Source organism: Psychrobacillus sp. FSL H8-0487, assembly GCF_038008385.1.
GTDB lineage: Bacteria > Bacillota > Bacilli > Bacillales_A > Planococcaceae > Psychrobacillus > Psychrobacillus psychrotolerans.
The window spans coordinates 3,431,371-3,489,041 of the sequence record NZ_JBBOZA010000001.1; the positions used below are offsets into that span (position 1 = coordinate 3,431,371).

General features: G+C 36.5%; 60 protein-coding genes (2 of these 60 only partly in view). 14 read left to right on the top strand and 46 right to left on the bottom strand.

What is annotated here, in order from left to right; all coding sequences use genetic code 11:
• Positions 1 to 342 carry the end of a homoserine kinase gene (gene thrB / locus MHI47_RS17490; RefSeq protein WP_340831683.1) on the top strand. 570 nt of this gene lie to the left of the window's left edge, so 342 of the gene's 912 nt are visible here — the last part of the coding sequence; its start codon lies beyond the left edge, outside the window; its stop codon occupies positions 340 to 342.
• A 471-nt stretch (positions 343 to 813) separates the two neighbouring features.
• Here the strand turns inward: thrB and zupT are convergent, their stop codons facing one another.
• The 11 genes from zupT to MHI47_RS17545 form a co-directional block, all read right to left on the bottom strand.
• Positions 814 to 1,623: a zinc transporter ZupT gene (gene zupT / locus MHI47_RS17495; RefSeq protein ID WP_093537510.1), complete on the bottom strand. Its 810-nt coding sequence runs from the start codon at positions 1,621 to 1,623 to the stop codon at positions 814 to 816.
• 282 nt (positions 1,624 to 1,905) lie between these two features.
• Positions 1,906 to 2,238, bottom strand: a complete 333-nt coding sequence (locus MHI47_RS17500) for an antibiotic biosynthesis monooxygenase family protein (protein WP_093537509.1) — start codon at positions 2,236 to 2,238, stop codon at positions 1,906 to 1,908.
• Positions 2,239 to 2,272: 34 nt separating this feature from the next.
• A complete protein-coding gene (locus MHI47_RS17505) occupies positions 2,273 to 2,629 on the bottom strand; it encodes a hypothetical protein (protein WP_340831685.1) in 357 nt (118 codons plus the stop codon).
• A gap of 93 nt (positions 2,630 to 2,722) precedes the next feature.
• On the bottom strand, positions 2,723 to 3,373 hold the full coding sequence (locus tag MHI47_RS17510; protein ID WP_340763731.1) for a uracil-DNA glycosylase: 651 nt from the start codon (positions 3,371 to 3,373) through the stop codon (positions 2,723 to 2,725).
• A gap of 45 nt (positions 3,374 to 3,418) precedes the next feature.
• Entirely contained in the window at positions 3,419 to 4,030 is a 612-nt protein-coding gene (locus tag MHI47_RS17515) for a phosphatase PAP2 family protein (RefSeq protein WP_340770613.1), read from the bottom strand.
• Positions 4,031 to 4,336: 306 nt separating this feature from the next.
• A complete protein-coding gene (locus MHI47_RS17520) occupies positions 4,337 to 5,374 on the bottom strand; it encodes a siderophore ABC transporter substrate-binding protein (RefSeq protein WP_340831687.1) in 1,038 nt (345 codons plus the stop codon).
• 121 nt (positions 5,375 to 5,495) lie between these two features.
• Positions 5,496 to 6,263 carry an iron ABC transporter ATP-binding protein gene (locus MHI47_RS17525; RefSeq protein WP_093537505.1) on the bottom strand — a complete coding sequence of 256 codons (768 nt, stop codon included), beginning with the start codon at positions 6,261 to 6,263 and terminating at the stop codon, positions 5,496 to 5,498.
• On the bottom strand, positions 6,260 to 7,216 hold the full coding sequence (locus MHI47_RS17530; RefSeq protein ID WP_093537504.1) for an iron chelate uptake ABC transporter family permease subunit: 957 nt from the start codon (positions 7,214 to 7,216) through the stop codon (positions 6,260 to 6,262). Before MHI47_RS17530 ends, MHI47_RS17525 begins: the two co-directional genes overlap by 4 nt.
• Complete coding sequence (locus tag MHI47_RS17535) at positions 7,203 to 8,159, bottom strand: ABC transporter permease (protein WP_093537503.1); 957 nt, start codon at positions 8,157 to 8,159, stop codon at positions 7,203 to 7,205. Before MHI47_RS17535 ends, MHI47_RS17530 begins: the two co-directional genes overlap by 14 nt.
• A 328-nt stretch (positions 8,160 to 8,487) precedes the next feature.
• Positions 8,488 to 9,333, bottom strand: coding sequence for a DUF6612 family protein (locus MHI47_RS17540; RefSeq protein ID WP_340831689.1), 846 nt, complete (start codon positions 9,331 to 9,333; stop codon positions 8,488 to 8,490).
• Positions 9,334 to 9,408: 75 nt separating this feature from the next.
• Positions 9,409 to 10,896: a peptide MFS transporter gene (locus tag MHI47_RS17545; protein WP_340763742.1), complete on the bottom strand. Its 1,488-nt coding sequence runs from the start codon at positions 10,894 to 10,896 to the stop codon at positions 9,409 to 9,411.
• A gap of 324 nt (positions 10,897 to 11,220) precedes the next feature.
• Here MHI47_RS17545 and MHI47_RS17550 point away from each other — a divergent pair, with 324 nt between their 5' ends.
• The gene (locus MHI47_RS17550) at positions 11,221 to 12,939 is read left to right on the top strand and encodes an ABC transporter ATP-binding protein (protein WP_340831691.1); all 1,719 of its coding nucleotides are present in this window, start codon (positions 11,221 to 11,223) and stop codon (positions 12,937 to 12,939) included.
• Between the two features lie 180 nt (positions 12,940 to 13,119).
• Here MHI47_RS17550 and hflX read toward each other — a convergent pair whose 3' ends face one another.
• The 4 genes from hflX to MHI47_RS17570 form a co-directional block, all read right to left on the bottom strand.
• Positions 13,120 to 14,391, bottom strand: a complete 1,272-nt coding sequence (gene hflX / locus MHI47_RS17555; protein ID WP_093537499.1) for a GTPase HflX — start codon at positions 14,389 to 14,391, stop codon at positions 13,120 to 13,122.
• Positions 14,392 to 14,404: 13 nt separating this feature from the next.
• On the bottom strand, positions 14,405 to 15,151 hold the full coding sequence (locus tag MHI47_RS17560; RefSeq protein ID WP_340763749.1) for a VOC family protein: 747 nt from the start codon (positions 15,149 to 15,151) through the stop codon (positions 14,405 to 14,407).
• 94 nt (positions 15,152 to 15,245) lie between these two features.
• Positions 15,246 to 15,764 (bottom strand): RDD family protein, encoded by a 519-nt coding sequence (locus tag MHI47_RS17565; RefSeq protein WP_340831693.1) that lies wholly within the window; start codon positions 15,762 to 15,764, stop codon positions 15,246 to 15,248.
• An 83-nt stretch (positions 15,765 to 15,847) separates the two neighbouring features.
• Complete coding sequence (locus tag MHI47_RS17570) at positions 15,848 to 17,479, bottom strand: AMP-binding protein (protein WP_445678301.1); 1,632 nt, start codon at positions 17,477 to 17,479, stop codon at positions 15,848 to 15,850.
• 173 nt (positions 17,480 to 17,652) lie between these two features.
• Here MHI47_RS17570 and nhaC point away from each other — a divergent pair, with 173 nt between their 5' ends.
• From nhaC to MHI47_RS17585, 3 genes are read left to right on the top strand one after another with little or no spacing between them, the layout of a single operon-like run.
• Complete coding sequence (nhaC, locus tag MHI47_RS17575; RefSeq protein WP_340763753.1) at positions 17,653 to 19,032, top strand: Na+/H+ antiporter NhaC; 1,380 nt, start codon at positions 17,653 to 17,655, stop codon at positions 19,030 to 19,032.
• A gap of 52 nt (positions 19,033 to 19,084) precedes the next feature.
• A complete protein-coding gene (locus MHI47_RS17580) occupies positions 19,085 to 20,248 on the top strand; it encodes a class I SAM-dependent methyltransferase (protein ID WP_340763755.1) in 1,164 nt (387 codons plus the stop codon).
• 33 nt (positions 20,249 to 20,281) lie between these two features.
• Positions 20,282 to 20,548, top strand: a complete 267-nt coding sequence (locus MHI47_RS17585) for a hypothetical protein (RefSeq protein WP_340763757.1) — start codon at positions 20,282 to 20,284, stop codon at positions 20,546 to 20,548.
• 50 nt (positions 20,549 to 20,598) lie between these two features.
• Here the strand turns inward: MHI47_RS17585 and MHI47_RS17590 are convergent, their stop codons facing one another.
• The 5 genes from MHI47_RS17590 to MHI47_RS17610 form a co-directional block, all read right to left on the bottom strand.
• The gene (locus MHI47_RS17590; RefSeq protein ID WP_340763759.1) at positions 20,599 to 21,885 is read right to left on the bottom strand and encodes an ABC transporter permease; all 1,287 of its coding nucleotides are present in this window, start codon (positions 21,883 to 21,885) and stop codon (positions 20,599 to 20,601) included.
• Positions 21,885 to 22,574 (bottom strand): ABC transporter ATP-binding protein, encoded by a 690-nt coding sequence (locus tag MHI47_RS17595; protein WP_340770624.1) that lies wholly within the window; start codon positions 22,572 to 22,574, stop codon positions 21,885 to 21,887. The genes MHI47_RS17590 and MHI47_RS17595 overlap by 1 nt, the downstream gene beginning before the upstream one ends.
• A 214-nt stretch (positions 22,575 to 22,788) precedes the next feature.
• A complete protein-coding gene (locus tag MHI47_RS17600; protein WP_340831695.1) occupies positions 22,789 to 23,571 on the bottom strand; it encodes a hypothetical protein in 783 nt (260 codons plus the stop codon).
• Between the two features lies 1 nt (position 23,572).
• Positions 23,573 to 24,445, bottom strand: coding sequence for an ABC transporter ATP-binding protein (locus tag MHI47_RS17605; RefSeq protein ID WP_340770628.1), 873 nt, complete (start codon positions 24,443 to 24,445; stop codon positions 23,573 to 23,575).
• Positions 24,442 to 24,819, bottom strand: coding sequence for a GntR family transcriptional regulator (locus MHI47_RS17610; protein WP_340763767.1), 378 nt, complete (start codon positions 24,817 to 24,819; stop codon positions 24,442 to 24,444). Before MHI47_RS17610 ends, MHI47_RS17605 begins: the two co-directional genes overlap by 4 nt.
• Before the next feature lie 191 nt (positions 24,820 to 25,010).
• Between MHI47_RS17610 and MHI47_RS17615 the strand changes: the two genes are divergently transcribed.
• Both MHI47_RS17615 and MHI47_RS17620 read left to right on the top strand, forming a co-directional pair.
• Complete coding sequence (locus MHI47_RS17615; RefSeq protein ID WP_340763769.1) at positions 25,011 to 25,508, top strand: sigma-70 family RNA polymerase sigma factor; 498 nt, start codon at positions 25,011 to 25,013, stop codon at positions 25,506 to 25,508.
• Positions 25,505 to 26,374, top strand: a complete 870-nt coding sequence (locus MHI47_RS17620) for a DUF3298 and DUF4163 domain-containing protein (RefSeq protein WP_340831697.1) — start codon at positions 25,505 to 25,507, stop codon at positions 26,372 to 26,374. The genes MHI47_RS17615 and MHI47_RS17620 overlap by 4 nt, the downstream gene beginning before the upstream one ends.
• Positions 26,375 to 26,484: 110 nt before the next feature.
• On the opposite strand, the gene MHI47_RS17625 is transcribed toward MHI47_RS17620, so the two are convergent.
• From MHI47_RS17625 to MHI47_RS17645, 5 genes are all read right to left on the bottom strand, one after another.
• Positions 26,485 to 26,976, bottom strand: a complete 492-nt coding sequence (locus tag MHI47_RS17625) for a PCYCGC motif-containing (lipo)protein (protein WP_340831699.1) — start codon at positions 26,974 to 26,976, stop codon at positions 26,485 to 26,487.
• Positions 26,977 to 27,194: 218 nt separating this feature from the next.
• Positions 27,195 to 28,571: a class II fumarate hydratase gene (fumC, locus tag MHI47_RS17630; protein WP_340763776.1), complete on the bottom strand. Its 1,377-nt coding sequence runs from the start codon at positions 28,569 to 28,571 to the stop codon at positions 27,195 to 27,197.
• A gap of 14 nt (positions 28,572 to 28,585) precedes the next feature.
• Positions 28,586 to 29,521: an HD-GYP domain-containing protein gene (locus MHI47_RS17635; RefSeq protein ID WP_340831701.1), complete on the bottom strand. Its 936-nt coding sequence runs from the start codon at positions 29,519 to 29,521 to the stop codon at positions 28,586 to 28,588.
• Between the two features lie 126 nt (positions 29,522 to 29,647).
• Positions 29,648 to 31,165, bottom strand: a complete 1,518-nt coding sequence (locus MHI47_RS17640; RefSeq protein ID WP_093537490.1) for a flotillin family protein — start codon at positions 31,163 to 31,165, stop codon at positions 29,648 to 29,650.
• Positions 31,166 to 31,184: 19 nt separating this feature from the next.
• A complete protein-coding gene (locus MHI47_RS17645) occupies positions 31,185 to 31,703 on the bottom strand; it encodes an NfeD family protein (protein ID WP_093537489.1) in 519 nt (172 codons plus the stop codon).
• A 288-nt stretch (positions 31,704 to 31,991) separates the two neighbouring features.
• Here MHI47_RS17645 and MHI47_RS17650 point away from each other — a divergent pair, with 288 nt between their 5' ends.
• Entirely contained in the window at positions 31,992 to 32,612 is a 621-nt protein-coding gene (locus MHI47_RS17650) for a DUF47 domain-containing protein (protein WP_093537488.1), read from the top strand.
• 12 nt (positions 32,613 to 32,624) lie between these two features.
• Positions 32,625 to 33,623: an inorganic phosphate transporter gene (locus tag MHI47_RS17655; protein WP_340763784.1), complete on the top strand. Its 999-nt coding sequence runs from the start codon at positions 32,625 to 32,627 to the stop codon at positions 33,621 to 33,623.
• 71 nt (positions 33,624 to 33,694) lie between these two features.
• Here the strand turns inward: MHI47_RS17655 and MHI47_RS17660 are convergent, their stop codons facing one another.
• Positions 33,695 to 34,327 (bottom strand): pentapeptide repeat-containing protein, encoded by a 633-nt coding sequence (locus MHI47_RS17660; protein WP_093537486.1) that lies wholly within the window; start codon positions 34,325 to 34,327, stop codon positions 33,695 to 33,697.
• A gap of 105 nt (positions 34,328 to 34,432) precedes the next feature.
• Here MHI47_RS17660 and MHI47_RS17665 point away from each other — a divergent pair, with 105 nt between their 5' ends.
• On the top strand, positions 34,433 to 36,562 hold the full coding sequence (locus tag MHI47_RS17665; protein ID WP_340831703.1) for an MMPL family transporter: 2,130 nt from the start codon (positions 34,433 to 34,435) through the stop codon (positions 36,560 to 36,562).
• A gap of 161 nt (positions 36,563 to 36,723) precedes the next feature.
• Here MHI47_RS17665 and MHI47_RS17670 read toward each other — a convergent pair whose 3' ends face one another.
• From MHI47_RS17670 to MHI47_RS17705, 8 genes are all read right to left on the bottom strand, one after another.
• The gene (locus tag MHI47_RS17670) at positions 36,724 to 38,277 is read right to left on the bottom strand and encodes a histidine kinase N-terminal 7TM domain-containing diguanylate cyclase (protein WP_340831705.1); all 1,554 of its coding nucleotides are present in this window, start codon (positions 38,275 to 38,277) and stop codon (positions 36,724 to 36,726) included.
• 172 nt (positions 38,278 to 38,449) lie between these two features.
• Positions 38,450 to 39,055, bottom strand: coding sequence for an alpha/beta hydrolase (locus tag MHI47_RS17675; protein WP_340831707.1), 606 nt, complete (start codon positions 39,053 to 39,055; stop codon positions 38,450 to 38,452).
• A 57-nt stretch (positions 39,056 to 39,112) separates the two neighbouring features.
• Positions 39,113 to 40,153: a beta-carotene 15,15'-monooxygenase gene (locus MHI47_RS17680; RefSeq protein WP_340831709.1), complete on the bottom strand. Its 1,041-nt coding sequence runs from the start codon at positions 40,151 to 40,153 to the stop codon at positions 39,113 to 39,115.
• Between the two features lie 132 nt (positions 40,154 to 40,285).
• On the bottom strand, positions 40,286 to 41,458 hold the full coding sequence (locus tag MHI47_RS17685; RefSeq protein ID WP_340831711.1) for an MFS transporter: 1,173 nt from the start codon (positions 41,456 to 41,458) through the stop codon (positions 40,286 to 40,288).
• A 119-nt stretch (positions 41,459 to 41,577) separates the two neighbouring features.
• A complete protein-coding gene (locus tag MHI47_RS17690; RefSeq protein ID WP_093537480.1) occupies positions 41,578 to 41,955 on the bottom strand; it encodes a YobA family protein in 378 nt (125 codons plus the stop codon).
• Positions 41,956 to 41,968: 13 nt separating this feature from the next.
• Positions 41,969 to 42,442 carry a hypothetical protein gene (locus MHI47_RS17695; RefSeq protein WP_093537479.1) on the bottom strand — a complete coding sequence of 158 codons (474 nt, stop codon included), beginning with the start codon at positions 42,440 to 42,442 and terminating at the stop codon, positions 41,969 to 41,971.
• Between the two features lie 154 nt (positions 42,443 to 42,596).
• On the bottom strand, positions 42,597 to 43,535 hold the full coding sequence (locus tag MHI47_RS17700) for a dipeptidase (protein WP_093537478.1): 939 nt from the start codon (positions 43,533 to 43,535) through the stop codon (positions 42,597 to 42,599).
• A 27-nt stretch (positions 43,536 to 43,562) separates the two neighbouring features.
• Positions 43,563 to 44,063, bottom strand: coding sequence for a DinB family protein (locus MHI47_RS17705; protein ID WP_340831713.1), 501 nt, complete (start codon positions 44,061 to 44,063; stop codon positions 43,563 to 43,565).
• Positions 44,064 to 44,204: 141 nt separating this feature from the next.
• Here MHI47_RS17705 and MHI47_RS17710 point away from each other — a divergent pair, with 141 nt between their 5' ends.
• Entirely contained in the window at positions 44,205 to 44,579 is a 375-nt protein-coding gene (locus MHI47_RS17710) for a nucleotide excision repair endonuclease (protein ID WP_340831715.1), read from the top strand.
• A 174-nt stretch (positions 44,580 to 44,753) separates the two neighbouring features.
• On the opposite strand, the gene MHI47_RS17715 is transcribed toward MHI47_RS17710, so the two are convergent.
• From MHI47_RS17715 to MHI47_RS17725, 3 genes are all read right to left on the bottom strand, one after another.
• Positions 44,754 to 45,746 carry an NAD(P)/FAD-dependent oxidoreductase gene (locus MHI47_RS17715; RefSeq protein WP_340831717.1) on the bottom strand — a complete coding sequence of 331 codons (993 nt, stop codon included), beginning with the start codon at positions 45,744 to 45,746 and terminating at the stop codon, positions 44,754 to 44,756.
• A gap of 61 nt (positions 45,747 to 45,807) precedes the next feature.
• A complete protein-coding gene (locus MHI47_RS17720) occupies positions 45,808 to 46,197 on the bottom strand; it encodes a thiol-disulfide oxidoreductase DCC family protein (protein WP_340831719.1) in 390 nt (129 codons plus the stop codon).
• A 161-nt stretch (positions 46,198 to 46,358) separates the two neighbouring features.
• On the bottom strand, positions 46,359 to 46,844 hold the full coding sequence (locus tag MHI47_RS17725) for a TraR/DksA C4-type zinc finger protein (RefSeq protein ID WP_340831721.1): 486 nt from the start codon (positions 46,842 to 46,844) through the stop codon (positions 46,359 to 46,361).
• 263 nt (positions 46,845 to 47,107) lie between these two features.
• Between MHI47_RS17725 and MHI47_RS17730 the strand changes: the two genes are divergently transcribed.
• Positions 47,108 to 47,734 (top strand): YfbR-like 5'-deoxynucleotidase, encoded by a 627-nt coding sequence (locus MHI47_RS17730; protein ID WP_093537472.1) that lies wholly within the window; start codon positions 47,108 to 47,110, stop codon positions 47,732 to 47,734.
• 87 nt (positions 47,735 to 47,821) lie between these two features.
• Positions 47,822 to 48,466, top strand: coding sequence for a GntR family transcriptional regulator (locus MHI47_RS17735; RefSeq protein WP_340770655.1), 645 nt, complete (start codon positions 47,822 to 47,824; stop codon positions 48,464 to 48,466).
• Between the two features lie 254 nt (positions 48,467 to 48,720).
• On the opposite strand, the gene brnQ is transcribed toward MHI47_RS17735, so the two are convergent.
• From brnQ to MHI47_RS17775, 8 genes are all read right to left on the bottom strand, one after another.
• Complete coding sequence (gene brnQ / locus MHI47_RS17740; RefSeq protein ID WP_340831723.1) at positions 48,721 to 50,076, bottom strand: branched-chain amino acid transport system II carrier protein; 1,356 nt, start codon at positions 50,074 to 50,076, stop codon at positions 48,721 to 48,723.
• 420 nt (positions 50,077 to 50,496) lie between these two features.
• Positions 50,497 to 50,856 (bottom strand): Na+/H+ antiporter subunit G, encoded by a 360-nt coding sequence (locus MHI47_RS17745; protein ID WP_093537469.1) that lies wholly within the window; start codon positions 50,854 to 50,856, stop codon positions 50,497 to 50,499.
• On the bottom strand, positions 50,834 to 51,118 hold the full coding sequence (locus MHI47_RS17750; protein ID WP_093537468.1) for a Na(+)/H(+) antiporter subunit F1: 285 nt from the start codon (positions 51,116 to 51,118) through the stop codon (positions 50,834 to 50,836). The genes MHI47_RS17745 and MHI47_RS17750 overlap by 23 nt, the downstream gene beginning before the upstream one ends.
• Positions 51,118 to 51,600 carry a Na+/H+ antiporter subunit E gene (locus MHI47_RS17755; RefSeq protein ID WP_093537595.1) on the bottom strand — a complete coding sequence of 161 codons (483 nt, stop codon included), beginning with the start codon at positions 51,598 to 51,600 and terminating at the stop codon, positions 51,118 to 51,120. Before MHI47_RS17755 ends, MHI47_RS17750 begins: the two co-directional genes overlap by 1 nt.
• A gap of 17 nt (positions 51,601 to 51,617) precedes the next feature.
• Positions 51,618 to 53,102 carry a Na+/H+ antiporter subunit D gene (locus tag MHI47_RS17760; RefSeq protein ID WP_340831725.1) on the bottom strand — a complete coding sequence of 495 codons (1,485 nt, stop codon included), beginning with the start codon at positions 53,100 to 53,102 and terminating at the stop codon, positions 51,618 to 51,620.
• The gene (locus MHI47_RS17765; RefSeq protein ID WP_093537466.1) at positions 53,095 to 53,433 is read right to left on the bottom strand and encodes a Na(+)/H(+) antiporter subunit C; all 339 of its coding nucleotides are present in this window, start codon (positions 53,431 to 53,433) and stop codon (positions 53,095 to 53,097) included. Before MHI47_RS17765 ends, MHI47_RS17760 begins: the two co-directional genes overlap by 8 nt.
• A gap of 3 nt (positions 53,434 to 53,436) precedes the next feature.
• On the bottom strand, positions 53,437 to 53,862 hold the full coding sequence (locus MHI47_RS17770) for a Na(+)/H(+) antiporter subunit B (protein WP_093537465.1): 426 nt from the start codon (positions 53,860 to 53,862) through the stop codon (positions 53,437 to 53,439).
• A complete protein-coding gene (locus tag MHI47_RS17775; protein WP_340763817.1) occupies positions 53,849 to 56,260 on the bottom strand; it encodes a Na+/H+ antiporter subunit A in 2,412 nt (803 codons plus the stop codon). Before MHI47_RS17775 ends, MHI47_RS17770 begins: the two co-directional genes overlap by 14 nt.
• Before the next feature lie 340 nt (positions 56,261 to 56,600).
• Here MHI47_RS17775 and MHI47_RS17780 point away from each other — a divergent pair, with 340 nt between their 5' ends.
• Complete coding sequence (locus tag MHI47_RS17780; protein ID WP_093537463.1) at positions 56,601 to 57,284, top strand: histidine kinase; 684 nt, start codon at positions 56,601 to 56,603, stop codon at positions 57,282 to 57,284.
• 46 nt (positions 57,285 to 57,330) lie between these two features.
• Here the strand turns inward: MHI47_RS17780 and MHI47_RS17785 are convergent, their stop codons facing one another.
• A protein-coding gene (locus MHI47_RS17785) for an MFS transporter (RefSeq protein WP_340831727.1) crosses the window boundary here: on the bottom strand, positions 57,331 to 57,671 show its end. It continues 868 nt past the right edge of the window; 341 of the gene's 1,209 nt are visible here — the last part of the coding sequence; its start codon lies beyond the right edge, outside the window; it ends in the stop codon at positions 57,331 to 57,333.

Genomic DNA, 57,671 nt, shown 5'->3' on the forward strand with positions numbered 1-57,671 from the left:
GCACAAGCAAGTGCAATCTCAAACTTATTAACTGCCGCTTTCCTATCATCAGCTTTTGAACAGGTTGGAACTTATATGGAACAAGATTTGTTTCACGAGCCTTACCGACTTGATATGATTCCACAGAGCAAAGAGATAAAAATAGCAGCTAAACAAGCGGGTGCTTATGGAACTTGTATCAGTGGTGCAGGACCTACCCTGCTCTCGTTAGTGGAAAAAGGAACAGAACAGGATTTCATCTCTAAGTTAAAAGGTCAATTCCCTGATTTTAATCTCGTTGAAGTACCTATGAATCGCACAGGTATTGTCGTTACGATTAGAGATACAGAGAATGCCCACTAAAGGAAACTTTCACTAGTCAGAAGTTATACATTCCATTATAAAAGGCAGTGCAACTTCGTTTGAAGGTTACACTGCCTCAGTTTGACGACAAAGGTATTTTTATAAATGGTTATGAATAGTAATAAATATCAATAAGGTATTCATTTCCTTAAAAGGGAATAAATTGCACAATCTATTGCAACTGTTTATAAGGCAAGGTCCACCACGAAGACTCCTATGGGAATAGCTTGAGCTGAAGACCCCGCAGGAAAGACAATGGTCGAACTTTGTTTGACCATTGTCTTTGCGACGAGTAACCGCAGGAGCATATGTTTTCGTAGTGACGAGGAGGCTGAAGCCAAGCCCATGGAAAGCGAAGTGGTGGGCATTGCCGAGTTTAATATTCAACTCTATAAAATTAAGTTTGTCTATAGTCTGAGGCAGTGCAACTTCGTTTGAAGGTTACACTGCCTTTTTATGATTGAGCTTTTATTAAGCTAGGAGAACAAGACTTAAGGCCATTACTGCCATTCCTGCAACGAGTCCATAAATAGATGAATGGGTTTCATCATATTTTTTCGCTGCTGGCAATAACTCATCTAAAGAAATAAAGACCATAATCCCCGCTACTCCGGCAAATATTACTCCAAACATGACTCCATTTAAATAGGGCATCAGTATTAAATAAGCTACGAACGCTCCAACCGGTTCCGCTAAGCCAGACAAGAAAGATAACTTGAAAGCTTTCTTACGACTACCAGTTGCATAATATATAGGAACTGCTACAGCAATTCCTTCCGGTATATTGTGAATAGCTACGGCAACGGCAATTGCAATCCCTAAATTGGGATCTTGTAGAGCAGATGCAAAGGTTGCAATTCCCTCTGGAAAATTATGAATCCCTATTGCAAGTGCTGTAAAAACACCCATTTTCATGAGTTTTGTCTGCTCAGCATTACTGATTTTGACATCCATATCTTCTACACTTTTAACTTCATGTGGGTTACCAAGACTAGGTATTAATCGGTCAATTACCGCAATTACGAACATCCCACCGAAAAAACCAACTAATGTCATCCAATACCCATTTGTCTCTCCAAGTTCAGCAACGAGAGAGTCCTTAGCTTTCACAAAAATTTCTACCAAGGATACATAAATCATGACACCTGCTGAGAAACCTAGTGCAACGGATAAAAATTTAGTATTTGTGCGAGATGTCAATAATGAAAGTAGACTACCAATACCAGTTGCCAGACCAGCAAATAATGTAAGTAATAAAGCAAACGCTACATTTCCATCCATTGACCCAACTTCTTTCTATTTATCGATTTTCATTTATTATACGCAAAATGTTTCCTTTGCGCAACTCTTTTCAACTAGTGAAAATATAATTTTTTTATTTTTACGAATTCTACAAATTTATTACTAATTATGGAGACATCACTTCGTTATTTATTTCTTCCCTAAGCAACAGTGGTTTAACCTTATAAGTGATGTTATTAAACAAAAAAGCATTGGAAGAAGTGTATACCACTTAATCCAATGCTAATTTTTTTATAATATGACTACTTTTGTTATTATATTCTATTCCACAACAGTATAACTACCATGTTCCATAGCAATTACAAATTCAGGCTGTGGTGGTTTTCCACCATGCTCTTTTATTTTCTTTTTATGTCCGGCAATATGCTCAGGACTCTTTTCCCATGCTTTCCAAGCCTCTTCTGATTCCCAACGAACAATCATTACTACTTCTTCTTCACCTCGACGAACATTCTTAACTAATAACTCACGCCCGATGAATCCTTCACGTTGTTCAATCAATGATGGACCTTGATCTGGTTTCTTCTTAAAACGTTCAAGAATCTTATCGGCATTTCCTTCTGTCACTGTCCATTTACGAATTTGTACTAACATTTCTATTCCCCCATTTTTATCTTAGCGATTGTTTTTAATTTTGTGTATCAATTGGTTTTTCTTCATTATTTGTGTCTTGAGTTGTGGGTTCTTCTACTTCATATAGTTCAAATAACTGTGCAAACTCTTCCATAAGAGTTTCTACTGCCTTCAATTCACCAACTATAATCGGATTAATCGATTGTAATTCAGGAGTTTCTAATTGCTTCTTTAATGCGTTTGATTTCATATTCATCATATCATAAAACGCTAACGCTCTCCCACGTCGGAACGTTTTCGCACCATGTCTTTTTTCTTTGTCTTCTGCTTGTAATGGTCTTCCTCTACGTCTACCCTCCCGATGGTTTTCGTCTCGGTCATGTCTCCCTAGAGGATGTGATTCACTTCTCATACAAAGCCCCCTTTGTATACGTTTGTATACTTATATATATATTGTATACAAACGTATACATCGAGTCAATCAATTAACTCAATTCAAATACAATCAATACTTTCTATTCGTTAAATAATTCCCAATATTAATCCAATCTTGCTCAAGAAAATCGCGGTTGGAAGGTCTATAAAACACAGAGGCAGGGTGGTAGGTAGGAATAATCATATAGCTTTCATCCGACCATTCAAATTCAATAGAATCTAGTGATTTTAAGTGACGTACTGGTCGATGAAGCAGTTCTCCATGTAACTTGGAAACCTTTGCCTCTTTTCCTAACAAACGCTGTAAACCTACATTCCCTAACGTAACAATAATATTAGGGACAATATTTTTTAGTTCATAATCTAATATGGGTGCATGTGCCACTATTTCTAATTGGGTTGGTGGGCGATTATACTTTTTTTGTATTAACTCACCATTACGAGTCTTCTTATCTCTCCATACATATGGCCGGCTACGAACTGCACTAGTCATATATACGTCTTCTCTGGTCAATCCAATACTTTCTAATGACTTGTTGAGTTCGTCACCTGCTCTACCGATAAATGGAACTCCTTTTATAGCCTCATTCTCTCCAGGAGCTTCGCCTATAAGTAAGATACTTGGTTTTTTAGGTCCCTTCCCTTTAACAAACCCTTCTACAGGAAAACCCTCTATCCGATTGATCCCAAGTTTAATAAGCTCCTGTGGTATTTCAAACATATACCCCACTCCTTTAGAAAAAACCTTTCCAACGAGGAAAGGTTTCTACTCTGTATACTTTTTAAAAACTCTGTTTCTGTATTCATACCACAATGCTACGATGACAAACCAAGAATACCCAATCATCCACCCAGCTAAAACATCTGAAGCATAATGCCTATGTTCCGCAATCCGTGAAAGTCCAACCATTATGGTAGCAAATATAGCGACTAACCAGATTAGAACTCGTTTCGGTTTACTCGACTGATGCTCTGTTAAAAAGTAGGCAATGGTAAATAAATATAAAAGGCCCACCATGGCATGTCCAGATGGAAAGCTAAAGGTCTCCAGCTGTTGTGGAATATCTGGTCGTTCTCTTTCCACCCACTTTTTAAGCATTTGATTCAGAACATTTCCAAACCCTACAGAGAGTAAAACAAAAAGCATTCCTCGATAATTTTTTGAGCGTAACCAAAGATAAATAACTAATAACAGCGTGACAAATATAATAAATTTAGTGTCCCCGAAATTATGAAAAAATCCTATAATATTATTATCTCCAAATATTTGGGACATTTGATTATCAAACTGTGCTATTTCTTTTGAATTGAAATATACGAACAGTGCTGCAAAACCTAATAATGTTACCAGACTAAGTGGATAAAACCATTTCTTCAAAAAATCCCTCCTATCCCATAACAAAATTATAAGCTAGTAATATATGGATGTACAATGAATACCTACCCTTTAAGCAGAATCTGTTTATAGTCTTCGAAAGACCTGCGGGCAGAATTCTGGCTAATTATTAACCGAGTTATTCTGATGGAGATTATGAGAAGTTGGAAAATCAGGCGGGATGATTGAGCCCGATAAGACATCAAATGGCACGTTAGAGATGATACCGGCTTATCGATCCTCATAAACGTATAAAAAAAGAACTACTCTACTCGTTTACACGAATAGAGTAGTTCTGGTTACTATGAATTATTTTAATTCATCTAAGATTTCTTGTAATTTTGCTGTTTCAGTTGTTACACCGTTGCTTGAGAAGTACCAGTTCGTACCATCTAAGTATACGATTTTGCCTTCTTTATAAGCACGAGTTTGTTTAATAATATCATTTTCGATATCCGCTTTAATCGTTTCTACATCCGAAACTGTGCGGTCAATTACTAATAATACTTCTGGATCTACTGAAAGTATTGACTCATAAGAAAAGTCTGATCCGTGTGAAGATGCTTCAATATCAGTTGTTGCTGGTTTGAAACCGAAATCATTGTACACATATGCAAAACGTGATTCTGCACTGTTATCAAAGCCAGACATTTTTTTGTCATTATACATAGCAACTAATGCATTTTCATAGCCAGTTGCTTTTTCTTTCACTTCATCTACTTTTTCTTGTAATGCAGCTTTTAGCTCTTCACCTTTTTCCACTTTATCAAACATATTAGCCGCTAAGTCTACTGTTTCATAGACTGCATCAATATAGTTAGAGTTATCTGAACCGATAAATACTACATTTGGTGTAATTTCTTTTAACTCTTCATAGAAGGCTGTTTGACGACCAGAGATAAAAATGATATCTGGATCTGCAGCTGCAACTGCTTCGAAGTTAATAGATTTTAAAGTACCAACATCAGCAATATCATCACTTGGTGCATACTTTTCTTTCAAGTGTTCTGGAATATTCCCTTGACCACCGTTAGCTGCTACACCTACGATACCTTCAACACCTAAAGCATCAAGAGTATCTAAGAAACCGTAGTCTAAAGAGATAATGCGCTTAGGCTCTTCTTCTAATGTAATATCTTCAAAAGTAACTGAAGCACCTTCTTCTGTTTCACGAGCAGTACTTAAAGAAGATACCGTCATCGGATATGCCGACTCTTCTGCTACATCTTTTTCTGTATCACTTGCTTCGTTTGTTTCAGTTGCCTTTGGTGTTTCTGTTTCTTCTGATCCACATGCAGCTAACATTAATGCTAATGCAGCAGCAGTAATTATATTCCATTTCTTCATTCTAAATTTCTCCTCCTAATAAATGCTCTTTCAAGTTTTGAGTGATAATGAAAATCATTCTCAATCAACTACCTCAAATTCTAATTTAGTTTGCTTCAATTGTCAAATACTATCTTGAAAATTAATTGTGTGAATTAAAATAGACGCAAATTCTACATCCATCTTGCACTTGAACAGGAATGTGCATATCATACACTTCACGTAAAGATTCTGAGTTGATAATCTCTTCCGTAGGACCATCTTTTACTAGACGTCCATTTTTTAATGCAACAATTCGGTCTGAATAGACAGAGGCAAAGTTAATATCATGCAATACGATTACAACTGTTTTACCTAGCTCATCCACCAATTTACGCAAAATTTTCATAATTTGTACAGAATGCTTCATATCGAGATTGTTTAAGGGTTCATCAAGCAAAATATATTCAGTATCTTGCGCAATAACCATCGAAATAAATGCACGCTGTTTTTGACCACCTGAAAGCTCATCTAAAAACATATCTTGCATATCTGTTAAGTTCATATAATCTAACGCTTGGTCAACGAATTTGTGATCTTCTGCGTTTAACCGGCCTTTTGAATACGGATAACGCCCAAAAGCTACAAGTTCCCTAACAGTTAAACGAATATTAAAATGATTTGCTTGCTTCAAAATTGCAACACGTTTTGCAAATGCATCAGACTTCATTTTCTTTACGTTTGATTGATCTAACAATACTTCTCCTGTATCCGCATCTAACAATCGACTTACCATTGATAATAGCGTTGATTTACCCGCACCATTAGGTCCAATAAAGGACGTAATGGCTTTCGAGTGAATTTTTAGAGTGACGTCTTCGACAACAGTTTTTTTCCCAAAGCTTTTAGAAAGCCTTTTAATCTCAATCATGCCGCTTTCCTACTTTCCTTTAGTAATAAGTATATAAAGTAAAGACCACCGATAAAGTTAATAATGACACTAATCGTTGTTGTTAAATTAAATACATGTAGCACTAAAAATTGTCCGCCGACTAATGCAATAATGCTTATTAAGCTTGCACCTATTATTAAGACTGAATGTTTGTATGTAGCAAAATATTGATATGCCAAGTTAGAAACTATTAAACCTAAAAACGTAATTGGTCCTACTAAGGCTGTGGATACAGCTATTAAAATCGAAGATAAAATCAAAATACGTAATACCATTTTGTCATAGTCAACGCCTAAGTTCATAGCATTGTCACGCCCTAAAGCCATAACATCCAACTTATGTAATATGCGTGAACCATAAAGAAATGCTAAAACTAAAATACCTGCGGATAAAAATAGCAACTCTGTTTTTACGTTCATAAAGCTCGCAAACAATCGAGCTTGTAAACTTTCATATTCTACAGGATCAATTATTACCTGCATAAAGGTACCTAAGCTTCCAAGTAGCGTACCGAGAACCATCCCTGCTAATAGTAATAAAAAAATTGGATACTTATCTGCACGGAATAAGAAACGGTATAATATTAAAGCAAATAAAACCATCGCTATAATGGATACTCCAAAGTTTAAGTAGCGACTTACAACAAAAATCGAAGTCGATCCTAACGCAAAGTAAATAATCGTTTGAACTATCTCATACATAGAGTCAATACCCATAACCGATGGAGTTAATAGTCGATTGTTCGTTACGGTTTGGAACGCTATAGAAGCAAAAGCGATCGCTGTTCCTGTAATGACCATCGCAAACATTCGTTCTAAACGTTTCGGAAATGCATAACTAAACCCACCTTGGATATTATAAAATGCAAATAACAGCATACAAATAATTGCAATAACTGCTAATATAATTAGCTTCGTACTATTTTTGCGCATATGCTTTCCCCCTAAACAACATAATTAAGAAGATCACACTACCGATTACTGCAACGGTTGTGTTAACGGGAATTTCATATGGATGTACGATTAAGCGGCTAATAATATCACAGAACAATAAAAATGCTGCACCCATAAAAATAGTATGGGGTATCGTTTTACGCAAATTATCCCCTAAATACAGAGAAACAAGGTTTGGCACTATTAATCCCAAGAACGGAATTACACCAACAGTTAAAATAACTGTTGTCGTAATAATAGCCACAATTATTAAACCAATATTCAACACTGTTCGATAACTTAAACCTAGATTTTTAGCAAAATCCTCACCCATACCTGCAACAGTAAACTTATTGGCATATATATAAGCAATAATGATCGCTGGTACAGCTACATATAGAAGCTCATAGCGCCCAGATACAACTAACGTGAAGCTTCCTTGGAAAAACGCATCTACATTTTGTAAAATGTTTGCTTCGTATGCTAAGAAAGTGGATAGTGCTCCAATAACATTTCCGTACATAATCCCGATAAGTGGAACAAACACGGCATCTTTGAACTTAATACGCTCAAGTAGTTGCATAAAGATAAATGTACCAATTAAAGCAAAAGCGAAACTAAAAAGGATTTGCCCAATATAAGATAAACCTGTAAAGAATATCATTGATATGATAATCCCTAATTTTGCTGCATCTAATGTACCAGCCGTTGTTGGCGACACAAATTTATTTCGACTTAAACTTTGCATGATTAAACCTGCAATACCCATCCCTGCGCCAGCTAAAATTATAGCTAATAATCTTGGTAAACGACTTATTAAGAAAATCTGTGTCTCTAACGATTCCCAATTAAGCAAATGACTCGGTTTTATGTCAATCGCACCAATAAATAGCGAAATAACTGACAGGATGATCACTGTAACTATCAACATCCACAGTCTCATTTTAAACCCCATATTTCTTTTATTCTCAGACGATAGTGAAATTTCTTCCACACTGAGTAAACATTTATTTATTGTACATAGAAGATATTTTTATAATAAACAGCATTGAAAATCATTATCAATTACCATCAATTTAATTATAGCATCCTGACTATTTAAGTCAATGTCTAAATGAAAACGCTTGTCATTTAGATATAGGAATGAGTGACTATTCCCCTATATTAATCCCACCCTATCCTACTTTGGTTTAATTAAAAAAACTGTTTCAATTGTCGAATTTCATAACAATTGAAACAGCCTATTAGCTAAAACCTATTCTATTATTTAATTAAATTGATGTAGCGCTATCGATAATCTCTTGAGGAACGACAATCTCCTCTATTTCATTGAACTTAGAGAAGTCTGTTTTAGCATCCATTTTTAGATTAATCGTTTCTCCTTCCATCGTCATATCCATATCTATCACTGTATCTAATTTGGTCGTTTGATACGATTCTTTATCAATATGGACTACGTAGTCAACCGAGTTAATCGTAAAGTCTAAGTTAATATTTTCACCTGCAGTTAAATTTTGAAGTGCTTCATCTACCTGGTCTTTCACAAGGGCAGTAAACTCTTCACCACTGCCTTTCAGTGTTAGAATATAGGTGTCATCGTCTTGTTCAAATTCTACTTGTTCTAAATATTCCTGTAAGGGTTGCAGTTGAGTAGCTGGATCTGTTTGGTTTGCAGAACTCATGATTTGGTCTACCATTTCCTGAGGGAACTTCATCCATTGTGCAGTTGTGCCTTCATACACATACATTGCATCTTCTGTAATATAAGTCTCCACCTCAGTTTCTTGAGACTCTCCACCTTCACCCATACCCATCATTGTCGTTGTGCCCTTTTGGTGCATTTGCATTGGTTCCAGTATATATTCCATATCTAGCGCTGACTTAATGTCCAAAGTCATTTCTTCACTAGGCATTGTCATCGTCTGATTCATATCTATCGTGCCTTTAACGCTTTTTAACTCTTCAGAAACTTTCATTGACTTGTCATATACTTCTTGTAAAGTAAGTTTACTAGTTTCTGTTACCTCTTTTTCTTGTACGGGTGTTGCAGTTTCGTTACAAGCAGCTAAGCCTAATGTTAAGGTTGCTATAGATAATAGAGCTGTCCATTTCTTCATAAAAATAATCATCCCTTCTCAGTAAGATACTTACTTTACGGGATGATTACTTATAAAGTTTCACTATTTTGAATTTTACTTAACGCCACGCATATATTTTTGGATTAATGGAGTCATTATATAGAGTAATAAACCAATTACTAAAGCTACTACACCTATAACACCGAAGTATATAATTTCGTTTTCTGGTGAGTAAAATTTAACAACTTGGGCATTGATAGCCTGAGCTGACGCGTTCGTCATAAACCATAAACTCATCGTTTGTGCTGCGAATGCTCCCGGTGCAAGTTTCGTGGTCGCAGATAATCCTACTGGTGATAATAATAACTCACCTAATACTACAAGGAAGAAACTCAGTACTAGCCAGAAAGGACTAACTAGAGAGTCAGTACCGTTGAAGTAAGCTGGAATAATCATGACGATGAAGGACATCCCCGCAAAGAACAAACCAAATGAGAATTTCTTAGGTGTAGATGGTTGTCTGTCTCCCAGTTTTACCCACATCCACGCAAACACTGGTGCAAGGGCAATGATGAACAATGGATTTAAAGATTGGAACCAGGCAGGTGAAATCTCAACAGATCCAATCATTAAGTCTACTCGTTCATCTGCATACTGTGCTAAAATGTTGGACCCTTGTTCTTGAATTGCCCAGAACATCATAGCTGCAACAAATAATGGGATGTATGCAAGTAAGCGAGACTTTTCATCCTCTGTTGTTTTACTGCTTCTATACATAACGATAAAGTACAAGGTAGGAATAACAATACCTAAAATAGAAACTGTCATGATAAAACTATCAATTGTTAAAATACCTTGTTGAATCAATATGAATCCAACAATTAAAATAATGACTAATGCAATACCAATTCTAGTTAGAACTTTTTTACGTTCATCTTTTGCCATTGGATTTGGCACATATGTACCTGCTAACCCTAAATATTTCTTTTTAGTTACTAAAAATACGACTAAACCAATTGCCATACCGACCGCAGCAAGACCAAATCCTAAATGGAAGTTATACTCAAGACCAATTGTTCCAACGATTAAAGGTGCGATAAACGCTCCCATATTAATCCCCATGTAGAAAATGCTAAAACCTGAATCACGACGAGTATCTTCTTTAGAATACAGATCCCCGATAATACTTGAAATATTTGGTTTCAACAAGCCTGTCCCAATGATGATTAATGCCATCGAGGCAAACAAAGTAGTTAAACCACCAGGGAATGCCAAGACGATATGACCGAACATGATGAGAACCCCACCATAGAATACCGTTTTCGTCGTACCGAATAGGCGGTCAGCTATCCAACCTCCAATAATTCCAGACATATAAACTAGTGAACCATACACAGCCATAATGGAGTTAGCAGTAGAACGTTCTAGTCCCAATCCTCCCTGCGTTACTTCGTAATACATATAGTAGATTAGTATTGCGCGCATTCCATAGTAAGAAAAACGCTCCCAAAACTCCGTGAAAAACAATGATAGTAATGCTTTCGGATGACCAAAAAATCCCTTCTGAGGGACGGATTTAACTATCTCTTCTTTTGTTGCCATTTTTTTACCTCTTTTCTAATTTTGAAAACATTAGGAATACACTCTATCGCCATATTAATGGATTACATGAAAAGTAACCTAATGCCCATAAAACTAACAAGACACATATTATAAACTGCCCTTTTGCAATTGTCAAAAAACCTTTTATATTTCAACTAGGAAGATTTCTACTAAAAAACAGCGTAATATCAACGTTCTAATATAAAATACAGAGCAAATTTTGACTGAAATTGGAATTTTATTTATTCTATCGAATTTAATTATTTCGACTTTTGAAATTGTTGGTTATAATAGTCGTTATGACAGAAGGAAGGAGCTAAGAAAATGCTCAAGAAGTTTTTTTCATATTACAAACCGCATAAACGACTATTTATCATTGACTTCAGTAGTGCTGTATTTGTCGCAATTTTAGAGCTCGCATATCCAGTTGCAGTTCAATGGTTTATCGATGACTTGTTACCTACTGGGGATTGGAGCATGATAACAAAAATCAGTATCCTACTATTGGTAGTATTTATCCTCAGCACTTTTCTACAGTATGTCGTAAGTTATTTTGGCCATAAACTCGGCATTAATATAGAGACCGATATGAGACAGCAATTATTCACCCACGTTCAACGCCAATCATTCCGGTTCTTTGATAATACGAAGACAGGTCATATTATGAGTCGAATTACAAATGATTTATTTGATATTGGTGAACTTGCCCATCATGGTCCGGAGGATTTGTTCATCGCTATTATGACATTAATCGGTGCTTTTACGATTATGTACAATATTAATCCGGAACTTGCGATCATCGCTATTGTCATGGTGCCGATCTTATCCGTCGTGGCAACGTACGGTAACATTATGATGAATAGAGCATGGAAAAACATGTACGGAAAAATTGCAGATGTAAATGCACGAGTGGAAGACAGTGTTTCTGGTGTTCGTGTTGTTCAATCATTTACCAATGAAACTTTTGAAATTGCCCGTTTCAAAGAAGATAATGGACAATTCCGTTTAGCTAAGCTGGTGGCCTATAAAGTGATGGCCGGTACACATTCTAGTATTTATATGTTAACTCGTCTCGTAACATTGGTCGTACTTGTTGTCGGAGCTTGGTTTACATATAAAGGAGCTCTTACCACCGGAGAACTTGTAAGTTTTGTACTATATGTCAATGTGTTGATAAAACCAGTTGATAAAATAACAGCACTACTTGAGCTATATCCTAAAGGAATGGCTGGATTCAAACGCTTCCTGGAGCTAGTTGAACAGGATCCTGAAATTCAAGACTCTCCGAACGCACTAACTGTTCAGCATTTAAAAGGAGATATAAATTTCGAGCAAGTTGGTTTCCGATACGATGAACATAAACCTGTATTAGATAATATTAACTTGTCTATTAAAGCAGGAGAAACTATCGCATTCGTAGGTCCATCTGGAGCAGGGAAAACTACTATTTGTTCCCTAATCCCAAGGTTTTACGATGTTCAAGAAGGAGCGATTTCCGTAGATGGATTGAACATCCAAGATATTACGATGAAATCATTGCGTTCTCAAATTGGTATTGTTCAACAGGATGTATTTTTGTTCACGGGATCTATTCGTGAGAATATTGCCTATGGTAAACAAGATGCAAGTGAGGAAGAAATTCGAGACGCTGCCAAAAAGGCACATTTAGAAGATATGATTGCTTCTCTACCAGAAGGTTATGATACACAAATCGGGGAGCGTGGACTTAAGTTATCAGGTGGACAAAAACAACGCCTTGCGATAGCTCGTATGTTCTTAAAAAACCCACCAATTCTAATTCTGGATGAAGCTACATCAGCTCTTGATACGGAAACAGAGCGGTTTATCCAGAAGTCTTTAATGGAGCTAGCCGAAAATAGGACTACCCTTATCATTGCACATAGATTGGCAACTATCCGTGATGCCGACCGTGTCCTTGTTGTAACAGAAAAAGGAATCGAAGAAGATGGTTCCTACAGTGATTTAGTAGCACAGGACGGAATATTTGCTAGATTGCATAACATACAGTTCCAAGAGGTTTAATATTAAGGAAACCAAAAAAGTTGTCTCCCAGTAGAATATCTACCGGCGAGACAACTTTTTAATTTGTTCTATTAGTTCTTGCGACTTTGCTGTGATTTTTGGTTACTTTCCGGTGATTCTTGACTACATTGCGATGATCCTTCGTTACTTTGGGGTGTTTCTCTACAACATTGCAGCTATCTATTGGACAAATAAAAATTCTTGAAAACGATCATAATCTGATTTTTTCATTTCTACTTGTACAACGGTACCCTCTTCCTCATACGAAGTAGTGGAGACTGACGCATGCTCATTTAAGTAAGATACAATATCTCCACGGTCAAACGGGATTAGTAAGGAACAACTAACATAATTAGAGAAAATATGTTTTCTAATAATCTCTATCAGCTCATTCAACCCTGCTCCCTCTTTCGCAGAAATCCAAATATTATCACCTGCGATATGTGGGTATTTCATATCTGCTAAATCAGATTTGTTGTAAACAAATACAGTAGGTACATCTTCAACACCAACAGCATGAAGTGTGTCGTTCGTTACGTCCATCATGAAGCGATGCTCTGCGTTCGATACATCCACAACGTGTAGAAGTAAATCTGCATCACGTGCTTCTTCCAATGTTGAACGGAAGGCTTTTACTAAATGATGGGGAAGCTTACTAACAAAACCTACCGTGTCTGTTAATAAAAATTCCTTTTGGTCCGGAAGTTTAATCTGTCTGACGGAAGTTTCTAGAGTTGCAAAAAGCATGTCTTTTTCAAATACTTGCTTCGATTCCATTTGTCCGACTTTGTTTAACAATTGGTTCATAATTGTAGATTTACCAGCATTCGTATAACCTACTAAAGATACAACGGGAATTGCATTTTTCTTACGTTGCTTGCGCTGCGTTTCACGTTGATCTTTTGCATGCTCGAGGTCTCGTTTGAGTTTGGCAATCTGATCTTCAATTTTACGTCTATCCAGCTCTAGCTTTGTTTCCCCAGCACCACGGTTTTTAAATCCACCGCCAGTTCCCCCACCTTGTCGGCCTAGAGATGCTCTAAGTCCCACAAGACGTGGAAGCATATATTGAAGTTGCGCTAAATCTACTTGCATTTGAGCCTCGTTAGACTTTGCACGTCGAGCAAAGATATCAAGAATTAGCATAGTACGGTCAATAACTTTACAGTCCAAGTCACGTTCTAAGTTCCTAATTTGTGATGGGGAAAGCTCATCATTGAAGATAACTAGATTAGCTCCGGCTTCTTCATATAGGCTTCTAATCTCCTCTACCTTACCGGTCCCCACATAATGAGATGAGGTAACTCGTTCAAGATTTTGCGTTACTTCCCCAACTACCTCCACATCTAATGCCCCTGCTAAATTGTGCAGTTCTTCCAATCCGTATTCAAAATGCTCATCTTTTTGTAATTTTACAGCTACGAGTATTGCCTTTTCTATTATTTCATCCATATAATTTCTCCTTTTAAAGAAAGCGATAAGTTGCTTGTTCATATGTGATTTCTTTATGTAGATTAGAACCATCAATATCAATGCTTGCAAGTCGCTCTTTTGTTTCGATTTTACTTTGTTTAAATATTAATCGTGTATTTTCTAAAAGTAATGTTTGTTCATCATACTCGATTAGTTGAAAATAATTTTTCCACTTATTCATTACTTCCCTTGGATCTCGAACGTGAAACTCACAAGCAGTAATAGATAACTTCAGATTACTGGCATTTATTGTTCCATCCTCTTGCAGTGAGTGATATCTAGCCTCATCGCTCTCCTCCCATTCTATAAAGAACGGAAAAGGCAAAGCATTACTAACTTCCTCGTGGATAAATAACATTTTCCATTTACGTATTAATCCACTAGTTGTCTTCCTCTCAGCATGTAGAACTCCCGAAGTTTTTATACCCTGGTCCATTAGCTGGTTACTAAGATGAGCTATATTAGTAGTGCGGATACAGATTGTATTGAATCCTGCTCCACTTGTTTTCAAGTCATGAAGCATAAGATTTATAAGAGGATGATCAGCGTTGTTCGCAACTTCCTGCCGTTCTACGGAAAGCCACTCAATATAGCTGGTTTTCGTATAAAGAAGTGCGTTGTATGTTCCCCATTGAGTATGTTGACCACCCACTACTGTATGAACTTCATTTTCCATCCAATCTTTCGCTACCTCTAGCGGTTCTTTTGTAACGCTATGAACGATATGATCCAAATACATCGTAGCACCTCCTTTCAATAATTCCCATGCCATCAGTATATCAATAAATATGAAGAGCATCGATCGGAAAACTGATGCTTCTCAATTACTAAGATCACACCTTAATAACCTGTGTTTCGACAACCATGTCATAAAGTGATTTTTTACGCTTACTAAATAGAGCGGTAAGGATATAAGCAAGCATAAGCCCATAGATAATTCCACCAATTGCATAGTAGCTAATTGGAACTTCTGCATCTCCAAGGTAAATCAGGCGATACACAAGATAATGTGAAAGTTCCCAAGGGAGAAATTTCACAATGGTTCTAAAAACAGACTGGAGTATCGAAAGGTTTTGATTATGTTTATTGACTACTTTAATTCCCATATATCTCTTGCCTACGGACTGTTTCCCTAGCACTGAATCACTAATAATAAAATAGAGTGAAACCGGCAATGTTACCATTAGAAATCCTGTGAACTGCGCAACTACAAGTGAGTTAATAAACAAACTCTGTACAGATGGAAATACAAATATATTGAAGACAGCAAGCACACTCAAGTAGGAAAATATAAGCAAGTAATCCAGCATAAACGCTTTGAATCGCATTATGAAAGTTGCATTCACATTCACTTAAAGTTACTCCTCGTAATGGATTTGTTTTCTTACCTTTCTATTCACATGAAATTTGTCGATTTCCCAGGAAATAATACGAATTATACTTTGGCCTTCTCTTTAGACATTTCACGAAGGAGAAACTTTTGAATTTTGCCTGAAGCTGTCATTGGATATGACTCTATGAATTCAATATACTTTGGTATTTTATGATATGAAATTTTCCCTTTACAGTATTCTTTTAATTCATCAGAAGTTATCTGTTCGCCGCTTTTTAGAATAACCCATGCCATAAGCTCTTCTCCGTATTTAGGATCAGGTACTCCAACTACTTGAACGTCTTGGACCTTAGGGTGCTGATATAAAAATTCTTCTACTTCTTTTGGATAGATATTTTCTCCACCACGGATTACCATGTCTTTAATACGTCCCGTTATATCTATATACCCTTCCTCATCCACCACTGCGATATCACCTGTGTGAAGCCAACCATTAGGGTCAATTGCCGTCTTAGTTGCTTGTTCGTTTTTATAGTATCCTTTCATCACTAAATAACCTCGGGTACAAAGCTCACCAGGGACTCCAGTTGGTGTATCTTCCCCTGTAAGTGGATCTATAATCTTCACTTCAACCGCAGGATGAGGCTTCCCGACAGATGACACTCGCTTCTCAATAGGATCATCCGTCTTCGTTTGTGTAATGACCGGAGAGGATTCTGTTTGTCCATAAGCTATTGTTATTTCACTTGCACCCATATCGGTGATCACTTTTTTCATCACTTCAATTGGACAAATAGAGCCTGCCATAATACCTGTTCGCAGTGTAGACAATTTAAACTGCTTAAAATCTGGATGGTTCAATTCTGCGATGAACATTGTTGGTACCCCGTGCAATGCTGTACATTTTTCGTCCTGAACTATTTGAAGTACTTTACCTGGATTAAATTGCTCGATAATGACCATGGTAGTTCCATGTGTTACAGATGCGATTGTTCCCATTACACACCCAAAGCAGTGGAAAAAAGGTACCGGAATACAAAGACGATCTTTTTCTGTTAAATATATATAGTCGCCTACGAGTTGTCCGTTATTTACTACATTTTTGTGCGAAAGCATTACACCTTTTGGAAAACCAGTCGTTCCAGAAGTATATTGAATATTAATCACTTCTTCATTATGAAGTGATTTCAATGCGTTCTCCAACGTGTCGTCCGACACCTTATCTGCATGTGATAATAGCTCCGCCCATGAATACATACCTTTATACTCATTGTCAGTCATTACTATGACTCTTTTAAAATGGGGGAACTTTTCTGAGAGAATATTGCCTTTTTCTGAATGAATAATTTCCGGGCAAATTGCACGGACAATATCTAAATAGGAAGTTCCTTTAAAAGATTCGCATAATATGAGCGTCGTAGCATCTGATTGTTGCAACAAGTATTCTAGTTCTTTCTCTTGATAATTTGTATTCACTGTTACGAGTACGGCACCCATTTTTCCTGTTGCGAATTGGCTGAGTAACCACTCTCTCTTATTGTCAGACCAAATGGCCACATGCTCCCCTTTTTGAATGCCCATACCGATAAAGGCTTTTGCAAGCTCATCCGTTTCTTTGTCAAACTCCTTATACGTCTTTCGAATGCCATGCTCTGGATACACATACGCTTCTGTATCTGGAAATTTCCTGGCTGCTTCTTTCACAATTTCCCCAACTGTTTTTTCATTTAACAAACCAATCACCCCTTGATTGTTTATTTAAACTCTATTTTATCACAAAATTCTGATGAAATAGACTTTTCCTTTTCCGATTGACAGTTTGTTGAAACCTGGTAAAATCCTAATTACTTTAGTGATTGAAAGCGTTGAATCGCCAAAGTGTTAAAATTAGTTTAGGAGGATATTTTATGTTTCGAATTTCATCTACAATTACGCCTCCTTTTCGAGAGGCATTATTTCTAATCTTGTTAATAGTTTCTTTGATGGTAGTTTGTATTATAAAATTTGATGCTGTACCACATCTACCAATTTTATTTGCCATTCTACTTTTAATTGGTTATGGGCTATTAAAAAGGGTTCCATTCGAGTCATTGGAAGAAGGACTAATAGAAGGTTCTAAAACGGGACTCGGCGCTGTTTTCATCTTTTTCTTTATAGGAATTTTAATAAGTAGCTGGATGATTGGCGGTACTATTCCGACGCTTATTTATATAGGATTTCAATTGATTTCACCTCATTTTTTCTTTGCAATAGTCTTTTTAGTAACATGCGTTATCGGTCTTGCTATTGGCAGTTCATTAACAACCGTTGCCACAGTAGGTGTTGCTTTTGTTGGTATAGCAAGTGCTATGGATATTTCATTGGCTATTACTGCTGGGGCCATCGTTTCAGGAGCCTTTTTCGGAGATAAGATGTCTCCATTATCAGATACCACAAATCTAGCGTCAGCTATAGTTCGCGTTGATCTGTTTGAACATATACGTAATATGGGCTGGACGACAATCCCAGCATTTTTTATAGCGATAATTGGATATGCATTACTTTCGCCTAACAAAGAAATTCAACAATTAGAGCAAATAACTACACTGAAAGAAGGTCTACTTCAAACTGGTATGGTCCATTGGTATTCATTACTTCCATTAGTTTTGCTCATTGTACTTTCTGCCAAAAAAGTGCCTGCTATGTTAGCACTTGCTCTCACTTCAGCAAGCGCAATAGCTGTAGCTTATTTCCATCAGTTTTTCACAGCAAGTGAAGTATTACACATCCTATTTAGCGGCTATACATCTCAAACTGGTTTAGAAGCGGTTGACTCCTTATTATCTAGAGGTGGAATGACTAGCATGATGTTTACTATCTCCTTAGTCTTACTGGCTTTGAGTATGGGGGGGCTTTTATTTACTTTAGGAATAGTGCAAAGTTTACTACGGAAAATAGAAAGTCTACTAACGAGTGTAGGAAAGGTCATTTCAGCTGCAGCTTTCACAGCTATAGGAGTGAATGTACTTATCGGGGAGCAATACTTGTCTATTTTATTGACAGGCGAAACCTTTCAAGCCCATTTCCAAAAAGTTGGGTTAGCAAACAAAAACCTTGCTCGTGTGATGGAGGATGCGGGGACTGTAGTAAATCCACTAGTCCCTTGGAGTGTATGTGGAATCTTCATAACAGACGTACTATCTGTTTCAACAATTGATTACTTGCCATTTGCCTTCTTCTGTTTACTTTGTCCGGTGCTCACCATTTTGTTTGGACTGACTGGCAAAACACTTACTTATAATAAATGAAGTCGATGTGATACACTATTTCCAAGTATATTACGAAAAAGTAGGCGATTTTATGGAATTTCAAGAAATGAAAGAATACATGCTTGAGCAAATAGTCACGAAGCAACTAGTCACGGCAACTATTAGTCAACCACGCGCAAAGTCTAATGAAGTGAAACGTGTAAAATTGAAACCAATCGAGATAAAGAATACGTATCATATCCAATTAGAATACCAGTACGAAAGAATATTAAAGCATGAGAATATTGCTTTAGATGCTTTTTCAGAGACATTAGATGGACTCTTAGAACAGTTCCGTCAGTTTCATATAGATTTCAGAGAAGAAAAAGTACAGGCTCAGCTTTCCAAGAAAAACAAAGTTATGTGGAAATCAGAAAAAGCCACTGTCTCTAAAGCTGTAGACCTCTCTCATAACCGTAAAAAGAATTATTTATTGGATGCGAATACACCATACCCTTTTCTTATACGCTTAGGTGTCCAAACAGCAGATGGAAAAGTCAAAAAGCAAAAGTACGATAAATTTAAACAAATAAATCGTTTTATCGAATTTATCGATGACACCCTTGCCTATTTACCAAAGGATAAGGCCGTTAGAATTCTCGATTTTGGTTCAGGTAAATCTTATTTGACATTCGCACTGTATCATTACTTGAAAATCGAAAAAGGACTTGATATTCGAGTTACTGGTCTTGATTTGAAAAAAGAAGTAATTGAAGAATGTGCTCAAATAGCCAATGATTTAGGATACGAGCAGTTAGAGTTTCTAGTAGGAGATATAAATGACTATAATGACGAAACTGCGGTAGATATGGTTGTGACGCTTCACGCCTGCGATGTGGCAACTGATATGGCACTTGCAAGAGCAGTTAAATGGGGTGCTAGTGTTATATTAAGTGTACCTTGCTGTCAGCACGAATTAAATACACAGTTAGAAGCACCTGGTCTAGATATAATGTTAAAACATGGTTTGATAAAAGAACGTTTCGCTGCTTTAGCGACGGACTCCATTCGAGCAGAGATTTTAAATATGGTCGGGTACGAAGCACAATTAGTAGAATTTATCGATATGGAAAACACCCCTAAAAACATATTGATACGTGCCTATAAAACAGGAAAAAAACCTACCACAGAACAAATGGCAAGTTATCAGCAATTTAAGCAGCTACTTAATGCAAAACCATTTTTGGAGAATGAATTGAAAGATTATCTGAATTGAAAAGATTGAAATACTATGCCGCCGGAGGATCTTATGATGAAAGAACCAACAATTAAAAAAGTGGCTTATGGTTTTGCTATGGCCATCGCAATTATTATTGTGCATTTTATTGATGCCCGCGTTTATGCAATGCCTCCAATATTCGCTTTGTTTTTGGCAATTTTCGTTACCTATCTGGGGATTGTATTAATAAATAAATCAGATAAACTAAATAAACCGATCTCTAGAACTAAATATAATTTAATAAATGCAGTCGTTGTGTTTATACTGTTTATCGCTTATTTTACGATTTCCGTATAAAAAAGAGTGAGCAAGGAATGTCTTAAGACACTTCTTGCTCACTCTTTTCTTTATAACTCCTGACGTAATGCTTGAATCACGTCTATTTTTGTTGCTTTGCGAGCTGGTCTCCAACCAGAAATCATTGCGACTCCGATACTCATAGCTGATGCAAGAAGCACTAACTGCCAAGGGATTAACGAGAACGTGATAGATAAATCTGAGAACTCATCCTCTCCTAGAGCAGCGCCAACAACCAGCGGGAGTAACCAGTTAGCTAGGAAGCTCACTGCGTAGGAAATAACGATCGCTAGTAGAGTTCCGATTATCCCAATCCACGCACTTTCCATCAGGAACAATCGTTGAATTAGCTTAGGACTAGCTCCGATTGCTTTCATCACGCCAATCTCACGAGTTCGTTCAGTTACGGCCATTGTCATTGTGTTGAAAATACCTATAGATGATATAAGAATTGCAATAGTCCCAACAAAGATTAGTCCAATTTTAAAAGCCATAAAAAATACATCGATCTGTTCTAATTGCTCTGATACAGAAAAGACGTTATAGCCCATATCCTTTAAATCTTTTGTAACTGATTTCACATGCTCTAAACTAGATGTATAAATTTTGGTGTTTGTATAAATTTCAGGAACTTGTTCTCCATTTGCTTCATAAGCTGCTGTTAATTTCGGTAACCATGATTCATCCATTAGAATGCTTGAATCTACTATCCAATCTTTTGCTGGATTTTCCATCACTCCTACTACTGTAAAATCCCACTGTTCTGGAAATGCACTCTCCGATTCATACGGTTGTAAGGATAGAGAAACTTCTTTACCTATAATCGACTTTTCATATCCCTTAGGAAGATCCGCTTCCTCTACTCCCTCTTCTACTTTTATACGTTCTGCATCTGTCCACAAGTTCTGAGCAAAGTGATACCCTACTATTATCTCCGATTCATTTTTGGGCAATCGTCCTTCTGATAATTTAAGGTTTGATTGTTCTTCCTCTTTCATGTCAGTTAAGCGCAAGTCTCCTGACATCATTCGATCCTCAAAATGGAAGCTTGTCATTGTATCCATGCTAGTTCTTTGGACGATTGCTCCAATAAATGGTACAGCTTTGATTTCTTTAAGGTTCAATTCTTCATTTTCACTCGGGAAAACTTCTACCTGCGTGATGGCTTGATCTTGAAGTATTTCCTTGCGCATCGTATCTTGAATACCAAATCCAATAGAAGCTAATACGATTAAAAATGCACAACCCATCGTTGCGGCAAGAATAGTCATAAATACACGTAATTTATTTTTCTTAATATGTTGGCGAACAAAATCGACCTGATCTTTAAATAACATTACTGTAAATCCCCCTTCACTAATTCCCCGTCGCGCATTTTAAATGTTCGATGGGCAATACTAGCAACTTCCTCATCGTGTGTAATCATCACAAACGTTACACCAAGCGTTTGATTTAAATTTTGTATTAGCAATAATATATCTTGCTCCGTTTCAGAATCTAAACTCCCCGTTGGTTCATCTGCAAATAATATCGGTGGATTCGTTATTAATGCTCGAGCAATACTCACACGCTGCTGCTGTCCCCCCGACAATTCATTTGGATAATGGTCTCCAACCTCTGTCAAACCTACCTTGTCCATCATTTGTTTAACACTCGTTTTTCTTTGCTTAGCGGATATGCCCTTTAGTTTTAGTGGTAGTTCTACATTTTCAAAAGCTGTTAATCCAGGCATCAGTTGAAAATTTTGAAAGATGAAGCCGAAGTTATTTAATCGGAATGCTGCTCTTTCTGTTTCATTTAAATTAGCTGTTTCCTGTCCATTTACTGTTATGGAGCCTTGTTCAGGGCTCATAAACCCTGCTATCGTATGAAGCAAAGTTGACTTACCCGAGCCGCTTTTCCCTACAATTGCCACGATTTCTCCCTTTTCCACTTCGAAGGATAAGCCTTTTAAGACCGGTACTTTCTTTTCCTTTCCTTTTTTCCCTATTAGGAATGTATGATTCACTTGCTTCACTTTTATCATCTTTTTACCTCCCGTTTCACTACTCATTTCATTGTATCCTTCATTTCTTAACATTTTAGAAGGATAAAAATGAAGAAATTCTTAAGATAGTCTGAAATGCGGAGGGGGCCCTGGTAGCCCTGAATAGCTCTGGAAGGGCTGGCGCCCGGAACGGGACACTGTCAAAAACAAAAAAGTGCACAAAGTTTTCACTTCGTACACTCTTATCCCTTTATTACATTTTAATAGCAACTTTCTTTGTAAGCTGGCGAATAACCCATAGAACTATAATTATAATTGCCACCACACCTATTATGGATATTGGTAAACCAAAGTCATACGAGGAAAGCCTTTCTGGTACTGTTAGCCCTAATCCTATACTTAATAATGCATTTTCTATAAAGACTAAGACAATGGAAATACCGATAAACACTAGACCAATCACCACACCAAAACCGTAAAAGGCACTTCCTATTAACCAACCTAGCAGATAAAACGTTAAGAGGTTTAAAATAACGATGAATATTGCTAACAACCAGTTACTTTGTGGATCGACATATGGAGCTATAATAATGGATTGAATAACCTCAACGATTAACCCATCATCTTCCATGTTGACTCTTTCACCAAAAGTAGTCGTAAAAATTGATGACATATTAAACATTTTTAAGATGAATAATTCAATTACTGCCACTATACTCGTAATCACTGGAAGTGCAATAGAAAGTCCAACAGAAGCAAGTGCTGCTCCCTTAAAGTAATCTTTTCTCGTTACTCCATTACTGACATAGTGAGGTAAAAATCCATACGATGAGATAATGCCGACCACTAGCATAAATATATTTGCAGCTACAAATGTAGAGACAAAGTAGATTTCTATGTCATTGTTGCTATTTATAGCCATTACTATTTTTATTAGATGAATAACGAACATTATTCCTAAAAATCCAAATGCCCAAAATAATTGAACCCAAAACAAATCTGTTGCTACTTTCGGAAAAATGCTTGCTTTTTTCAATTTAATCATCCCCTTCTGTCAAATGTATAAACAGATCTTGAAGTGAAATTGGACCAATCTCCAGTCCCCTTTGCCGAGCTACTTTTCTGTCATGCTCACTTAGTTCACCATATACCATTACAGATTTTGTATTACCCAATTGTTGACTATTTAACTGTTTCATCGGGCGTACAAACTCGTCTACAACCTCCGCTGCGCCTGTAATGGAAGAGCCCTTTGTAACAAGGGACTCAAAATCCTCTTGTAACACAATACTTCCTTTATGCAATATTATTACTTCATCAAACAAATAATCCATTTCAGAAACTAGATGTGTAGAGAGTATAATGATGCGCGGATGGTTCGATTGGTCTTCTAGCAACTCACGGTAAAATATATCTCTAGTTGGAGCATCCATTCCCAAGTATGCCTCATCGAATATCGTAATCGGGGATCTACTTGCTAAACCTATCGTTACGTTTAGAGCGGACTGCATACCCTTCGAGAATTCTTTTATTGGTTTCTTTAATGGAAGTTTAAACTTCTCTACTAAGTAGTCAGCGTATTCTGCATCAAATTGAGAACGGTATCTCCCAACATACTCGAGTGATTCTTTTACATTATCTGATTCATCTTTATAGTCTTTATTGAAAATGAAAGATACATGCTTCATAATTTCTGCATTCTCAAATGGAGCTTCGCCACCTATTGCAATAGTTCCGCCGGTTTGTTCTCTGAACGATGCCAAGATAGAAAGTAGAGATGTTTTCCCTGCACCATTTCTTCCTAATAACCCGTAAATTTTAGGTTCATTTAGGATGAAAGAAACGTCTTTTAATGCGGGATAGGAACCATAGGTTAAGCTCAAATTGTTTACTGAAACATTAAAATTCATTGAAGATCACTCCTTTTCACTTTGCTTATTAGATGAACGATTTCCTTTTCTGTTATACCTAACTTGTCAGCTTCCCTCACTAGACCTACTATATAATCATCTACAAATGCTTCTTTCCGTTTTTGCACGAGCACTCCTTTAGCTCCTTCTGCTACGAACATCCCTATCCCTCGCTTTTTAAATAATATTCCTTCTTCTACTAATTGGTTGACCCCTTTTGATACGGTTGCGTGATTTATCTTGTAAAAGCTAACTAATTGATTCGTAGAAGGGGCCTGCTCACCTTCTTTTAATTGATCGTTTACAATTTGGTCTTCAATTTTTTCTCGGATTTGCAAATAGATCGGTTTGTCATGGTCGAAAAGTGTGCTCACTACAATAACCTCTCTCCTTATTACTTATATGGTTATATACTTATGTGTATAACCATACCAGGTGGGATATTTTTCGTCAAGCAGAAGATTTGCCGTTAATATTAATAAAAGGCAAACTTTTTTTCAGCTAACCCAGTCTAATAATTAATACGTTCGAACGTTACAGCAAGAAAAAGGAGCATACCCCTGTCATGACAAAATCAGAAAAGTTTCAGCTAGTGGAAAATTATATAGTTGAAAATCAAAACGCCCATTACCGACTTGCTTATAGCTATGTAAAAAATAAGGAATCTGCCTTGGACATTATCCAGGAGAGCATTATGAAAGCATTAAAGTCGATTGATTCACTTGAGCAAATCCAATATTTAAAAACGTGGTTTTACCGAATATTAATAAATACTTCCATAGATTTTATTAACAAAAACAAACGAATGGTTGTCGTCGAGGATGAAGTTTTAGACTTCCACCTACCTTCCAACGAAATGGAAATACCGGACATCGACCTGTATGAGGCAATTGACCATTTAGCACCAAAACAGAAGACACTAATAATCCTTCGTTTTTTTGAGGATATGAAAATAGAAGACATTGCAATAACACTTGGTATAAATTCAAACACAATTAAAACTAGATTGTATGCATCTCTTAGGAAATTACGTTCCACTATGGAAGAGAAGGTGAAAGCATGAGCAAGTTAAATGAATCTAAAAAACAGTATAACGATATTGAAATTCCATCAGAGTTAGAGCAATTAGTAAGTAAATCTATTCAAACTGTAAAAATGGAACAAAAGAAGCCTTCTTTCAAAAAGCTTGGAATTGGCATTGCTGCAGCTGCAGCAATATTTGTAGCTAGTGTTAATATGAGTCCTGCTCTCGCTCAATCCCTTTCCACAGTGCCTGTACTTGGATCCATCATTCAAGTCGTTTCGGTACAGGAAATAATTATAGAAGAGGACACATATAACGCGGATTTAAAAGTACCAAATATTACTGGATTAACTAATAAAGAATTAGAAAATAGTCTAAATGAAAAATATATAGCAGAAAACAAAGTACTTTATGAAGGCTTTCAAAAAGAGATGGAAGCACTGAAGGAAGTTGGCGGGGGTAATCTTGGTGTAGTTTCTACGTATGAAGTAGTAACGGATACAGATGAGATTCTCTCTATCAGCCGCTACGAGGCAAATATAGTAGGTTCTTCATCCACTACTATGAGAACCGATACAATCGACAAGAAAAATGAAATCCTCATCACACTGCCTAGTCTTTTTAAAGACAACGGATATATAAACGTAATTTCCAGCTATATCAAGAGTGAAATGTCTAAAGAGATGGAAGCAGATGAAACAATTACGTATTGGGTCGCAAGTGAAGAAGAAATTGGTTTTGAAACCATTCGTCCAGATCAAACGTTCTCTATTACGGCTGATCACAAACTGACTATTTCCTTCGATAAGTATGAGGTGGCACCAGGTTCTATGGGAGTTATTACTTTTGAAATACCAAGCGGTATTATAAAAGAAGAGCTAATCAGCGATTATTATATTCGATGATTTCAGGGATATTCGCGTGATAATCATATTTATTCACCAGTTACTAAAATCATGGTATTTAAAAACTGCTCCTTCTCACGAAATGTGAGAAGGAGCAGTTTATTTTTTAGTTATGAGGGCATCGGTGTTTCGGTTGGTTTTGCATAGCCTTCTTTATACGTTTCATCAATTGTATTACGAATTTCTACTCGTGATTTACCCTCTTGTACCATTTGAATTGATGCGATAGCCGTTTCTAAACAGGCTGCGCAACGAGTTCCATGATCATCCCAAACGACCTCTCCATTTTCCTTTATCTCATGGACGAAGCAGTTGAAATTACTTTTGTGTCCTGCACTATCTCCACAACCACAATAACAAGGCATCCATTTTAGTACATCATTCGCTTTTGCAGCTGCTTGATAAACGAGCTTCATGTCCTCGGACTGAGCATCTAAAAATGCAGGCAATATATCTGATGAAGCTGTTGTTTCTTGTAAATCCCCATTTTCTAGATGACCAACATGATCCTCGTGTTCTTCATGATTTTCTTGCTTATTTTCCTGTCCACATGCGGAAAGCAATAATATACTGCTTAGTAACATAAGTAATACTTTTTTCATAATCATATACAATCCTTTTTACATATTATCAGTCTAGCTCCAGCGCCTAGCCCTTCGAGTCGCTTCAGAATTGCGGGGCCGCACGATGCGGGTCAGTCAGTCATTGCGACACGACGTCGCGAACTTAGACTGACTTCCCCTAGGCAAAAAACGCCTTTATTGCATTTCTTCCAGCGCTTTTCAGGGCTTACATAGGCGCTTTCGCTTTTCTTTAAATATTAAATCATATTTTCCGGTTTTACTATTTCATCAAATTTGTCAGCAGTCAGAAGTTCTAGCTCGATTGCTGCCTCTTTTAATGTTGTACCGTTTTTATGTGCATGTTTAGCTATTTTAGCGGCATTCTCATACCCGATATATGGGTTTAATGCTGTTACGAGCATTAATGAGTTATTTACATGGTGCTTAATCGTATCTAAGTTAGGTTCAATTCCCACTGCACAATTATTATTAAAGCTTAGAATAGCATCACTTAATAATCCAACTGATTGTAGGAAATTGTAAATGATTACTGGTTTAAAGACATTTAATTGGTAATTCCCTTGGCTTGCTGCAAAGCTGATCGTTGTGTCATTCCCCATTACTTGGGCAACAACCATTGTCATCGCCTCACTTTGAGTTGGATTTACTTTACCTGGCATAATAGAACTTCCTGGTTCGTTTTCTGGAATAGAAATTTCTCCAATACCTGAACGCGGTCCACTTGCAAGTAAACGTACATCATTTGCAATTTTCATCAAGTCTGCAGCTAATGCTTTTACAGCACCATGGACATAAACAACATCATCATAGCTTGTTAACGAATGAAATTTGTTTTTAGCAGAGGTAAATTCAATTCCTAGTGCTTTAGAAATTTCCGCTGCCACTTGGTCACCAAAGCCTTTGGGAGCATTTAAACCTGTTCCAACGGCTGTTCCACCAATTGCAAGCTCCTTCATATCTTCTACGCTTTGTGTAATCATTTTTGCTGATTTCTCTAGCATCCGATGCCAGCCACTAAACTCTTGTCCTACTGATAGAGGAGTCGCATCCTGTAGATGTGTACGACCGATTTTTATAATATCCATAAATTGCTCGGATTTTTTTCCTAATGTTCCCTTTAAGACATCAATTGCTGGGAGTAGTTGGTTTTCTATTGCAAGTACTCCAGCAATATGAAGCGCCGTTGGAAAAGTATCATTGGAGCTTTGTGATTTATTTACATCATCGTTCGGATGAAGACGCTCTTCGCTTCCCTTTTCCTCTAATAACTGATTCCCTCTGTAAGCGATCACTTCATTAACATTCATATTAGATTGAGTACCGCTACCTGTTTGCCATACAACTAAAGGAAAATGCGCGTCTAGTTTACCAGCTAAAATTTCATCTGCTGCTTCTGCGATAGCATCTTTTTTCGCTTCCGACAGGTTGCCTAACGAATGACTTACAACTGCTGCAGATTTTTTTAAAAGGGCCAATCCATGAATTACGCCAATTGGCATCTTTTCTGTGCCAATTTTAAAATTTTGTTTGGATCTTTGAGTTTGGGCTCCCCAAAGACTATCTTCTGGAACTTTTATTTCTCCCATAGAGTCATGCTCAATACGATAAGACATTAACCTCGCTCCTTTTAAATCCATTTATTTTGTTTTTCTTCCAACATTGCTAAAAATTCATCCACTACCTCTGGGTGAAATTGAGTGCCTTTTCCATCTTTCATCTCTTGGATCGCTTCCTCAATGGTCATCGCCTTGCGGTATATTCGATTCGTAGTCATTGCATCAAATGCATCTACTACAGAAACAATCGAAGCCTCTATAGAAATTTCATCTCCCATTAAGCCATATGGATATCCTTTTCCATCATACCTTTCATGATGTTCTTCTACAATAAAAGCGGCTTTTCGTATACGTTCAATTTCATGATTACGCATCATTTCTGCCCCTAGAGTTGTATGCATTTTAATGACTTTCCATTCTTCGTCAGTTAACTTACCCGTTTTGTTTAGTATTTCTAAAGGAATTGCCAACTTACCTATATCATGAAAGTACGAACCCATCGATATAATAGCAACGCCTTGGCGACCTGGTCTCATTTTTTTCCAGAGTTCGATAGAATAATCACGAATTCGCGAGCAATGATGATAAGTATATCCGTCTACTTCTTGAATACGTTTAGCATCTCTTTGGATAATTTCACGCTCAGAAAAGCTCTTTTCAAATATCGAAGAAGTCATTTCAAATAAAATCTCGACATGTGATTCTGCATTACAGGTGACGACTCCAGTACACTTATTGACATCAATGACATCGCCTTGATGCAATATAAACTTTTGTCCATCGCAATCTATGTCTAAAACACCAGTTAAAATCGTATATCGCTCTACAAAATCAGCCGAATTATTTGAGTTATTATAAACCCAAGTTGTTGTGTTAGGAAACAATGTATATAGAGAGTAAGAAATATCTTCTGCACTTCCAAGATAGGTTGTAACCGATTGATCGGTAAATACTCTCGGTAGGTATGCTTTTATACGTATATCCTGTATTTGTTCAACGGTTAACATATTTCATCCCCCATACCTATGACAACATTCTGCTTTATCTGCTTTTATTATACAATTCAATTAACTTAAAAGAAATACAATAAAAAGAACCTATGAACATTTTCATAGGTTTTTTTCATTAAAACGTTATGGAGTTTCATTTACATTTATTATTTCTTCCGTTAAACGGTCAATACTTGGACGTATATTCCCTTTACCCGCATAACTTTCAAGCATTTCTTTTACATCAATTCCAGAAGATGCTTTTAGAGTTTCTTGAAGAGTAGACATCAAGTTCGTTGCATAAGAGGTGACTTTGTTAGCTCCTCCACCTTCTCCGCTGCCAGTGTCCACAACCGTTATTTTATCGATATTAGCAAGAGGACTTGCAATTTGTTTAGCGTACTCAGGAAGCATATGAACAATCATATCGAGAACAGCTGCTTGACCGTACATTTCAAAAGCTTCTGCTATCTTACGTTTAGCTTCTGCTTCGGCAAGACCTTTCAATCGAATAACATCTGCCTCTGATTCACCCTGTGCCCGCTGAGAATCTGCTTTTGCTTGACCATCTAAGCGTACCTTCTCCGCATCAGCCTTTGCTTTAGCTTCTATTCTATACTTCTCCGCATCAGCCTCTGCCATTTCACGAGACTTAGAAGCTTCTGCATTTTGTTCAATAGCATAGCGATCTGCATCGGCTTTTTTCTTCACCTCAGAATCATATTGCTTCTCTCTTCTTAGAATCTCTTTTTCTTCTAGTTCTATTTGTTTTTGACGCTCAATAATTTGAATTTGCATTTCTTGCTCAATAACATCCTGCTTAGAACGCGCCGTTTCTAATTCATATGCTTGGTCTGCACGGGCTTTGGCAATATCCGATTCGCGACGATATTCCGCAACCTTTAACTGATTATCTTTTTCAGATTCCGCAATTTCCGTAGCTCTTTCTATTTCAGATCTTTGCGCATCTTTGGAAGCCTCTGCCCGTTTGATACGAGTTTCTTTTTCAGCTTCTGCAGTAGCAATGTCTGCATCACGCTTAACTTGCGCAATTCTGGGTTTCCCTAAGGAATCCAAGTATCCGTTTTTGTCACGTACATCTTTGATAGTAAATGATACAATGACCAATCCCATTTTCGCTAAATCTTGAGAAGCTACCCTTTGCACTTCCTGTGAGAACTTATCTCGATTTTTATAAATTTCTTCTACAGTCATGGAACCTAATATAGAACGAAGATGACCTTCTAATACTTCCTTGGCTTCGTTTTCACGATCTTCTTTCGACTTACCTAAAAACTGTTCGGCTGCAGTGGCAATTTCCGAAATAGAACCACCAATTTTAATAATTGCCGTTCCATCTGCCATTACTGGAACACCTTGTTCCGTATATACTTCAGGTGTAGTAACTTCTAATTTACTAGATAGTAGACTAAGTGGTTTTGCTTGTTGAAACACCGGGAAGATAAATGCACCACCACCACGAATAATCTTAATGCGGTTGCCAGATTCATCTGTGTGTACATTTCCAGAACCTAAATAACTTCCCGTTACAATTAGTGCCTCATCAGGACCAACTGTACGATACTTAGTAACAAAAACTGCTAAAATGGCAATAATCACAAAAACTACTATTCCAATAACAATAAACATTTCCATTTGCATTTCTAATTCCCCCTATTATTTATACTAGTGGTACATATTCTTTTACTAAAAAGGTACCTTTGTCTACATCAATAATTAACACCTTTTTGTCATAATCTATTTCCTCATTGTCATAACCTGTCGCTCTTTTAGAAATGATCCCATTGACTGTTTCAATTACTATTTCACCAAACCCGTCTATTGGTATCGGGACAATAACTCTTCCAACCTGTCCTTGAAGTGACTCATCCGTATATGCTGTCGATACTTCTGCAGAAGCGAGCGGAACTAGTATGAAAAAGTAAAGTAAAAATGTTAATACACTAGAAATAATAAGAGCTACTACAATGACAATTTTTTCGTCCCATTCTGTTAGCTTCAATAAGATAAAACCGGATGCACAAATAAATAATAGGAAGGAAAGAACCGTTGTTGGATTTAATATTCCATTGTCCATTCCATCAATTGCATCTGCAAATAACACATACAAAATTGTAATTAGTCCAATACCAATTAGGCCATATAAAAAGAATTGTTCTATTTCAATCACCTCTTCCATTATATAAATCTCTTTGTACTATATACGGAACTAAAATCAGAAGGTTTCATATATTCTACTTTTTGCGAGAACTTAATATTGCGTAAAATTTTTCGCTTATTCTTTAAATTCTGTCAAAAACCCTCCATTTTCAACAAAAAATACGTATATTAGTTCTAATTTGTCGAACTAATGTTACAGGATTGTAAATTTGTATAATCTAGAGTAAAAAATGTGTTGATTTAGTAATTTTTTTGTTATGCTATTTGAGGAAAAAGTAAATATATTAACTAAGTCCAGGAGGCTTTTATGATTAGTTCAAAAAAACCCGATCCATTTTTCGTGTCTCTATTAAAAATTGCCGAAAACGTACGTGATAGTGCTCACTATGCAGATGACTTCCGCATTAATACGGTTGCAGATTTAAAAGAAATCAGCGTACATTTAAAAAATTACGAAACTGCTGGAGACACATTAATACATGAATTGATCGTTATGTTAAATAAATCCTTTATGACTCCAATTGAGCGTGAAGATATTCTTGAACTTGCGATACGTATGGATGACATTTTAGATGGTATTGATAATTTTACCGCTCATTTAGAAATGTTTTCATTAATCGAAATTGACGAATCTATGCGTACATTTTTAGGGTATATCGTGAAAAGTACAGATGAAATTGTGAAAGCAATGGAGCTTCTAGCGAGTAAAAAACTTTTGAAGATGCATGAGCATTCCATCCTTATCAAAGATTACGAGAGAAAATGTGATGATGTACTTCGTTCATCGATTAAACAGTTATTCTTAAATGAAAAAGATCCAATTCGCATTATTCAATTTAAAGATATATATGAACAATTAGAAGAAATCGCTGATTATTGCCAAAACGTTGCAAATACGTTGGAAACAATTATCATGCGAAACGCGTAGGAGTAAACCTTTATGGAAACAGTATTTATATTAACCATTCTAGTAGTAGTCTTTGCTCTTGCATTCGATTTCATCAATGGGTTTCATGATACTGCAAACGCCATTGCCACATCCGTTTCCACAAGAGCATTGAAACCTAGAGTGGCAGTATTAATGGCAGCTGCTATGAACTTTGTAGGTGCTTTAACCTTTACGGGAGTTGCTAAAACAATAACAAAAGATATTGTAGATCCTTTTGCTCTGCAAAATGGCTCGCTAATCATTTTAGCTGCATTACTCTCTGCAATTATCTGGAACCTAGTTACTTGGTATTACGGAATTCCTTCCAGTTCGTCACATACGTTGATCGGCTCTATTGCCGGTGCTGCAGTGGCATCTTCTGGTTTTGCAATATTAAACTGGGAAGGTTTCATAAAAATCATTCAAGCATTACTTATTTCACCATTTCTAGCCCTTGCTGTCGGATTCTTAATGATGTCATTATTTAAAGTAATATTTAAAAACGGGAGTTTATATGGGACAAACAAGAAGTTCCGTATATTCCAAATTGGGACTGCTGCCCTTCAATCCTTTACGCATGGTACAAATGATGCGCAAAAAGCAATGGGGATTATTACGATGGCTTTAATCGCTGCAGAATGGCAAACAAATGACGATATTCAATTATGGGTTCGAGTTGCTGCAGCTACTGCAATGGGACTTGGTACTTCTATTGGTGGTTATAAAATCATTAAAACTGTTGGTGGTAAAATCATGAAAATACGTCCTATTAACGGAGCGGCAGCTGACTTGTCTTCTGCAATGATTATTTTCGGAGCTACCACTATTCATTTACCAGTTTCCACTACACATGTTATATCCTCTGCTATTATGGGAGTTGGATCTGCTCAACGTGTGAAAGGTGTAAAATGGGGAGTTGCAAAAAAAATTGTTTTAACATGGATTATCACTTTACCAATTTCCGCTGTAATGGCAGGCATTATTTTCCTAGCATTAAATTTATTCTTTTAATATAAAAAATGATCCTTTGTCTTTTTGGACAAGGGATCATTTTTTGTTCATTAGAACTCTCCTAAAACAACTTATTCTTTAATTTGTAAACCTAATGATTTAGCAAAGCCGATTGCTTGTTCTGTGGAGACAGTACAACCTTGCATTTTATCCAATGATACGGTTAATTGTTCGTATGTATTCGAGCTTAAGTCTACACCGTTTAGAGCTGTGCCATTGAAATTTGCTTCATTTAATTCACAGCCTTCAAAATTTACTTTATCAAACGTCGTCTCTATAAAATCTGCACGATTGAATGACGTTTTAGTGAAGGAGACTTTTTTCAATTTGGAAAAACTCAAACTTACATAGTTGGCAACCGTGTCTACCACTTTTACATCCGTCATCCTGCTTTGTGATATGTTAGCTCCTACTAACTTCGAACTAAGAATTTCTACACGATGGAATACAGCATTCCCAAAATCCACATTGGATAAGTCACACTTTTCAATAATACAATCAATAAACTCTACTTGTTGAAATCGAACACCTTCCATAGAGATATCCCGAAAATGTATTTGATCGAAAACGATTTTATCTTCTTGCTCCTCGTCTAACTCTAGCTTAGTGACCAATCCATCTGATACATAATAATCTTCCAACAGTGCTTGTCGCACATCTAGCTCTTGTAATGATTTTGATATTTTTGGTACTGCTATCTTCAATGAAATCCCTCCTGTGGAATTGCTCTTCATATTCTACCATTATATTAGTATTTTAGTCTTTGTTTGCTTTACAATGTAACTAGGTTTTAATGGAGGAGGAATTACATGAAAGGCTTGTCTAAAATAGTGACTCGTCACTATAAGGTAATACTAGGTATTTGGTTATTATTATTTGCCGCTTTAGCTGTATTAGCTATTCGTTTGCCTGGACTATTGGAAGGTGATGGATTTAGTACCGATGGGGAACACGCAGAGGTAATGGAAGAATTAACGAAAACATTTGATTTTCCTGCTGAGTCCCTTTTCGTGGTTTTTGACCAAACATCCGATGATACCATCAAAGAAACGTTACAGGAGATAGAAAAACTTGAGATTGCAGAATCTATTCAATCTCCTTTAGAGGATGACTCTTTATATAAAGATCACGTAGCCTATGCCATGCTTCACTTCGACTCAGATGCCGATATGACAGGTGCAGTCGATGACATCAGAGAAACTATTGACGGGGAGAAAGGCGTTACGTTAACTGGTGGTGCTGCTATTAACAAAGATATTAATAGTGCTAGTCAGAAAGACTTAGCGAGTGCAGAGGCAATTGGATTACCAATAGCAATTATTGTATTACTTCTTGCGTTTGGTAGTGTCGTTGCAGCATTTATCCCACTTGCTATAGGAATTGTCACAGTGGTATCCGCTTTCGGTGTGATGACCTTATTTAGTGAGACGATGGATTTATCCATTTTTGTTATGAACATTATTCCAATGCTCGGATTGGCATTAAGTATTGATTTTGCTCTACTACTTATCAATCGCTACAAAGAGGAACTTGCCAAGAATTCCACAATCGACGCTGTACAAACCGCTATCCAAACTGCTGGTAGATCCATCATCTTCTCAGCAATTTGTGTATTTATTGGTTTGGGAGCTATGCTCGTTATGCAAGTAGAGATATTCCAAAACATTGCACTTGGTGGAATGCTTGTCGTAACGATTGCAGTACTTTCGTCTATTACTTTGCTTCCTTCTATATTGATGCTATTAAAAGAACGTATTAACAAATGGACAATTATTCGTGTTAAACCAGGTGCTACAACTAAATGGCGTAACTTCGCTTCATTTGTCATGAAGCGTCCCGTGACATTAATACTTGTCGCACTAATTTTGTTAGGTATCGGAATAATTCCTGTGAAGAATATGGAATTGACAATTCCACAGGTCGATTCACTTCCAAAAACTTATGATTCTAGACAAGCATATGAACTAATGGACCAAGAGTTTGGACTAGGTGATCAATCGACAGTCTATATGATTGCTGAGAGAACAGATGGCTGGGATAGTACTGCTGGCTTAGAAGACATTAAAAAAATTGAAGAGAGACTACTTGAAGATAATAATGTCACCACGGTTGACACTATTTTCACAGCAAGTGAGATCCCAACTGTAGAGCAGTGGGAACAGAGTCTAATGGTTCCAGAGGTGGAAGCACAGCTCACACCATTACTTGATACTTTTGTTCAAGACAACAAATTACTAGTACCAGTAACCTTAAACTTAAATGGATCTTCCAATGAAGCACAAGATTGGGCACGAGAGTGGTCTGAAAAAGATTTAGGTGTCGACTTTAAGCTAGGGGGCCAACCTAAATTCAACCAAGAAATTTTCGATGAGATATTTGATAAAGTTGGATGGTTATTAGCGATTATTTTAGGCTCTACTTTTATCATCTTGATGATTGCATTCCGTTCCATTTTAATACCATTGAAAGCAATCATTATGAATATTATTGGTCTTGCATCGACTTTTGGAATTCTCGTCTATATATTCCAGTACGGTCACTTTGGAATCGAGGAAACTACAATTGCATTAATTATTCCTGTTATTGTATTTAGTCTCGTATTTGGTTTAAGTATGGACTATGAAGTTTTCTTAATCTCCCGCATTCAGGAAGAATACATGAAGCATCAAAATAATACTTTGGCAACCGTTGACGGTTTGACCTCAACAAGTAAGATTATTACATCCGCTGCCTTAATCATGATTGTTATTACAGGGGCTTTTGCATTTACTGAGGTAATGCCTGTTAAACAAATTGGTGTCGGCATCGCAATTGCCGTAGCGATTGATGCTTCCATCATCAGGCTATTACTTGTACCAAGTCTTATGAAACTATTTGGCAAATGGAATTGGTGGCTACCTTTTAGAAAAGGACCTTATAAAGCCAAAAATCTTCATTAATAGTTGCAGTTCACTTATGTCGAGCACCGTAAAAAAACGGTGCTTGTTTTTTTAAAAAGGTTCTATTAAAGAAAAAAGGTTATACCCATCTAAAAAAGCCTAGTTCATTATGAACTAGGCTTTTGCTGATGTACACTTGACCTTTTGAAGAGTTATGTATACTAAAATTCTACCAAATGTTCGTTTGCCTCATAAATCTCCACTCGGTTTCTACCTTTATGTTTGGCAGCGTATAATGCTTGGTCAGCTTCTCTTATTAGTTGTGGGATGGAGTAGCTATCGTTCCATACTTCTAGCATTACATTAGATATACCAAAACTTGAAGTCACGACAATTTCCTCCCCATTCACAATGGTAGAATTCTCTGCAATTGCTTGTCTAATAATATCCGCTCTATTCGTCGCTTCCATTAAAGAGGTTTCCGGCATACAAATAACGAACTCTTCTCCGCCATATCGTCCTATACAGTCTTTCACTAACAAGTATTCCTTTACTACGCTTGTAACACGAGTCAACACCCTATCCCCTGCCTCGTGACCAAACGTATCATTTATCCTCTTAAAATAGTCAATGTCAAACATGATAACGGAAATACTTCCGCCACTCCTCATTAACTTATCAAAAATCATTTCTGATTTTCTCATAAAAAATGTGCGATTAAATATCTGTGTTAATCCATCCATACTTGCTAATTGTTTTAGTTTTTCTTCCATTTGCACCTTTTCGGTAACATTTACAAACGTAATAATTTTACCTACCTGTAATCCACTTTTGTTTATCACCTCTGAGAAATTTACACGGAAGTGTGTAGCTCGACCTTCTAAGGTGCTAGTATAGTCACACTCCACTTCTTCATCTAAATTTGACCAAAGTATAGGATTTTTACTAAGAACTTCTGCAATTGGTTTACCAATATGATGTGCCATTATATTCGGAATGACATTGAGTATAGCTTTATTAAAATCGACGACCACCCTGTTTTGATTTAATACTATTATGCCCTCTGTTAAACTCTCAAATACACTTTCTCTAGCAATAGGTGCCACATTGAACATTTTCAATGATAAAAGAGCCACACCGTGAAACAGAAAAGTAATACTCAAAGATATTGGTCCAACATCAATTCCATTACTTGAACCATTTAGATAAAAGTAATTCGCTATTATTGGAGTAAGTAATCCCGCCACCATCAATGCAGTTTGCATACGAAACAAAAACAAAGACTTACGGTATTCCTTTAGCAATACCAGGATGGATATTGTTAAGCATAATAACAGGGAAATAGCATGAACATAAAACCAGGGCCCCCATTCTAACTCTAATACAGGGAATGGGCCATTATTATTAATCCTCATCGATTTATAATAAAGATGATGTAGGTCATTTGTTTGCATCATAAATACCGTAGTGATCGGAATAACGAAAAGTGTATATATCCAGGTTTTAATTTTGTATCCAACATACTCGAAACACATGAACAGGACAAGTACTGGTATAAAAGGCATTGCAAGATACTCGATCCCAAGCCAAAATTTCATCTCCGTTAAGGAGGTACTTGCCAATTCAAAAGCATAAGCAAATGTGAAAATCGATGATAAGAGTGTAACTTTAATATAAGATTGTACACCTGGAGCATCCTTAGCTTTTACTCGTAGAAAAAAGCTAAGAAACAAACTTATTGTACCCGCCAATATGACGATCAGAATGTGTGACAAGAATATTTCTCCGTTTCCATTTTATTCATTTAATAACATTTATTATATATAAATTATAAACACCTGACTAGAGATGATTACGGGTAACAGTCATCTTTTATTATTAATATATCTTCTCTTTTAACCATAAAAAAGGCCAAACAGAACAATACTTTCTGCATGGCTTTATTTATTAGAATTTCGACTGGTACCAGCGTTTCGCCGCTTGCACTTCATCTTGTGTTAATTGATGACCATAGGCATGCCAGTATAATTCTACCTCTGCTCCTACTCCTTGCAATAAGTCCCGTAGATCCTCTGACTCTGTGGCTGGACACATATGATCATTCTTACCAGCACCGATGAATACTGGTGTTTTTTGCATTTCTGGGATTTCTACACCTCGTCTAGGAACCATTGGATGATGAAGAATAGCACCTTTTAATACATTTTCAAATTCAAATAAAAGATTTGCTGCAATATTAGCGCCATTCGAATAACCAATCGCTACTATATTATCTCGATCTATTTCATATTTTACAGCTGCATCATTGATGAAACGTTTTAACTCTTCCGTTCTAAGCTGAAGATCCTCTAGATCAAAGACCCCCTCTGCTAAGCGTTTAAAAAATCGGGGCATGCCATTCTCCAATACATTTCCACGGACACTTAAAATACTCGCAGCTGCATCTATTTCTTTACCTAAACCTACTAAATCATGCTCATTTCCACCTGTCCCGTGTAAAAGTAAAAGTGTCGGTCTAGAGGAATCTTCCCCTTTATAAAATATATGGTTCATATTATAACTCCCTCTCAATTATCTTGAATTTGAGATAATTATAACGGATGCTTATTTCTAGGTCAAACTATTAGGATCGTCTCGATTCGAGAGGATTAATTTTAGTTGCTCTGGTTCATCAATCCTAATAGCAAATTCCGAAATGCTTTTCTTCATACCCATGAACATAGTTGTCTCAATAGGATTGCTCAGGTGAATAATGGCATCTGGCTCAACAGTCTCAAATTCTTTATAAACAAACTGTACTGTATGCTTATTTGGAACTTTTGCTCCCCACTCAACTTCATGTATCAGATTAAGCGGGACAATAATTCTAGTGCTAAGCCCTTTAGAGATATATAGATTCCCATTTTTCACTTCCAACGGGTGTAATTTCATAATTTGAATTTCTGCCATAAAAAAAAGTACTGAGTATATATTTAAGGTTAATAATATTATTGAAAGAACGATAGATTTATCATGTAACCACCAATGGAGCCCTATTGTCTCGATTACAATTCCATGGATCAACATCAAGTGGAAGGCTACTGCACTGTTTTTTTTATGCATTGTTACAACACCTTCGTGTTGAGGGGCTTTCTTCTTCCACGTAAAAAACGCATAATATAGCATTAAAAGCTCCGACATGAGAACCCGAATTAATATATTTTTAGTCACTACTTTTTCAACTGCAGGAAGTAAACTGTACAATGCTTTCTCATTCATTTGTTTCATCTGCAATCGAATCTTGGGTATTTTCCAAATGACTAAAAAGATTAAGGCTATTTCTGCGACTATTAAGAGTATCTCAATTGTGATACCAGCATATAGTATTCCAGTAAACGGAGTGAACAATTCGTTAGGTATGAGTAATCTTGCTATAACTAATCCTGCTACCATTATTCCAATAGTTTGCTTGATAGATAATTTAAAAGCTACAAACATTAAAAGTGGCACGATAATGGCTAAATCAATTAGTGATCCTACTACAGCTCCAGTATTTAGTTGTATAGAGAAAAAGTCTAGAACTGTGGACTGATAAATAAGAAAATTGCTGGAAAGAACTAGGAAAAGTAAAGCAACGGCCATGTTTGCGTATTTGTTTTTACGATAAACCATAAAATCCCCTCCCTTATATATCCTTTCTTAAATTATATATTTCTTTTCACCTGGAAATCTATATCAATATTCTAAATAATGGCACATTTTAACGACAAAAAAGCTGCTCCCTCATTTTAGGAGCAGCTTCTCTTAAGCTATTTTCTTTGGACCCTTCCAAATAATAGAACCAATCGTTGTAATTACTAGTACAATAAGTCCTAACACGAATGGATAAATAATATTCACATCATATAATGCCCCAGCAAGCAATGGTCCCAGAACATTCCCTATACTCATATACGCATTGTTCATACCCATCGCAAATCCTTGCTCATTTCCAGCTAATTTAGAGATTAAGGTTGTCAGCACAGGACGCAGAATCGAAGTGGACAAGAAAATAATCATCGTAATGACAAAGAAAAATGCATAGCTAGAAATTAGAATAGACAGAAGGAAGCCAAATGCTGCTACGCCTAGAAAAATTCTTAACACATTTGCTTCACCGAAACGTCTAACAACTTTATCCACCACGAATACTTGAATTATTACACTTACTATTCCAGTGGCTGTGATCATCCACGCAATATCCTGTGGTGAGGCAGCAAACTGATCATCAACAAACAGTCCTAGCACCGATTCATAAGCAAGTAGTCCAAAGCTCATCACTAATGTAATAACAAGTGGGATGAAGTAAGGCTTTTTAAATGATTGAGCAATCTCTTTTACCATAGTTTCAGATTTACCATCTGGTGTTACTACATCCGCTGGTTTACTTTCTTTCAGTAATAAGGTAGAAAAGATTACCGCAACAACTCCAACTAGCGCAGAAATTAGAAGCGGCATTTTTAAGCCGAATTCCGCTAAAAACCCACCAATCCCAGGTCCCACTACTATACCTAAGGACATGGCCGCAGATATTAAACTATTTCCTTTAGCACGTTGTTCCATAGTGGTGATATCCGCTACATATGCAAAAATAGCAGGCACCAATAACGCAGCTCCAACTCCACCAATTGCACGCGAAACATATAAAACTCCGATAGAATCCGAGAAATAAAACACAAACATCGACAATGCTAGTCCGCTTAAACCTGCTATAATCATAATTCTTCTTCCGTACTTATCAGCCCATTTACCTGCAATCGGAGACATAATAAGTTGCGCTCCAGCAAATATAGAAATCATTAGACCAGCTGCTATCCCACCTTGATCGATAGATTTTAAATAGGCTGGCAAAATAGGAATAACAATTCCAAAACTTGCAATAGCTATAAACATATTAATCATTAATATAAATAATTTCTTTCGTTGTTCTTTCGTCATCCTATCCCTCTTTCTTCCATCATACTAATACATAAGGAATAGATTAACATGATTTATTCTCATAAACAACAAAGCTACCTTACACCAAGAAAAACTGGTGGAAGATAGCCTTGTTTTATTTACTCATTTAACTTTTCAATCGTTCTTGCAGTCCCTTTAGCAGGATATGATTCGTTGAGAGTAGTATATCCAACCCTCACTTCATCATGTAACTTTAGTCGACTACGCTGATCCATCGCCAAAGAAAACCATATAGCATCTTTACCAGCTTCTAATGCCTCTTCTACCGACATAATTTTTGCATCGTCAACTGATAAACCACTAATTACTAAAACAGAAGTATCTTGCATATCGATAATAATTCCCTCTGTAAAACTTGTCGGTTGTTGAGGTTGATTTGGATTATCTTCAAAAAATTGCATGATAAAATAAAAGCTAGCACCAATCGCTGTTAATAGAATGGCTATTAATATTCCTACCGTATATTTCCCTCTCATAGTAGGAACCTCCTTATCTTTTGCTGTCTAGGCGGAAGCCTTCTGCTAATAGATAAGTTTTTGCTTCGCTGTATGAACCAAAGCTTTCTTCTAAGTTATATCCATGATAGATATTCCATAGTGTATCTTCTTGTAATAATGTTAGTGTAGAATCTTCTTTGTTTTTCCACACTTCTTCTATTTCTTCATCTTGCAGCTCTTCTTCCTCTGTTGAAAGATAAGCAATCGAATCTTTAATAATTGCTCTAAGTTCATCAGCAGAAGCTTCACGAATATTCAACAATCCTTTGTCATCAGCTTCTTCATATTGAGGAAGATCTCCTACATAAACAAAGCCATTTCCATTCGGATGGAGATGATAAACAACTGTTGTTTTTTCATATAAGCTCTTTTCGTAATGATAATTTACTCGTTTCATCGATACTTCTTTACGAACTAGCTCCGAAAATTCTTGGATAATTAATTCTTTTTCTTCAAATGTTAACATGCGATTCCTCTTTCTATACGTTTTTTCATTTACCTAGTATAGCACACTCTTTACCCTCTTCGCGTCCACCATTCTGCTAAAATAACGAAACAAATAACAACTCCAATCACTACTGCAAAAAACCAATCGGGTAAACTCCCCAAATTTATACCTCCTAACTAATGCCCATCACAAATCGTTCGAAATTCTGTGATGTGATTCCTACAACTTCCTCTGTTGTATAGGTTTCTAATAACTTCATAACTAAATTTTGTGTTTTGGATGCATCCTCTAATCCTAAAATAACTTCACTGATCCCGTCAAAATCAGAACCTAATCCTATCAAATGCTTACCACCTAGTGAAACAATATGTTCAATATGTTTTACTAAGTCCTCTAACCCTACTACTGACTTTTCTGCACCATTTATAAAAGGTGGGTAATACACCACATGGATTGGACTATTTCTGGCAATAAGTGCATTTATCTGTTTGTCGTTTAAATTTCTGGCTGAATCACATAGAGTCCTGCTATTAGAATGACTTGCCATCAACCATTTTGCTTTAGGAAGAACATCCCAAAAAGATTGTTCGCTCAAATGGGAGACATCCACAATTACTTTTTGCTCGTTCAACAAAGACAGGACCTCTTCTCCAAATGGTGTTAATCCTGTACCCGATTCTTCGAAAGAACCATCTGCTACTTTGTTTGCTCCGTTCCAAGTAAGACCTACTAACTTCACTCCATGGGACAAGAGTAGTTTTAGCTTATAGAGGTCCCCACCTATCATATCTAATCCTTCTAGAGATAACACGGCCCCAATCTGTCCATCCTTTAATGTTTTAAGTTGTTCCCACTCATATATTGGAATGATGTTGTCATGCTTTCCTACAATTTCCGTGTGGAAAAATTCAATTTGACGAATTGCCTCCAGGAATAGTTGTTCCTTAGGAAAGCCTTCAGAGACAAATACAGCAAAAACTTGAAGAGCTATTTCCCCAGCTTCTAAATTTTTTTTACTAGCTTGTAGTTTGGGGGAGTCAACAAATGACATAGGACCCTCTGCTTTCGCTAATTTATACAGCACATCACAATGTAAATCATAAACTTTCATTTCATCCTCCTAAATCTCGAACTTCTATCATTCCGGTGCTTCTTCACCAAATGCTAACCATTCGTCTTTCGATGGTCCGTACATTCCCGGCACCGTTAATCCCGCTTGTCGCATTAATATCGTCATCTGCCCACGGTGATGAATTTGGTGTTGGATCAAAGTTTGCAATACGGTCGCAATGGTCCATTGCTCCCCGTACATATCTTTTTCTACTAACAGGCTCTCATCCGTCCATTGTTCCTTCATCGGCATTACGATAGAATCTCTAGACTTTCTGTAGGCATCCGACATTTCCTTCACCGTGGAAGGTTGAGGAGTTTCATGTGGAGTTGCCGAAAACTGTAATCCTGTTCTGCCGATCATTTCATCGATACTTGTAACGAGATGCCATGCAATTTTCCCAAGTGTCCGACCGTCTTCATTTACTCTTTGTTGTAACGACTCATCTGTCAGTGCTTCCAAAATTTTCAGGGTAGAATCACTTTCATGCTGCCAATCCATTACAAAGTCTTCTAGATTTCTAATCATGACCATTCCTCCAAATTATATGATGTAATTTATTTCGTCATTAGTTTAAAATTATCCTGCTGTAGGTAAAATACCTTTCCAATAGATATTGCAGTGTAGTTCTGATATACTTAAGGATAGACAATAAGAGGACGTGAGCGAATGATCAAAATTGAATTACCAAAACCAACTGTAACAATCACACAACGTGAACAAGTACTAAAAGAGGGCGAACTAGAAATTCCAGCAATTCATGGATTTATCGACTTTCATCAAATCCCTCGTGATAAAGGTGGCATTTTCTTTTTCTACAATAAGAATAATGAACTTTTATTCGTAGGTAAGGCTCGTAAAATTAGACAGCGTATTAAAAAACATTTCGAAGATAATGTCTCGCCAATGATTAAACATCGTGATGAAGTGTACAAAATTAGTGTTTGTATCGTAGAAGAGGCAATGGATCGCGAAATTTACGAAACATATGCAATCAATACTCAAAAAGCGAAATACAATATCGATAAAGCGTTTTTTAGATAAGATGAAATCCCATGTTCTTCTATTGAAGAGAACATGGGATTTTTTTATTTGTCTAGCTCCAGCACCTAGCCCCTCGAGTCGCTTCAGGGCCCACAGAATGTGGGTCAGTCTTGTCGTTGCGACACGATGTCGCGAACCTAGACTGACTTCCAATACATAGGCGTTTGCTCTTTTCTACTTTACTTCTTCAAAGATACTTGTGCTGTGCTTCGGCTGAACGCGTGCTTTTGGATCAATGAAAGCTTTAATATGGCTGATAGCAATTGGAACCTCACCAAATCCTACAGCAATCAGCTTTACTTTCCCATCATGTGTGGACACATCGCCAGCTGCGTATATACCTTCTACACTAGTTTCCATTTTTCCATTGACTACTACTGAATTTTTTTCCATCTCTAAACCCCATTCTTTTAAGGGGCCGAGGGATGCAACATTTCCGTAATTCACTAGAACGTGGTCTACGGAGATTATTTCCTCGATTTTGTCTTTGCCAACAATCACGACTTCATTAACTTTTTCCCCATCACCTATTACCTCTTTTATGCCATAAGGTGTTTTTATCTTGACCGTAGAGTTTTGGAGTTGTTGAATGGTCATCTCGTGAGCAGTAAATTGCTCTTTACGATGACAAATAGTCACACTCGAAGCAACCTCTTCCAACATTAATGACCAGTCGAGTGCAGAATCTCCTCCACCCAATACAAGAACATCAGAATCTCTAAATTCCTCCAAGCTTCTCACTTTATAATGAAGGTTTTTGCCTTCATAATCAGCAGCACCTGGAACATTTAACTTACGTGGTTGGAAAGAGCCAATTCCTGAAGTTAATAAAATCGTCTTAGAATAATGCACATTCTTATCCGTAGTTAGCGCAAAATAATCCGGTAATTTTTCTAGTGCTATTGCTGTTTCCTCTAAGCAAATCGTTGGATTACTATAGGCCGCCTGCTCTTCTAAATTAGCCACTAAATCTTTTGCTAAAATTTTCGGAAGACCACCAATATCATATATATATTTATCAGGATAGAGCTCCATCAATTGTCCACCTAGTTGTGGGAGACTATCAATAATCTTTACTTTTAAGTCACGTAACCCACCATAGAAGGAAGCAAACAGACCTGTGGGACCTCCACCAATAATCGTTACATCGTATAATTCGCCATCCATGTCATTTCACCTCATACCTATTTATATATATTATTTGTTGCATACCATAAAGCATTAATTACTATAAAAAACGATTTCTTATCTCGGGAGGTGGAGTCATACAGCTATCTTTTTTCCCAAACCACGCATAACGATTTTTGGCTATAAATTTATATGCTACATCACGAAGAGGTTTAGGAGTTACCTTTAGCATATATAAATAGCTCCAAAGTCCATTTAAATGTTTGCTAATATGAAGTGCAGCATCTGAAGAATAATACACCTTATGTTGGTCAATAACTAATATACTATCCATACTATTAGGTACTTTATATTGATGTTTAAGCGTTTCCCCAATATCACTTTGCTGAGCTGCAAATTGAAAATAGCCCTTCGGATCTCGTTTAATAATAAACTGGACACTCGCATCACAAAAATTGCATTCTCCATCAAACAAAACGATAGCTGCCATAGGATTCCCTCCTTTCCCCTAGTGTACTATAATGACCTCTGAAAAGCGCTTAATCGGTTTCTAAATTACACATATTAAGTAAAATTTCACGCTATACGTTTTCCTCTCTAGACAAAAAAAGATGCCCTAAAGTCCAGAAGGAACTAATAGGACACCTCTATTCATTGCTTGTCTTGTGGCGTATCAGAAGAACCAACTTCTTCTAGTATCTCAAAGCTGTTAGAATAATCACGAAGTCTATCGTCTTCATCTTCTACCGGTTGATCCGTAGTCGAATTTAAGAGTGATTCTTCTACTGGTCGAATATCTTCATTGACCTGTTGATGAGCATGCTCTACACATGTCAGAGCTGTAGGAACAGCTTCTAAACGAGCAAGCGGGATTTCTTCACCACACTCTGTACATTTCCCGTAAGTACCTTCCTCGATAGCTGCCAAGGCCTTTTCAATATCTACCATTTCTTCATCGAAGTGTCTATTTAATGCCAGTCGAGTATGCTGATCAGTTAAATCTGTCGCATTATCCGCTGGATGGTTATCATAATTGGATAACTCAGTAGTCTCGAATTCTTCCTCATTTTGCTTTTGATGTTCTAATTCTTTAAAACGTTTTTCCAATGTATTTTTTAATTTATCGTATTTTGTCATTTAAATTCCTCCTTGGGTTATTTAAGGATTACCCAAAAATCAGTGAAATAAAACAACTTACCTGCTTCTATTTAATCCGAAAACAACATTTAACAACTATTAAATTTTCTGTTGGACGTTTAGAAAAGAGCTTTTCGTCTATATAATCAAATAGTTGGATTCAGGAATCTAATGCTAAGTGATTTTTCCCCTTCAATTCAGAGTGTTTTAGTATGGTATTTTTTGTTTTTCCAGTATGATTAATATTAAGGGAGTGATTGTTAATGGGTATACATAAATTTTTTATGAGCATGAATGATTTAGAAAGAATTATACGATGTCCTGGACGTTTTAAATTTGAAGAGCATAATGTAGCTGCGCATTCATGGAAAGTTTCACAATACGCTATGTTTTTTGCGACACTAGAAGAAAATAATGGTGCAACGATTAATTGGAAATCCCTTTATGAAAAGACGATTAATCACGATTTTGCTGAAATTTTCATCGGAGATATTAAAACACCTGTGAAGCACGCGTCTCCCGAACTTAAACAAATGTTATCGCATGTAGAAGAAAAAATGATGGAGAAGTTCATAATGGATGAGATTCCAAAAGAATTTCAACCCATATTTTTTGACCGCATGAAAGAAGGAAAAGACGAAACTATTGAGGGTCGTTTACTTGAATTAGCAGACAAATTAGATCAAGTATATGAAGCTTTTGCTGAATTACAACGAGGAAACACGGATATTGAATTTGTGAATATGTACGAAACTGCCTTAAGAAAAATTCTCCATATCCCGTTAGAAACTAGTATCAGTTATTTTAAAGAGGTAATTATGCAGGACATTATGAAGGAAAAGTCAGTCATTGATGTAAAATCTATTACTGTACAATTACTTGTAGAATAATTTTTTCCATTTTTATACGATATATTGTATAATTTGTTGTATACTATTTTGGAACTATTAAGACAATTGAAGGGGGGGAATCTTTTCATGCCTATTCCTGTTAATCACACTAAACCTGTTCGTACAACTGCTAAGTTACACGCTTTTAACCAGTTACAACAATGGATTATCGACGGAACATTACAACCAGATGAAAAGCTTAATGATATTGAACTTGCACAAGCTTTGGGAGTTAGTAGAACGCCTATTCGAGAATCCTTACAACTTTTAGAGTCTCAAGGTTTTGTTACCATGCAACCAGGAAGAGCAACTCAAGTCACACCCGTTGAAAAAGAAGATATTAATAATCTATTGCCTCCATTGGCAGTTTTACAAGCACTTGCGGCGGAGCTTGCAACTCCCCATATGGATGAAGAAGTTCTCAGTCTACTAGAAGAAAAAAATAGACAATTTTCCGATGCTCTCCAAGAGAAAGAATTTACTACTGCTCTAAGAGTAGATGAAGAGTTTCATCAGCTCATAGTTGATACAGCTAATAATCCATACATACATTCCATGGTAGAAATGCTTCAAGCACATGTTCGCAGATTATTTTATTATGAAAAAATTGTTTTGCGAGAATACTCCGTTATCCAACATGAAAAACTAATTTCTGCATTCCGCGACAAAAATACGCAGGAACTCGCAGAAGTGATGCGCGCAAATTGGATTTATACTATTGAAGAATTTTAAAAAGAGATAGGTAAACTTATAGATTACGGGTGAACCAATAAGACACCCGACTTCTTTTTGTCCAAATCTATTCCTAACGTTTGCAAAAGGCTTAGAACAAAGGAGTTTCTATATAATTACGGTGAATTTTTAGGGCTAATAGTTATTTGTGAATTTGTCACAAATAACCATTAGCCCTTTTTTTCGGTTGGAAACAGAAAAAGTGACCAGAAGAGTTGTTGTTCACAACTTTTTTGATCACCTTTTTATCATGCTTAAACTGATTTTACTTCCGTTTTTTCAAACCTTGCGATGACACCTGTCACTAGCGTTACTATTACAAATGGTATTAACCATCCTAAACCAACACTATAAAACGGTAATACGTTCTCGTAAAAATCTACGATTGGTTGTAGCCATCCATAATACTCAATGTCTAATGAGCCGCAAAGAGCTTTGAAGCCATCTACAATACTTATTAAGAACGTGACGAACATTACACTAACATATACAATTCTCGCATGATTAAATAGTGGCGATAGGAAAGTTAAGAAAATAAGCACTATTGCTAATGGATACAATAACATTAATACAGGAATAGAATACGTAATAATATTAGATAATCCAAAGTTTGCAATAATACATGTAAATATACTAAAGAAAATAACAAATGCTTTATAACTAATCTTAGGCATTAATGTGTGGAAGTATTCACCACATGCAGTAGTTAACCCGATACTTGTAGTTAAACAAGCTAAGAAAATAATTACGGATAAAAGTATAGCACCAAATGAGCCAAAGTAATGCTCTGATGCAGCGCTTAATACTGGCCCTCCATTAGCAAATAGACCATATTCGTTCACACTAGTAGCCCCTAAATAGGCGATGCCAGCATAGATTAAACCTAAAAACAAAATGGCAATTCCACCTGATTTGGCAGTGGCAACTAAAATCCCCTTAGTTGATGTTACGCCCATAGATCGAATTGCTTGAATAACGATAATACCAAATACCAACGAGGCTAATGCATCCATCGTATTATAACCTTCCGTAAACCCGGTCATAAATGCATTTGATACGTAATTCCCTTGTGGCGCTTCGAAGCTACCCATTGGCTTAATAATTACAAATATCAATAAGAAGAACAATCCTATTATTATTCCTGGAGAAAGATATTTCCCAACATTGTCCACAATTTTAGTTGGATTCAATGACAGTAGTAACGTAAGTCCGAAGAAAAGAATTGTAAATATCAATAAACCAATTTGTGCATTATCTTGACTCATAAATGGTAAAATTCCAATTTCAAATGAAACAGCACCTGTTCGTGGTAGAGCAAAGAATGGTCCTATTGTTAAGTATAGTATTGAAGTGAAGATAACCGCAAAGACAGGATGGACTCTACTAGAAAGCTCTTGCAAGTTTTTACTTCCCGAAAACCCCATTGCTAAAGTTCCTAAAAATGGCAACCCAATTCCTGTTAGTAAAAACCCAGTGATTGCTATCCAAACTTGTGTCCCGGCATTTTGTCCTAAACTTGCTGGAAAAATTAAATTCCCTGCTCCAAAAAATAATGCAAACAGCATAACTCCAATCACTAAATGATTAGAAAATGACAATTTGTTTTTCATTTAGTTGTTCCCCCTGTGATAAGAAATAATCATTTCTTTTGTTTTCTGGATGTTTTGTTATGAATGCTATACAAATGATTTGTTCTAATCACGTAAGTATGCAATATATCAATGTTGATAATACTATGGAAATTGGTAGAATGCAATATATTACTCAAAATTAATTGAACATTTATTTTATTTAAACAAATTAATTTATTTTGGTAATCATATTTTTAGTGAGGAGTTTTGACTATAGATTCCTTGTATATCAACGAATCGCTCACTTGACTCTTGATTATGTAAATACTTTCCCTTCGTAAATATTAACAATAATTACCATATTTTTTAAGGCAGATACACACAATATTCAAACTCCAAATCTATTGTCTTACTAAAAAAGCTATGCAATCGGAGAACTCTCCCACTGCATAGCTTTTACTATTTATCCTCAGGGAACAATACCTCTTTTAAAGCATCATCAGAAGAATTTTCCGTTAACTTTACTTTAGATCGATACGCTGCCCGGGTAAGCAAGTGCCCTGATACAGGAGCAGTTAAAAACACAAATAATATACCGAGTATTAGACGAACGCTTATTAAGTTCTCGCTAACCCAAAAGTATATAAAGGCACCAGTTAGAGATAATAGTACTGCTACAGTTGAGCTTTTAGTAGCTGCATGTGAGCGAGTATAGACATCTGGAAGACGTATAATACCGAAAGCACTAATTACACTCATGACACTTCCCAAAAAAATGATAATTACCGCAACGTACTCAATTATCTGACTTATGTTCAATGATAGCGCCCCTTTCAATATACTTAGAAATGGCAATTGTACTTATGAAAGCAAGTATACCAAGTATAAGAATGGCCTCTAAAAAAGCCTTAGTCTTCAAGACAATTGAAATAATAGCGATCATCGATATTAAATTTACACCAATCATATCCAATGCTACTGCTCTATCTGGCATAGAAGGACCTTTAATGATTCGAAAAAGAGCAATTGCAATAGAAACTGCAAATAGAGTTAATGAGATCAACAGTATTTTTTCTACCATTAGCGGGTCACCTCCATAATTGCTTTTTCAAATTTAGTAATCGATCGCAATACATCCGCTTTAGACTGCTCTATATCCATTGCATGTATATAAAACATATTTCCTTCTGGGTTAACTTCCATCACAACAGATCCTGGAGTTAAGGTTAACAACATTGCTAACGTGGTAATTTCCCAGTCCCCTTTAAGTTCTGTCTTATAAGTGAAAATCCCTGGCTTTAAATCCCAGCGAGGATTTAATATTTGCTTACTTATCAACAAGCTAGACTGAGCTAACTCGGATATAAATATGAAAACTAACTTAATAACCGAGAATAATCTCTTCAAATAAAACTGGGTCCCAAAAAAGCGATGCATTAAGAAGATGATGAAGATACCTACGATGAAACCACTAAAAAACGTCGTTAGTCTCAGTTCATCTTCGTCCTGTAACGTTGTCCACAAAAATGCAATGAATAGGTTTAGTAAAAATTGTGCAGGCATATTTCTCACCTCTCCCATTACTTATCCCCTCCCATTACTGCATCAATATATACAGATGGATTAGATAGAGTATGAGCTGCATCCGCTACATAACCGGATAGAAACTCTGCTCCTAAACCTAAAGAAATCGTCGCTATTCCCAACAAAACGATTGGGATAATCATTCCCATTTTCATTGGTTTTTCATCTTCTAGACTAATAATAGTTTCCCCAAATATTGTATTTAAGAAAATTCTAAGAAGTGAATATAACACAACAATACTCGAGAGAAATGCTAGCGTTAGAAGTACGTAAGATCCTGATTCAATAGCACCTTGTCCAACTAATATCTTACCCACAAACCCACTTAACGGTGGAATACCTGCCAATGAACAAGTGACAAGGAAGAACATCCATCCAAATAGAGGATAATTTCGTATGAGTCCACTCATTTCATCAATTTTAGACTTTCCAGTCAAATAAATCATTGTACCAGCTAGCAAAAATAACATTGCTTTTGCAATCATGTCATGAATTATATAGTAAATAGACCCTGCAATAGACGTTTCCGTTCCAACCGCCAGGCCAATTAGTATAAACCCAACAGCAATTACTACATTATAAGAAACGATTAAACGGACATCCTTAAAAGCAATGGCTCCGATACATCCCACAATTAGTGTAATTCCTGCCATTATCCCAATCAGTGTTTGGGATATTAATGGGTCATGGTAGAAGATGAGTGTGAATGTACGAAAGAGTGCATATATCCCCACCTTTGTCAGTAACGCTCCAAACAAAGCAGCAACTGCAGTCGGTGGCACAGAATAAGATCCAGGGAGCCAAAAGAATAATAATAATCCCGCTTTTAAACTAAAGACAATTAAAAACAAAATACTAATGGTAGTAAGTAGAGGTCCCTGCCCTGCCTCCGCCACCCTTTCTGATATATGAGCCATATTTAAAGTACCAACCGTACCATACAAATAGGCTAGAGCTACTAAGAAGAACCATGAAGCTAGAATATTTATCACTACATACTTAATCGATTCTCTTAGCTGAGGCTTGGTCCCACCTAAAGTAATTAATACATATGAAGCTAATAACATTACTTCGAAACAAACAAATAAGTTAAACAAATCGCCTGTTAAAAACGAACCATTAACTCCTGCAACTAAAAATAAGACAAATGGATAGAAGTACATTTTTTCATGTCTTTCTCCTATAGAAGAAAATGCGTGGATTAGACAGATTGCTGTAACTATACTCGCCGTCAGTACTAGTAACATCGCAAAGGAATCTGCGACAAATAGTATTCCAAAGGGAGGTTGCCATCCTGCAAAATCTAGTCGAATAATTCCATCTGTCTGAATTTTATTTAAAGTAAATATACTTACCACAGCAATACCAATCATCGTTATTAAACTAATTGCACGTTGTAATTTCACATATGGTCTTAAAAACACTAAAATAATTCCAACCATAATTGGAATGATCAACGGTAATACAATTAAATTATTCATTTTTTGCCCCTCTCAATTCATCGAGATCTTCCGTACCCACATCCTGATAGGTACGGTAGGCTAGTACAAGTATGAAAGCTGTTACTGCAAAGCTAATCACGATAGCAGTTAATATTAATGCTTGTGGTAAAGCATCTGCATATGGTGCATCTGCTTCCTTCAGTAAGGGAACGTTACCTTGCTTTAACCCTCCCATTGTTAATATGAGCAAATGGACGGCATGTGAAAACACAGCTGTCCCTAAAATTATCCGAATTATATTTCTGGAGAGGATTAGATATGTGGCAACCGCAACTAGAATCCCTATTAACATAATTATTAATGTTTCCATTCGTTATCCACCATCCTCACTTATGCTTAAAATAATCGTTACTAATACACCGACAACTGTTAAAGCTACACCTGCTTCAAATATGGTCACCGTTGTCAGTTCTGTTACACCGAAAATCGGTAAATCAAAATAGGCAAAGGTTTGGGACATAAATGGAACTCCAAATAATATAGACCCAAAGCCTGTGGCTGTTGCGAGTAATACACCAACTGCTGCAACATATTTAAAATCTAACGGAAGACTCTTCTGTACTGTTTCAATATCTGTAGACAAGTATAGGAGTACAATGGCACTTGCTAACACTAGTCCACCTATAAATCCGCCACCGGGTGTATTATGACCTGAAAGAAATAAATACACACCAAATGTCAAAATGATAAATACAACAATCCTACTAATTGTCCGGAGTATGACATCATTGATCTTCAATGTTTTCATCCTCCTTTTTTGCTCTAAGCTTTATCATGGAGTACACACCTAAACCTGCTATAAATAGGACTACCACCTCAAGCATTGTATCAAAGCCACGGAAATCTCCCAATATAGCATTTACAATATTGGCTCCTCCAGCTAGTTCATAAGCATTCTCAAAGTAACTTGAAATTGGATCGAATTGATTGAAATCTACAACTGACAATCCTACTAAAACAACTACTAAGCCCACTGCCACAGATATTATTCCATTGATCCCTTTTGTACGTTTGGAAAGCTTTTCCTTCTTCCAATCTGGCAAGTGAGAAAAAGCTAATAGGAATAAGGCAGTAGTTACAGATTCTACGACTAACTGAGTTAAAGCTAAATCTGGTGCTCGGAAAATAACAAAAAAGATAGCGATAGAGTATCCTAATACTCCATTCAATAAGGTCGCTGTCATACGTGATTTTGCAAATAGCATTGATACTGCAGCAACCGCCATAATAGCCACTAAGCATACTTCATACACTCTAAATCCTGCATTTGTTGAAATATCGAATGCAAACGCTCTTGAATAAAACAAGTAACCACCTACGGTCACTATAAAGAATACGAATATATATAGTAAATAATGTCGTAATAATCCGTTCATATATCGATTAGTAATGAGATTAGATTTGCTCACTGCAGAAGCCAAAAAGTTACTATAAAGTGCATTAAATGTAAATCGCGAAGAAAACAATCCATAGATTGGTTTCCACAATTTAAGAAATTTAAAGAGAATTGCACCTACTATAATAACTCCAATAGTCATGAGTAATTCAGGATTTACTCCATGCCAAGCCGATATTTTTGGAGTTAAATCTGCTGAATCTCCAAAAGTAGGATAAATACTACTCATCGCAGGTTGCAATATATATTGACCTAATAGATTTGGAAAAAGGAATATACCAATAACTAAAGCGGCAAGAATCATTGGAGATATTAACATTCCAATTGGAGCTTCGTGAATAGGTTTGTCCAGTTTCTCTGGCTGAGGTTTCCCAAGAAATGCTTTAAAAATAATTATCATACAATATACAAATGTAAACACACTAGCAATCCAAGCTACAACTGGGAATATAATTCCAAAAGATGACAGATCAAAGATATCCACATTCATAATATGAACAGTTGCCGCAAAGAACATTTCCTTACTTAGGAATCCATTAAATGGCGGTAAACCAGCCATCGACAAACTTCCTATTAATGCTACCGTAAATGTAAAAGGCATTAATGTCATTAATCCACCAAGTCTTCGAACATCCCTTGTTCCTAACTCGTGATCGAGAATTCCTACTACCATGAACAATGCACCCTTAAAGGTTGAGTGATTTATCAAGTGAAATAAAGCAGCAAATGTTGCTTGCGTGTACAGTACTGAATCCGCCGAATAGCCAAACTGCAATGCTATTGAACCTAAACCAAGCAAACTCATGATGAGTCCTAGCTGACTAATAGTAGAAAAAGCTAGTAATGCTTTCAGATCAGTTTGTTTCACTGCATTAAAAGAACCCCAAAATAGAGTAATCATCCCGACTATACTCACTACCCAAAACCAAACCTCATCAGCTCCAAAAACTGGTGTGAAACGAGCCACCAAATATATACCTGCCTTAACCATCGTAGCCGAGTGTAAGTAAGCACTAACGGGTGTTGGCGCCTCCATGGCATCCGGCAACCAAATATGGAAAGGAAATTGTGCTGATTTCGTAAAAGCTCCTAGCAATATTAAAATCATCGCAGGTATGAACAAAGAGTGGTCACTAAACTCACTTATACTTGAAATTATTTCTCGAATACTGAAAGAACCAGTCATTGTATGTAGCATGATAAATCCAACTAACATAGCAATTCCACCGCTTACTGTGATTAACATTGCTTTTTGTGCACCGTATCTCGATGCTTGTCGATGATTCCAAAAAGCGATTAACAGGAATGAGGAAACACTTGTTAATTCCCAAAAAACATATAACACCATTAAGTTATCAGAAAAGACAACTCCAAGCATGGCTCCCATAAATAATAATAAATAACAATAAAAGTGTTGTAAGGATTCTTTAGATGAAAGATAAAAAATGGAATATAAAATAACTAAACTTCCAACACCCGTAATTAAGAGAGCGAAAATCATACTTAATCCATCTAAATACGTCGTGAAGTTGAAATCTAATGTGGGAATCCATTCATATGTATGGACATAAGTTTTACCACTTGCTACCGAGGGAATTAGCCTAGCAAGTATGACGAATAAAACAAAAGGTACAATTAACACAAACCATCCAAGGTGAGCCTTTTTAAATCGCCTGTATGTAAAAGGCAGAAGTGCGGCCACGATAAATGGGATTAATATTACTAAATTTATAGAAAACAAATTTTAACCTCCTATTGGTTAAGCAAGAATTAGGATTGAGTGTGGGGGGAAATACTTTTTCTAACTATAAGCTTGACTATCCTAACAACTAGTAGCATAATAGGATTCCATATGAGACCCTTCAAAATACATTAGTATTTAGGATATTTAACTTGCTTGTAAAAATACTTGAAGCATATTATGTATAGAATTGAAGTAGTTATGTTACTATACATGCACTTAATAATTATACATGAATGTAACGTACAACGCACTTTTAGTGTTTTGAAGCATATAATCTAACCCGATAAAATTACTCGAAAAATATATATAGGAATACAAAAAAGAGGTGTGTACAACCGTGAAACGCGTAAAAGGTCGAATGGATGAGAGTATACTTGTCTGCGTATACTACGGACCAAATGGAGAACGACTAATTAGAAGAGGACATAAGATGGCAAGTATGTTAGATTGTCCACTCTATATTCTAACAGTTGATCCCCTTCCATATGATGCATTCAATGCTGAGAAATCTGGGTATATTGAACATTGGAAAGCTTTAGCTGAAGAGTTAGAAGTGGAAGAATTTATCATTCGTGACAACGAGAAACGTCCTTCACCAAAAGTTATTCAAGAAGTTGCTCATGGATTAAATATAACTCAAATTATAATAGGACAAACTGCACAAAGTAGATGGGAAGAAATAACAAAGGGATCATTCATGAATGTCTTATTAAAAGAAATTCCTTTTGTTGATTTCCATGTGGTTTCAGTGGCTCGCTACATTAAAGATGAAGAAGATGGCATCTTCGAAAAAGGAGTCCGTGCTTATTTGGTTACAGACGGAGAGTCTTACAAAGTTTCTTTCACTTGTGCGAAGAATATGTGCCAAGAAGGAATTTTCTTCAAAGAAATTGGAACTGATTTTGATAATGGCATTTTCAAATTTATGCATAATAACAAAATGCATCAAGTTCATATACAAGAAAATCTTGTTACTGACCCAACTCAAGTTCCAGACAGTTGCAGCTTAAAAGCAAGATAAAAAGGAAACTCTTAGAGTTTCCTTTTTATTGTTGTTAGAAAGCACTTTAACTGGACATCGTTATTTTTCGGTCCTTCGGTAACGCCAAAGCCACTAATCCTATTATGGGCAATGTAGATACGACAATCATCGTCGTATAAACGCCTATATAATCCATCAATATACCAATTACTACTGCTCCTATTGCCCCCATACCAAATGCCAGGCCTACAGTTAAACCAGCCATCGTACCTATTTTACTCGGCACTAGCTCCTGTGCGTAGACTACAGTAACAGAGAAGCTTAGCATGATGAAAAATCCAATCGCAATAAGTAATAATATAATTGCCCAAACAGGTACATAAGGCAGTAGTAGACATAATGGAATAGGGACGGCCATCGACAATA

Coding starts and splice junctions, on each gene's coding strand:
- zupT (WP_093537510.1), bottom strand. CDS start 1,623: ATGGATGGAAATGTAGCGTTTGCTTTATTACTTACATTATTTGCTGGT.
- MHI47_RS17735 (WP_340770655.1), top strand. CDS start 47,822: ATGCCTATTCCTGTTAATCACACTAAACCTGTTCGTACAACTGCTAAG.
- MHI47_RS17550 (WP_340831691.1), top strand. CDS start 11,221: ATGCTCAAGAAGTTTTTTTCATATTACAAACCGCATAAACGACTATTT.
- MHI47_RS17585 (WP_340763757.1), top strand. CDS start 20,282: ATGATGAAAGAACCAACAATTAAAAAAGTGGCTTATGGTTTTGCTATG.
- MHI47_RS17505 (WP_340831685.1), bottom strand. CDS start 2,629: ATGAGAAGTGAATCACATCCTCTAGGGAGACATGACCGAGACGAAAAC.
- MHI47_RS17645 (WP_093537489.1), bottom strand. CDS start 31,703: ATGGAAGAGGTGATTGAAATAGAACAATTCTTTTTATATGGCCTAATT.
- brnQ (WP_340831723.1), bottom strand. CDS start 50,076: ATGAAAAACAAATTGTCATTTTCTAATCATTTAGTGATTGGAGTTATG.
- MHI47_RS17640 (WP_093537490.1), bottom strand. CDS start 31,165: ATGCAAATGGAAATGTTTATTGTTATTGGAATAGTAGTTTTTGTGATT.
- MHI47_RS17605 (WP_340770628.1), bottom strand. CDS start 24,445: ATGAATTTTAATGTTTCAGTAAACAATTTGAGCTTAACCTATGGTTCC.
- MHI47_RS17520 (WP_340831687.1), bottom strand. CDS start 5,374: ATGAAGAAATGGAATATAATTACTGCTGCTGCATTAGCATTAATGTTA.
- MHI47_RS17755 (WP_093537595.1), bottom strand. CDS start 51,600: ATGCCTGCACAATTTTTACTAAACCTATTCATTGCATTTTTGTGGACA.
- fumC (WP_340763776.1), bottom strand. CDS start 28,571: ATGTCTTATCGTATTGAGCATGACTCTATGGGAGAAATAAAAGTTCCA.
- MHI47_RS17720 (WP_340831719.1), bottom strand. CDS start 46,197: ATGGCAGCTATCGTTTTGTTTGATGGAGAATGCAATTTTTGTGATGCG.
- MHI47_RS17595 (WP_340770624.1), bottom strand. CDS start 22,574: ATGATAAAAGTGAAGCAAGTGAATCATACATTCCTAATAGGGAAAAAA.
- MHI47_RS17680 (WP_340831709.1), bottom strand. CDS start 40,153: ATGGTTTATCGTAAAAACAAATACGCAAACATGGCCGTTGCTTTACTT.
- hflX (WP_093537499.1), bottom strand. CDS start 14,391: ATGGATGAAATAATAGAAAAGGCAATACTCGTAGCTGTAAAATTACAA.
- MHI47_RS17725 (WP_340831721.1), bottom strand. CDS start 46,844: ATGACAAAATACGATAAATTAAAAAATACATTGGAAAAACGTTTTAAA.
- MHI47_RS17655 (WP_340763784.1), top strand. CDS start 32,625: ATGGAAACAGTATTTATATTAACCATTCTAGTAGTAGTCTTTGCTCTT.
- MHI47_RS17500 (WP_093537509.1), bottom strand. CDS start 2,238: ATGTTAGTACAAATTCGTAAATGGACAGTGACAGAAGGAAATGCCGAT.
- MHI47_RS17530 (WP_093537504.1), bottom strand. CDS start 7,216: ATGCGCAAAAATAGTACGAAGCTAATTATATTAGCAGTTATTGCAATT.
- MHI47_RS17690 (WP_093537480.1), bottom strand. CDS start 41,955: ATGAGAGGGAAATATACGGTAGGAATATTAATAGCCATTCTATTAACA.
- MHI47_RS17510 (WP_340763731.1), bottom strand. CDS start 3,373: ATGTTTGAAATACCACAGGAGCTTATTAAACTTGGGATCAATCGGATA.
- MHI47_RS17635 (WP_340831701.1), bottom strand. CDS start 29,521: ATGTTAACCGTTGAACAAATACAGGATATACGTATAAAAGCATACCTA.
- MHI47_RS17685 (WP_340831711.1), bottom strand. CDS start 41,458: ATGACGAAAGAACAACGAAAGAAATTATTTATATTAATGATTAATATG.
- MHI47_RS17665 (WP_340831703.1), top strand. CDS start 34,433: ATGAAAGGCTTGTCTAAAATAGTGACTCGTCACTATAAGGTAATACTA.
- MHI47_RS17675 (WP_340831707.1), bottom strand. CDS start 39,055: ATGAACCATATATTTTATAAAGGGGAAGATTCCTCTAGACCGACACTT.
- MHI47_RS17625 (WP_340831699.1), bottom strand. CDS start 26,976: ATGAAAAAAGTATTACTTATGTTACTAAGCAGTATATTATTGCTTTCC.
- MHI47_RS17535 (WP_093537503.1), bottom strand. CDS start 8,159: ATGAGACTGTGGATGTTGATAGTTACAGTGATCATCCTGTCAGTTATT.
- MHI47_RS17580 (WP_340763755.1), top strand. CDS start 19,085: ATGGAATTTCAAGAAATGAAAGAATACATGCTTGAGCAAATAGTCACG.
- MHI47_RS17730 (WP_093537472.1), top strand. CDS start 47,108: ATGGGTATACATAAATTTTTTATGAGCATGAATGATTTAGAAAGAATT.
- MHI47_RS17650 (WP_093537488.1), top strand. CDS start 31,992: ATGATTAGTTCAAAAAAACCCGATCCATTTTTCGTGTCTCTATTAAAA.
- MHI47_RS17615 (WP_340763769.1), top strand. CDS start 25,011: ATGACAAAATCAGAAAAGTTTCAGCTAGTGGAAAATTATATAGTTGAA.
- MHI47_RS17525 (WP_093537505.1), bottom strand. CDS start 6,263: ATGATTGAGATTAAAAGGCTTTCTAAAAGCTTTGGGAAAAAAACTGTT.
- MHI47_RS17750 (WP_093537468.1), bottom strand. CDS start 51,118: ATGGTAGAAAAAATACTGTTGATCTCATTAACTCTATTTGCAGTTTCT.
- nhaC (WP_340763753.1), top strand. CDS start 17,653: ATGTTTCGAATTTCATCTACAATTACGCCTCCTTTTCGAGAGGCATTA.
- MHI47_RS17620 (WP_340831697.1), top strand. CDS start 25,505: ATGAGCAAGTTAAATGAATCTAAAAAACAGTATAACGATATTGAAATT.
- MHI47_RS17540 (WP_340831689.1), bottom strand. CDS start 9,333: ATGAAGAAATGGACAGCTCTATTATCTATAGCAACCTTAACATTAGGC.
- MHI47_RS17705 (WP_340831713.1), bottom strand. CDS start 44,063: ATGATTAGAAATCTAGAAGACTTTGTAATGGATTGGCAGCATGAAAGT.
- MHI47_RS17545 (WP_340763742.1), bottom strand. CDS start 10,896: ATGGCAACAAAAGAAGAGATAGTTAAATCCGTCCCTCAGAAGGGATTT.
- MHI47_RS17695 (WP_093537479.1), bottom strand. CDS start 42,442: ATGTTAACATTTGAAGAAAAAGAATTAATTATCCAAGAATTTTCGGAG.
- MHI47_RS17590 (WP_340763759.1), bottom strand. CDS start 21,885: ATGTTATTTAAAGATCAGGTCGATTTTGTTCGCCAACATATTAAGAAA.
- MHI47_RS17700 (WP_093537478.1), bottom strand. CDS start 43,535: ATGAAAGTTTATGATTTACATTGTGATGTGCTGTATAAATTAGCGAAA.
- MHI47_RS17760 (WP_340831725.1), bottom strand. CDS start 53,102: ATGAATAATTTAATTGTATTACCGTTGATCATTCCAATTATGGTTGGA.
- MHI47_RS17710 (WP_340831715.1), top strand. CDS start 44,205: ATGATCAAAATTGAATTACCAAAACCAACTGTAACAATCACACAACGT.
- MHI47_RS17560 (WP_340763749.1), bottom strand. CDS start 15,151: ATGTATTTGGATCATATCGTTCATAGCGTTACAAAAGAACCGCTAGAG.
- MHI47_RS17765 (WP_093537466.1), bottom strand. CDS start 53,433: ATGGAAACATTAATAATTATGTTAATAGGGATTCTAGTTGCGGTTGCC.
- MHI47_RS17715 (WP_340831717.1), bottom strand. CDS start 45,746: ATGGATGGCGAATTATACGATGTAACGATTATTGGTGGAGGTCCCACA.